Below are 56,291 nucleotides of genomic sequence, written 5' to 3' on the forward strand. Positions count from 1 at the left end.
ATTTCGCCGGTGCGGCGGCTATTCGCTGGGGCGCGGCGCGATGACTGTGCGGCTGGTGGAACCGACGATCCCCTCCCGTCGGTTCCATGCCACGGCGACGCCCACGCTGTTCGACCTCGGTCTCAGCGAGAACCCCTTTCCCCCACTGCCCTCGGTGCTGGCAGCGGTGAATGCCGCGCTCACCCAGGCCAACCGGTATCCGGAGTTCCTGCCGGAGGAACTGCCGCGGGTGATCGCCGACCACCTCGGGGTCTCGCCCGACGATGTGGTGGTCGGCGCGGGGGCCACCGGTGTCGCCATGCAGGTGATGCGGGCGCTCGGCACCGGTGAACTTCTCACCGGCACACCCACTTTCGACGGCTACCCGATCATGGCCGAGATGGCCGGGATGACCCTTGTCCCGATCCCCCTCGACTCCGGCGGCAATCAGGATCTGACCGCCATGCGCCGCTCGGTGAACCGGCGCACCTGCCTGGTCGTGCTGTGCCGCCCGCACAATCCCACCGGCACCGTCCTCGACGCGACGGCGGTGCGCTCCTTCCTCGCCGCGATACCGCACCGCGTACCGGTGCTCCTCGACGAGGCCTACGTCGAATTCCTCGATCCGGCGGACCGTCTCGATATCCACACCCTGCTGCACCGTCACCCGAATCTGTTGATCCTGCGGACCTTCTCGAAGGCGTACGGACTGGCCGGGCTGCGGATCGGCTACTGCGTGGGCCGCGGAAAACTGATCGAACGAATCCGCCACCAGCAGTTGCCCTTCGGCACTCCCACCGCATCCATCGCCGCGGTGCGCGCCGCCTACGCGGCGGGCACGGAACTCCGCGACCGGGTCGACCGCATCAACCGCGAACGCGACAGCCTGCGAATCACTCTGCGCGCCTGCGGAATCGACGTACCGCCCAGTCACGCGAACTTCCTCTACCTACCCGGACCCGGCGTGGCCACCGCCCTGCGCCGCGCCGGTATCAAAGCGAAGGCCTACCCGGACGGCAGCGCTCGCATCACGGTCGGCGATCCTGCCGCCGGGCACGCCGTCCACGCCGCCCTCGTCGACCTGCGGTAACCCTTCGACAACGGAACCCGACCCGGCCACCGGCCGGGTCACCACGACCGGGACCCGGCCCCCTCCACCAGGTCCCGGTCATCCGCGGTTCAGCACCCGCCGCCACCACCGCAGCCGCCCCCGCCGCCGCACCCACTCCCGCCACCACAACTACCCCCGCTGCCACCATCACCGGTCCCGGCGAACCCGGCACCGGCACTCCCCGCGGCAAGCCATCCCGACCTGCGCGCAGCGCCACCGGTGCCCCGCTTCGGCCGCAGCACGATCCGGGTGACGCCCATGACGAAGAACACCAGCGAGCCGAACAGGATCGCCGCCGTGAACATCCATCCGTATGCCGCGGAGATCAGCCCGACAATCAGCAGCACCAGCGCCCCGGCCATGTACTCCCTGCTCCCCCGCAGGTCAGAACGCGTAGCTGCCATCGGAAACCTCCTGCGAATGTCGATCGCGTGGTGCGACCGGGTATGTCTGGACCGACCGTAATCGCGAGTCCTTGCAATTCGCTTTCAGGCAGCCCGACGCGGCAACAGTCCTCAGTCGCCGCCGCCGTAGGTCGCGCTCAGCGAGTCCGCGTCGTCGATCCCTCGTCGACCGGCCTTGCCGCCGGTATCGATCCGCAGACGCTGGTATTTCGACCGCAAGCGGCGCGAATTCCGGAAACTCAGCACACCGCCGATCGTCAGCAGTGTCACCGCGAAGCCCAGCAGGCCGAGGCCGGCCAGCGGCGAATGGCCGGCGGCGATCAGCCCGACCAGAGCTACCAGAATTCCCGCAGCGTAGAGCATGAGGATTGTCCGTTCAGATATCAGCAGCTACTTCCGCCGCCGCAACTACTGCTACTTCCCCCACCGCAGCTACTTCCCCCACCGCAGCTGCTGCTACTGCCGCCGCCGCAACTGCTGCCGCTGCTGGATCCGGAGTCGCTGCTCGCCGACCAGGCGCTGCCGCTGGACCAGCTGCTGTCCGTGGAGCTCCAGCCACTCGAGCCCGAGCGCCGTGTCCGCGAGTGGGTGCGCGCCCGCTGTAGATTCGCGGCCCGCTGCGCGCGCCTGGTCCTGTCGGCCGGGGTATCGGTCGCCCGAATGATCATCCCGATGATCACCACCGGACCTCCGATGACCAGAACGGCAAATACCGCGATTACGACGATCGCGAGCAACGTGGCGATCACATCGATGAAGTTCATGGGGACCCCCTACCTGGATCGGTATGTCGAGGCCGACCGTAACCGCGCGTTCTTGCAATCCCCTTGCGGTCGACCAGCGATGAGAACGCCCGGTCAGCAGCCCCCGCCGCCGCCCCCACCACAACCGCCTCCGCCGCCGCCGCCGCCGCAACTGCTTCCGCTACTACCGCTGTCGCCGGAGCCGTACGTGCCCGCAGCAGCGGCTCCGCCCGCGGCCCAACCCCGATCGCGGCGGCCGCCGGAGTGCGTCTGTCGTTGTCCGGACGCGCGGTTGAGCTGGACACAACCGGTCGCGATGAAGCCCACCGAGACCAAGATGACCAGCACACCGAGCACCGGTTCGAATGCGCCGATGAACAATCCGACGAAGAACAGTGCCAGTCCGAGCCCGAATACCTTCATGATTCCCCCCAGATCAGTTGTTACTACGTTGTACCCGAACGCTTTCCGTGCGAAACGATGTCGCAGCAGCGACCGTCAATCACCACTGGTCGACGAATAGTCACCGCTCGACGAATCACTGCGGCCACCTCCACTCGACCACGCCGACCGTCTCCGGCTCGTCGCACGCCGCACCTGCCCCGACGTCGCACGCCGACGCGCCCGACGAACCGCGGCCGCGTCGCGTTCGGTTCTGGCTTCCGGTGTGGCACCGAGCATGACGAGCCCGAACAGCACCAGCACGATCGTGGTCGCCAGCAGCACTGCTCCGATACCACCGCCGAGCAACAGCCCGACTACAGCGACGATGAACGCCACGACAAAGACCATGGTTCCTCCCCCGAGATGAGCGCCGCCGCAGACCGGCGACACCGAATTACCTAGGCCACGATTCCCACCACGCCGAGCCCTCCGACAAGAGGGCGAGAACAGTGGCGGCGACATTGCTGAGACGCACGAGCCCTACCTTCGGTATGTCGAGGCCGACCGTAACCGCGCGTCCTTGCAATCCCCTTGTGGTTCAACCACTGTCGAGGGTGCGGTCAGCGATCATTCGCCGCCGCCACCCCCACAGCCGCCGCCTCCGCAGCCACCGCTACAACCGCCGCCACCGTGCCCACCGCTGCCGCTGTTTCCCCCACCGCCGCCGTGCGACTGCCCGCCGCCGTCACCGAACCAGCTGACCCCGCCCGCGGTCGACCCCGCGGCCCACCACCGCTTCGACTTCCGAGAACTTCCGGGATCGCGAAAGGCGAGAACGCCACCGACCACCACAGCGACCGCCCCGACGACAATCAGCACGATCCCCGCGGTCGCCGAATAGCCGGTAGTGATCGCCCCGATCAGCGCAAGAACAAGCCCAGCCCCAACAACCTTCACAATTCCCCCCGATCAAGGTCCTGCCTCCTGTTGTACCGGAACGCAGGACCCTGCCGCTAGAGGGTTAGTTGGCGGGGGCGCAGGTGTCGCGGAGTGAGCAGCCGCCGCAGGAGGAGCCGCAGCCGCCGACGGGGGCGGGCGGGAGGAGGGGTTCTACTGTGCGGGCGGCGGCGTTGGCGCCTGCGCCGAGGGTGAAAATGGCGATGACCGCGACGAGTGCGGCTACGCCGACGCTCGCAAGACCACCGGCGACCAGCACGACCAGTCCGCCGGCGAACAGCAGAGCACCCGCGCCGACGGAGGTGGGGGCGGCGATGCGATTGGCGATGCGGAAATTGTCGTCACTGTGCAGCGCGGCTTCGGTGGTGACACCGAGGAAGCGGTTGCGGGGCAGTTTGCCGAGCAGTCCGAGCACGCCGGTCACAATCGCGACCGCGGCCAGCGCGAACAACAGGAGAGCGACGACGACCATTCATGCAGGCTAGCGCACCCGTAAAGGCCCGAAATCAGGGCTCCCCGCCGAGCGTGACCGGCCACACACCGACGGCGCGTGCCGTCGCGGCCGCGCGGCATGTTCTCGGCCCTTGGGAAATCGCCTCGCGTCCACGTTCTACGCTGTTAGACGATGTTTACCGGGGATCGGCGAGAACAAGAAGGCAGGACCGTGCAGGACACTCGTGCAACCGAGACTGACGTACCTCAGCACCGGTACAACGCCGAGCTGGCTGGGCGGATCGAACGCCGCTGGCAGCAGAACTGGACCGAGCGCGGCACCTTCGACGCGCCCAACCCGGTCGGGCCGCTCGCCGGGGAGACGCCGGCCGACAAGCTGTTCATCCAGGACATGTTCCCGTTCCCCTCGGGCGCGGGCCTGCACGTCGGCCACCCGCTGGGCTATATCGCCACCGACGTCTTCGGCCGCTACCACCGCATGCGTGGGCGCAACGTGCTGCACGCGCTCGGCTACGACGCCTTCGGTCTGCCCGCCGAGCAGTACGCGGTACAGACCGGCGCGCACCCGCGGGTGACCACCGAGGCCAACATCGCGACCATGCAGCGTCAGCTGGACCGGCTGGGCCTCGGCCACGACCCGCGGCGTTCGTTCGCCACCACCGACCCCGAGTACTACCGGTGGACGCAGTGGATCTTCCTGCGCATCTACAACGCCTGGTACGACCAGGAAGCCGGTCGGGCCCGGCCGATCGCGGAGCTGGAAGAGCAGTTCGCCACCGGCGCGCGTCCGGTCCCCGAAAGGGACTGGAACACCATGTCGGCGGCTGAGCGAGGCGCGCTGATCGACTCGTACCGCCTGGTGTACCAATCGGATTCGATCGTCAACTGGTGCCCGGGACTCGGCACCGTGCTGTCGAACGAAGAGGTCACCGCCGACGGGCGCAGCGAGCGCGGGAACTTCCCCGTGTTCCGTAAGCGCATGTGGCAGTGGATGATGCGCATCACCGCCTACTCCGACCGCCTGGTCGACGACCTGGACACCCTGGACTGGCCGGACAACGTGAAGTCCATGCAGCGCAACTGGATCGGGCGCTCGCGTGGCGCCCAGGTGCGGTTCGACGCCGACGGCGAGACCATCGAGGTGTTCACCACCCGCCCCGACACCCTGTTCGGCGCGACGTACGTGGTGCTGGCCCCGGAGCACGAGCTGGTCGACAAACTGACCGCCGCCGCCTGGCCCGCCGATACGGATGCCCGCTGGACCAACGACAGCCCCACCCCCGCGGAAGCCGTTGCCGCATACCGCAAGTCGATCGCGGCGAAGTCGGATCTGGAACGTCAGGAGAACAAGGAGAAGACCGGCGTCTTCCTCGGCTCCTACGCCACCAACCCGGCCGACGGCTCGCAGGTGCCGATCTTCATCGCCGACTACGTGCTGAGCGGCTACGGCACCGGCGCCATCATGGCGGTGCCCGGCCACGACAGCCGTGACTGGGATTTCGCGACAGCGCTGAACCTGCCGATCATCGAGGTGATCGACGGTGGGAACGTTGCCGAAGCGGTCCATTCCGGCGAGGGCAAGCTGGTGAATTCCGGCTTCCTGAACGGGCTTTCGGTCGACGAGGCCAAGGCGACGATGATCGGCCACCTCGAAGCCGAGGGTCACGGCACCGGCACCGTCCAGTACAAGCTGCGCGACTGGCTGTTCGCCCGTCAGCGGTACTGGGGCGAGCCGTTCCCGATCGTCTACGACGCCGACGGCGTGGCGCACGCGCTGCCGGAATCCATGCTGCCCGTGGAACTTCCGGAGATGGAAGACTTCGCGCCGGTCACCTTCGACGCCGACGACGCGGACTCCGAGCCGTCCCCGCCGCTGGCCAAGGCCACCGATTGGGTGAACGTGGAGCTGGATCTGGGCGATGGGCCCAAGCAGTACCGCCGCGACACCAATGTGATGCCCAACTGGGCCGGTAGCTCCTGGTACCAGCTGCGCTACGCCGACCCCTCCAACACCGAGACGTTCTGCGCCGAGGAGAACGAGAAGTACTGGCTCGGGCCGCGCACGGCCGAGCACGGCCCGAACGATCCGGGCGGTGTCGACCTGTACATCGGCGGTGTGGAGCACGCGGTGCTGCACCTGCTGTACGCGCGATTCTGGCAGAAAGTGCTCTTCGACCTGGGCGATGTTTCCGGCAGCGAGCCCTACCGCCGCCTGTACAACCAGGGCATGGTGCAGGCGTACGCGTACACGGACTCCCGTGGCGCGTACGTGCCCGCCGCCGAGATCGTCGAACGTGACGCGAAGTTCTTCTGGACCGGGGCCGACGGCGTCGAGATCGAGGTCTCCCAGGAGTACGGCAAGATCGGCAAGTCGCTGAAGAACGCCATCTCGCCCGACGAGATGTGCGACCTCTACGGCGCCGATACCTTCCGCTTCTACGAGATGTCGATGGGTCCGCTCGACACCTCGCGCCCGTGGGCGACCAAGGACGTCGTCGGCGCGCACCGCTTCCTGCAGCGCGTCTGGCGCCTGGTGGTCGACGAGGAAACCGGCACGGTGAAGGCCACCGACGCCGCACCCTCGGATGAAACCCTGCGCCTGGTGCACCGCACCATCGCCGGCGTCGACGAGGACCTGGCCGCGCTGCGCGACAACACCGCGGGCGCCAAGCTGATCGAGCTGACCAACCATCTCACCAAGAACTACCCCACCGGCGCCCCCCGCGCCGCCGTGGAACCCCTGGTGCTGATGCTCGCTCCGCTGGCTCCCCACATCGCCGAGGAACTGTGGGAACGCCTGGGCCACACCACCTCCCTGGCCCACGGCCCCTTCCCCGCCGCCGACCCCGCACTGCTGGTGGCGGACTCGGTGGAATACCCGATCCAGGTGAAGGGCAAGGTCCGCAGCCGAATCCAGGTCCCCGCCGACGCCGACCCCGCGTCGATCGAGGCCGCCGCCCTGGCCGACGAGAAGGTCATCGCCCTGCTCGACGGTCAGGCGCCCCGCAAGATCATCGTGGTGCCGGGGAAGATGGTCAACATCGTGCCGTAGCCGCCTCCCCGGGTCTTTCGGCCAGACCCGGGTACGGGCAGAGTTGGGGACGCGGCAAGCTTTGTGAGGTGGGCGGGTCAGCTCGTGCCCGGTGAGTTACCCATGTTATTGCGAGATCAGCTTCGTACTTCCAGGACGTCGTTCAGCGTGACCAGCGCCAGGTTGCGTGACCTGATGATGTCGACCAGCTGGCCGTAGCAGTGGGTGACCGGTGGGAAGTTGGCGTGGCCGATGACGATCGACTGGGCGGCGAAGTATTTGTGCGCGCACTCGATCAGGTATTCCTCGGTGATGAGACCCGAGTCGGACAGGGAGCCGTACCACATGGCGGGGACGGTGTAGCCGAGGTCGGCGGCCACTTTGTCGACGGTGGCGTTGTGGTATCCGAACGGCGGTCGATAATACGGGGTGCCGTCGACGCCGAAGTTGTTGCGCAGGAACGTTTTCGTGCGACCGAGCTGGTCGGCCACCTCGGTGGTGCTGATCTTGGTCAGGGCGGCGTGGTCCCAGGTGTGGTTGCCGAGCTGGATCTGGCCCGATTCCACCAGCGGGCGCAGCGCGTCGCGGTGGATGGTCCAGGAGTCGTAGTAGCCGGTGACGAAGAAGGTGAAGCGGGCGCCGGTGTCCTTCGCCCATTTCACGTACGCGCCGACGACTTCGGCACTCGCGCCGTCGTCGACCGTCAGTGCCATGGTGAGCCCCTGGCCGGGCAGCGCGGTGATGGGCTTCGGGGGAATGATCGACTTCGGCCCGCCCGGCGGGGGCGGGAGCAGTGGCTGGACGGGGGTCGGGGCGGGCGGCGGCGTGGGGATCTCGCCGCCGGAACCCGCCGCGACGGTCTCGCCCTCGGCGGTCGCGCAGCCGGTCAGCGCCACGGCGGTACCCGCGGCCAACATCGCCAGCATTCGACGTCTATCCACTTACCGAACCCCTACTCGAACCGGGTGCACCTCGCCACGAGCCAGGGCACGATCAAATCAGCGGCACGGTACCCACCGAATCCATCGAGCGCCTGAACCAGCGGATACCTCTGTGCGAATTCCAGCGCCGACCCCCTGGACGCAGCTATCGGCGACCATACCGAATCGCCCCGTCGCGGTCAGCGCGGCCGCAACACGATCTCGGTCGGATGCCCGTCCCGTGGGGTGTCGACGGCCGTTCGCACGGCACCGGCCACCGTTTCGGCGGTGAGGAACTCCTCCGGCCGGTACTCGCGACCCTCGCCGGCGACGATCGCCCGCTGCATATCGGTGTCGATGCGACCGGGGAACAGCGAGGTCACCCGCAGCAAGGGTTCCTCCTGACGCAGCGCGTCGGCGAAGGCGCGCAGCCCGAACTTGCCGGCCGCATAGGAGCCCCAGCCGGGATGCGCGCGCAATCCCGCGCCCGAATTGATGAGCACCACGTGCCCGTTCGCGGCACGCAGTGCGGGCAGCAACACCCTTGTCAGCTCGGCAACCGCGATCAGGTTGACCTCGAGGGTTTCGCGCCACTGCTCGACCGAGGACTCGGCGACCGTTCCGAGGTCGGCGATACCCGCGTTGTGCACGAGGACATCGAGTCGCGAGATCGGCTCGGCGGCCGCGGCGACCGCCGCGTAGTCGGTGAGCGCGACCGGCCAGCCCGTCGCCTCGGGCAGCTCGGTGAGAATCGGCTTCAGCGCGTCGGCGGATCTGGCACCGAGCAGCAGGTCGTGGGTGGGCGCGAGTTCGCGGGCGATCGCGGCACCGAGTCCACGGCTCGCGCCGGTGATGAGAGCGGTCTGGGCGGGAGTACTGGTCACCGTCATACATCCCACGCTAGCGGGCACGGAGATCTCGACACCCTGGCCGTTTCCGCGCGCGGATGACAGCGACGACTAGTACCGTCGGACTATGACCGATCCCCGGTACAACTACGGACCAGCGGACCCGCAGTACCCCCAGCACCAGGGCCAGCCCCAGTACGGCCAGGGCCAGCCGCACTATCCCCAGGGCGAACCGGAGCCCAAGGTCAATGTGGGCAAGCTGTGGGCAGGCGGTATCGGCACGGCCGTCGTGGCCGCGTTGCTGGTGGTCGTCGCGATCATGCTCATCCGCGGGGTGCTCGGAATCGCGATCCTCTCGCCCGAGGGCGCGGGTGCGTACGGCACCGTCTCCACCACCTCCTACGCCATCGCCGCCGCGGGCGCCGCGCTGCTGGCCACGGCACTGTTGATGGTGCTGTTGCTGGCGATGCCGAGCCCGCTCACCTTCTTCACCTGGATCTGCCTGCTCCTGACGGCCGTCGCGGTGATTCTGCCGTTCACGCTGGTCGCCGATCTGGACGCCAAGATCGCGACCGCGGCGATCAACCTGCTGGTCGGGCTGTGCATCACCACCATGCTCAGCTCGGTCGGGTCGGCGGCGCAGAACGGGTCGCGTCAAGCCGGGTACTGATCGTCACAGTGCCGTCGAGATGCCACCGGGCCTGCTCCACCGCAGAATAGATAGATGACCGACCCAGGTTTCACCTCGACGCAGCTCGCGGCCCGCGCCGCCTACCTCCTGCGGGGCAACGACCTGGGCACGATGACCAGCGCCGCGCCCCGCCTCTACCCGCACATGTGGAGCTGGGACGCGGCGTTCGTGGCGGTGGGGCTGGCGCCGTTGAGCGTGGAGCGGGCGGTGGTCGAGCTCGACACGCTGCTGTCGGCGCAGTGGAAGAACGGGATGATCCCGCACATCGTGTTCGCCAACGGTGTCGACGGATACTTTCCCGGGCCCGCGCGGTGGGAATGTCGCAAGCTGGCCAGCAACGCCCCCGACGGCCCCGACACCTCCGGCATCACCCAGCCACCGGTGCACGCCATCGCCGTGCAGCGCATCCTCGATCATTCCCGCAGGCACGGCCGCTCCACCCGCGCGGTCGCCGAGGAATTCCTGAACCGCCGCTGGCCTGATCTGGTGCGCTGGCACCGCTGGCTCGCGCATGCCCGCGACCCGAAGGAAACCGGGCGGATCACGCTGTATCACGGCTGGGAATCCGGCATGGACAACTCGCCGCGCTGGGACCGCGCCTACGCCAATGTTGTTCCGGGGACGGATCTTCCGCCGTACCGGCGCGCGGACACCTCGATCATCTCCGATCCCACCCAGCGGCCGAGCGACCGTGAGTACGACCGCTACCTGTGGCTGGTCGAGCAGATGCGGCGCGCGAACTACGACGATTTCCAGCTCACCTCGGTGATGAGTTTCGCCGTGGAGGACGTGTTCGTGTCGGCGATCTTCGCACTGGCCTGCGAGGTGCTCGCCGATATCGGCGAGGAGTACAAACAACCGCACGCCGACGTCCGCGAACTGCACGGCTGGGCCGACCGTTTCCGCAAGGGCGTGGTCGCCACCACCGACGAACGGACCGGCGCCGCAAAGGACTACGACGTCCGTCTGCAACGCTGGATCAGTACCGAGACCCTCGCCATGTTCGCCCCGCTGATCTCGGGTGGCCTGCCCCGCCACGCCGAGCGCGCCCTCCTCAACACCTTCGAGGGCCCACGCTTCTGCGGCCACCCCGACCTGCGCTACGCCCTGCCACCGTCGACCTCACCGGTCGCCAAGGACTTCCGCTCCCGCGAATACTGGCGCGGCCCCGTCTGGCCGGTGATGAGCTGGCTGTTCTCCTGGGCCTTCGCCCGCCGTGGCTGGGCGGAGCGCTCCTACATGCTCCGCGCCGAAGGCCTGCGCCAGGCCAGTGACGGCAGCTTCGCCGAGTACTACGAGCCGTTCACCGGCGCTCCACTGGGGAGTATGCAGCAATCCTGGACTGCCGCTTCGGTGCTCGATTGGCTCGGCTAGTTCTCCGCGATGTCGGTGTGCCATTCGACGGTGATGCCGAGTTCGCGCGCGAGAGTCGACGCCAGTCCCTGCGGGTCGCCGCCGTTGATGGTGGCGCCGCGCAGGGCGGTGATGCCGTAGATGCCGGTGAGGTCGCAGTCTTCGAAGCGCAGGTTCTGCTGGATGCGGGCGCCGGCGAAACGGGCTCCGACGAGGTTGCAGCGTTCGAAGCGGACGTTGCGGAACTCAGCGCTCTGGAAGTCGGCTTGACGTAGATCGCAGTCCCGGAACACCACTGTGCGCAGGCGGGATTGGGCGAAGGAGGACAGGTCGGCGCGCGTGGAGTCGATCAGGACGTCGCGGAGAACACCTGCGGTCCACGACAATCCGGTGAGACGACCGTGCTCGATCAGGGATTCGATCATCGAGGAGTCATCGGCCTGAACGTTGGCCAGATCGCAGACCCGCAGCGTGGATTCGGCGATGGTGCTGTGGCGCAGGGTGCTCGGAAACCGAACGCTGTCGAACAGGCAGGCCTCGACGCTCACGCCGGAGACGTGACGCTCGGCGAAATCCCCGTCGCGATATTCGACGTCGGTGACGGTCAGTTCGTCGATCGGATCGTCGCCGGGCGAGACCGCGGGTCGCAGCGCCCCCGGCTTCGCCACCGCCGGTTCGAACCGCACCTCACGCTTGCGCGCCATGCCACCACTCCCTGTCAGCCGATGTCCGCACCAAGATACGGGCACGGGCCGACAGGCTTTCGGTAACTTTTCACAGACACACACCAACACCACTGGTCACACAGGCAACAAGTCACTACGGTCGACGGCCATGGACACCAAGCGCTGGAGTTCGACGGTTCGTGGTTGTGTTGCGCTCATCGCCCTGGTCTGCGCATTTCCCGCTACCGCGCAGGCGGAGCCCAGCGGGCCGGATGTGTCGTCCTGGCAGCATGTGGACGGCCGGATGATCGACTGGCACGCGGTGCGCGCGGCCGGACACCAGTTCGCGATGGTGAAGGCCACCGAGGGCCTGCACTACATCAATCCGTTCTTCGTGCAGGACAGCATTCTCATGCGGACCGCCGGGGTGGCGCGCGGGACGTACCACTTCGCGCGACCCGAGCTGCCGCCCGAACCGCAGGCCGCGATGTACGCGGCGACGGTCCTCGGCCAGAACGGGCCCCTCGACCTGCCCCCGGTGCTCGACCTGGAAACCTCGGGCGGTCTGGCTTCCGCCGCGCTCATCGACTGGACCCACCGCTACCTCAACGCGCTGCAAACCCTCACCGGCCGCACGCCCATCATCTATACCTACCCGCACTTCTGGAAGACCGCGATGGCCGACACCAGCGCCTTCACCCGGTACCCGCTCTGGATCGCCGACTACAGCGGCAACGACCAGCCCGAGGTCCCCGGCAACTGGCCCGCCTGGACCTTCTGGCAAACCACCGACCGCGGCACGGTCCCTGGCATCCACGGCGGCACCGACGTCAACATCTACAGCGGCGCGCAAGGCGACCTCGCCCGCTTCGCCAACATGTCGGGAATGTTCGGCAGCAGCTGAGGACAGACATGACAAAACCGCCACTCGCCCAGCCGAGTAGCGGTTTCGTCAGCGGATCGGGAGCCGGCTAGACGCCGATTCGTCCGCCGTTCTTCTTCCAGACGACCGCCACGGCGGGACGCGGCTGGGAGGTGCCGCCGTCGGGCCAGTGGGACTGCGGGTTGTCGGGGGTGGCGTCGTCGGCCTCGCCGGGGTGCTGGACCGACACGATGACGTGGGATTCGGTGACGATCGGACCGCAGGTCTCGGCGCCCTTGGGCACGGTGAGGAACTGCTTGGTCTCACCGCGGTTGGGGCCGTCGAGGATCACCGAGAACAGGCCGTCGTTGGTCTTGAGGGCGTTGCCGTCGGTGGAGATCCACAGGTTGCCGTACGGGTCGAAGGCCAGGTTGTCCGGGCAGGAGATCGGGCTGACCTTGGTCTTGTCGAAGCCGGCGAAGTAGGTGTCGGCGGCGGCGGGGTCACCGCAGACCAGCAGCAGCGACCAGGTGAAGTCGGTGCCGGTGTGGTTGTCGGTGAGCTCGAGGACCTGGCCGTTCTTGTTCAGCTTGCGCGGGTTGGCCTCGTCGACGCGCGGCTTGTCGTCCTTGGCGCGGTTGTCGTTGTTGGTCAGCGCCACGTAGACCTTGCCGGTGAACGGGTTGGCCTCGAAGTCCTCGGGGCGGTCCATCTTGGTGGCGCCGACCTTGTCGGCGGCCAGGCGGGTGAACACCGCCACCTCGGCGGCGGACATGCCGTCGACCAGGGACTTGCCCTTGCCGTCGTCGCCGGTCTCGAGCAGGGGAATCCACTGGCCCTTGCCGGTGAAGCCCTTGTCGGAGGGGACCGCGCCGCTGCCGTCGATCTTGTCGGCGTGGTCGCCGGTGAGCTTGGCGACGTAGAGGGTGCCCGCGTCGAGGATGGTCAGGTTGTGCCGCATCGCGGAAGCGCCGGTGCCGGACTGGATCTTGCGCGAGGACACGAACTTGTACATGTAGTCGAACTTCTCGTCGTCGCCGGTGTAGGAGACGACATCACCGGAGTCGGTGACGTAGATCGACGCGCCCTCGTGCTTGAGGCGACCCATCGCGGAGTGCTTGATCGGCGTGGCGGCGGCGTCCCACGGGTTGACCTCGACGACATAGCCGAAACGGTTGGCCTCGTTGGGTTCCTGGCTCAGGTCGAAGCGCTTGTCGGTGCGCTCCCACTGGTTCGGCGTGCCGCCCTTGGGGAAGCCGTAGCGCTTGACGCGCCCCTGCGGGTCGGAGGCCTTGTCGCCGTTGGCGAAGTAGCCGTTGAAGTTCTCCTCGCCGGAAAGCACTGTGCCCCACGGGGTCACGCCACCGGCGCAGTTGGCGAAGGTGCCGAGGACCTTCTTGCCCGAGGGGTCGGCACCGGTGACGGTGAACGCGCTGCCCGCGGCGGGGCCGGTGAGCAGGAACTCGGTGTCGGCGGTGATGCGGCGGTTGTACTTGCCGAACACCGGGGTGAGCTTGCCCGAGCCCGCCTCACCCTTGACCTCGACCACGGCCATGCCGTGGGCGGCCTTGGTGATCGCGATCTGCTCGTCGGTCGGGGCGTCTTTGTTGTACCCGCGGAACATCATCGGACCGGTGGTGTACTCGTGGTTGACCACGAGCAGGTAGCTGTTGGCCTGGCCCTCGATCGGCATCAGCGCGGCGAAGTCGTTGTTGTAGCCGAACTGCTTCAGCTGCGCCGCGGCGGTCTGCTTGTCGAAGTCGAACGCGGGGGCGTCGGCGAAGAGGGGGTCACCCCAGCGGATGACGACCTGCTGGTCGTAGCCCTCCGGAATGGTCAGCGCGTCTTCCTTGTTCGGCGCCACCGCGGTGAACGCCGTTCCGGTGCCGGGGGTTCCGGCCGGAGTCGGGGCCGGGGTCTTCGCGGCCTCGGAGTCGTCACCACAGGCGGCCAGCGCGCTCGCGGCGCCGACGGCCAGCACCGCGGCCGCGCCGCCCTTGATCAGGCCACGGCGGTTGAGGCCGCTGACGATGTCACCGAAGTAGGCACCCTCGGAGGTGTTCGGGGGCTCGTGAAAGCAGGCGTTGCCGCACTTGTATTCACAGGTCAGGGCGGCGCGTGCCGACTGACCGTCATGCTTGACGAACAGGGCGAGCGGTTTCGGACTCACGGTGACTCCTGAGTAGAACGGACTCCGGGCACCGTAAGCAGCCCAAGCGAGCCATCGGGAACGCGTAGATGAACGGACGACCAAAACTCGGCGCGCGCTGTGACCGATCACGGATGGATCAGCCACGGCGCGCGCCGAGTGCGCGGGAGTTGTCATCAGGCGTTGACCGGAAGGGAGATCACCACTTCCTGCTCGTTGCCCGGAAGATAGTGCACCTGCACGATCCGGCCCACCTGCACGTGCCCGACTGCGGTGGGCGGCAGGTACTTCTCGGCGCGGGTCTCGAAGGTGGTGCCGTCCGGGCGGGTGACCACCAGACCGAGCGCGATCTCGGTGTAGCCACCGCGGATGCGGCCGGGGACGTCCAGGCTGCGGACCACGGCCTGGGCGGCCAGCCCGCGTTCGGCGATGTCGAGCTTGCCGCGGGTGGTGATGCCCTTGCGGATGAGTGATTCGTTCATCGCGCGCTGGGCGGCGCCGTTGTCGCCGGAGCGGTCGACCTCGACCTTGTCGGTGCGACCGGGCAGATACCGGACCGGCAGGACGACGCCCGGCTGCAGCAGGGCCAGTTCGGTGAGCGGCACGATCATCTTGGCGTGCGAGTCGAAGACCTTTCCGTCGGACCCCTCGACCCGGAAAGCGATCTTGACCTGCGGTTGGTCGTTCACCGAGACGCCGGTCTGCCGGAACGAGGTAATGGTGCCGATACCGACCGCGCCGTCGCGGAACTCGCTGCTGTTGCGGCCGGTGAAGGCTTCGAGAATGCCGTCGCCGGTGAAGGCGAAGACGATCGGGACGATAGTGAGCGCGATGATCGGCAGGGCCATCTGGGGACCGACCCAGCCGAGCATCGCGCCGGTGTATTCGTCGGGGGTGTAGGTGAGGCCGTAGAAGAGGTAGTAGCCGATGGCGAGGATTCCGAAGGCGACCGCGGCCGCACGCAGCTTGGATTTCATGATTTCTCCTTGGATGGATGCGACCGGGTCGCGAAGGGTCAGGCGCCGACGATGGTGGAGCAGGCGAAGGTGATGTCGAACTTCGCCGTCGACGGGCCCGCCAGCGGGTTGGTCATGTCGGCGCTGATGCCCTCGCCGGTGACGCGGTAGGTGTTGCCGTCCTTGGCCAGGGTCGCGGAACCGCCGGGCTGGCCGTTGCCGTAGCCGACGGCGTAGGGCAGGCCGTTGGCGCCGCCCTGGCTACCGCCGATGGCGACCGCCTGGACCTTGTCGCCTTCGACCGACGCGCTGACCGAGAGGCTGCCGTAGGTGGCGTTGGCCGTGTCGGTGAGCGCCAGGGCGAGGGTGCCCCCCTGCTTGGCACAGGTGGTGTCGAATTTCGCGGTGAATTCCTTGCCGTCGACAGTGGCGGTGGACTTGCCCGCGGCCGGGGCCGGAGCGGCCGATCCGGCGGTGCTCGGGGAGGCGGTGCCGGCATCGTCGCTGCAACCGGTGACGAACAGCGCGGTGGCGGCGGCGGAAGCGGCGAGGGCGGCGATCAGCTTGGTGTTCATGGTGGTTTCCGTTTCTCTCGGTGTGACCGGGCTGGTAACCCGTTGAGAGAAAGGTAGAAATCTTTCCCCGCCTACCGATCCCAACTTTCGCGCTCGGCAACCGCCGCACCAGCCGCCGAAAATACCTATAACCTGGTCGGATGCGGAGACCGCGCGCCATGGTGCTCGATGAGGTGTGGCGAGGGCTCGACGGAGTCGACGCGCTGAGCGGGGCCGACGGCGGACCGTTGCGGCGGACGGTGAAGTTGATTCTCGATCCGCTGGTGCTGCGGCCGATGCAGCATCCCGGGCTGTCGTCGAGCATGCTCGACGAGGACGGGATCGCGCTGCTCACGGCACTGCTGCACGCGCAGTCCGATGCGCTGCGGGCGTGTGCGGCGTGGTTCGTCGTCCTGAAGCAGGTGCGGCGCAGGCTGCGGATCACCGAGGGCAACGCCCAGGATCTGTACTTCCAGCGCTGCTTCGAGCTGGCGACTGTGGACGGTGCGCCGGGCGACCGCGCGCACGCGAGGGCCGAGGCGACGCTGCGCGAAGTCCACGACAGCACCGGCGGGCGCACCACCGCCGCACTGAAACACCATGTCACCGACCCGGCTCGCGCGGCCGAACTGGCGCAACTGCTGGACATCGCCTGGGCCCGCCGCCCGCTCGCCCCTTACGGCGCAAGGGATCTGGCGGCCGAACTGACCGAGTTGCTCGAAGCCTGCACGCTCGCCCGTTCGGGAGATCCGGCCGATGCGGGGCCGCTGTTCGACGACATCGTCGACAGCGGTGCCGGCACCCGGCGCGGGATCGCCCTGTGGCTCACGCATCCCGACGCGGGCGCCGACGACCTGGGGCTCACCAGCTGTGCCAGCCCACAGCGCCCCGAGCTGGGCGCGTCCGCGTCGACCGCGAGCCTCGGTCTGCCCTTCGACCGGACCGTGTACGAGCGGGTCTTCACGGTGTTGCAGGGCAGCATCGATCGGACCGACCTCCCCGAGATTGCGGAGCTGGTCACGCGGGAGATCTCGCGTAGTTGTTCGCCATGGGGACTGCTCGACGAATCGCTGCGGGTCGCCGCGGCGGCGGGTACCGAACTGGCGCTGGGTCTCTCCCCGTTCGGTGCCCAGGCGGCGGTCGACCCGGCTCCTTCGTCGCGTGCGCACGACGTGGTCAACGGTCGCTGGCGGCGGGAAGGGTATGTGCTGCAGGCGCGTCGGTACGCGGTGCACGCGGTCGACGGGCAGACGGGACCGCTCGCGACGGTGGCCGCCGAGTTGCACGCGCCGTGGCGGCCGTATTCGCGCAGGTTGTGGGTGCGTTTGCACGGTCGGGATGTGCGCGAGCTGCCGGTGTTCGATCCCGGTGAGCTGTGGGATCTGCTCGACGGTGTCGCCCGGTCGGTGATCCTGGACCACCGCACCCGGGTGAAACAGGCGCTGACCGCCGACACCGTGGCCGATGTGGAAGCGAGGGCCAGCTGATGACAGTCGTCCACCTGCGCCGTGCGGAGCCGGGCTTGCTCGTGATCGCTCCGGAGCGGACGCCACTGGTCACCGATGCCGCGCCAGGGCTCGATGTGCTGGTTCTCGAGGTCGTGGGCGGGCATCTGAGCTGGAGCCTGTTCGACGACGAATCGGTGCCCGCCGCGGTACTCGATGACGTCGATGCCGCACAGGATTGGGTGTGGGCGGTGTACGGCGAAGAGGTCGCCTCGGCGCTCGCGGACAACCGGCCCGCAGCGCTGACAGCCGCGCCCGCTCGACGCGCGCCGGCGGCGGCCCTGCGACGACTCGCCTACGCGCACTGGGCGAGCCGGTGGTGGCCCGCGTCGACCATCGACGGCATTCCCGCCCTGGATCCGCGGCTGCTGGTCGAGGAAATCGGGATGCTCACCGCGCAATGCGAGATGGCGGTCGACGGCGATGACGGCGAGCACGGCACGGAGCGCGACGCCGGCTCGGGGAATCGCGGGTCGATGCCGGGCACGCAGGAAGACTTCGGGTTATCCGACTCCACCGACGAGCGAGGGCCGCTGGGCGAGTCGACAGGATCACGGGGCCGCGCGCAGGACTACGCCTTGGCGGCCGGCGGCGCCGACTCGTCCGACGGGCTGATCGTGGCGCGCGGCAGTGGTGGCTGGGACTGGCGACGGTGCCCGCCCGGCATTCTCGACGCGGGCGAGCACGCCGTGTCGTGGCAGGTGTCCCGCGCGGCCGGGGTATCGACGGTGCGGGTCAGCGTGGTCGCCGCGCCGGATTGCCGGCGACTCGTCCCCGAACACCTTCGGCCGCACGCGCGGGTTCGAGTGCGGCTGCCCGCCGACACCGAGCACGACCGGCCGGGACCCGATGTCGAGATGCCCTTGCACCTGCGGGGCGATGCCTGGACCGGCTCGGCGCGAATCCCCGGCACACCGGAAAACTCGCCGGAGATCACCGTTTTCGTGCCCGGTGTCGGTCCTGCCGATCCGCCGCAAGACGAGTCGGCCGCCCGGGAGCGGATCCGCCGATTCGCCCGCGCCCGGCTCACCGAACACACCGGCGACCAGCGCCTGAGCGCCGAAACAGCGGCCGCCGAAACAGACGAGGACTTCTGATGGCGGCCACGGGCAGGACATCCGATCGCGACGACGCCCAGCTCACCGCGGGGTACGCGGCCTATCAGCGTGGCGATGTGGTCGCGGCACTGGAGATCTTCGAGCGGGCGGCCGACGATGCGGCGCCGCGATTGCGCAGTGCCGCGCTGATCAATGCCGCGAGTATGGCCGACGAGCTCGGTGAGCATCGGCGCTCGGTGGTGCTGTTCCGAACGGCATTGGCGGAAATGCCCGACGATGCCGCACATCAGCGACCTGCGGCATTGGTGAATCTGTCGCAGGCCTTCCAGCATCTGGGCGAGTTCGATGCCGCGCAGGATGTGCTCGAGCAGGCGCGTGTGCTGCTCGCCGACAGCATCGATCAGGGGCTGCTGCGGGTGGCGTGCCTGCTGTCGCTGACGGCGGTCGCGCTGCACCGGCAGCAGTGGGCGCGCGCCGGTGAGCTGGCGGTCGAATCTCTCGGTGTGACCGAGCGTTTCGCGCCGGAGCTGGCCGGTCACCCGTTGATGAACCTGGCGGCCTGTTCCTTCGAGACCGGTCGCTGGGAACTGGCTATCGACTTCGCTCGGCAAGGGGTAGCCGCCTTCGCCGCGGCGGGCGAGGCCGCCTCGGTCGCGGAGTCGCAGCAGAATCTGGCCACGATGCTGGTGCGGGCCGGGCATTTCGACGAGGCCGAGGAGCCATTGCTGGCCAGTCAGAAGTTCTTCGAGGCCGGTGAACTGGGCCACTGGTCCGGGATCGGGTCGAAGACGATGGGTTTTCTCGCCGAACGCCGCAATGACTTCGCCACGGCGCGTGCGTATTACGAACGGGCACTGGATCGGTTCGACTCCACCGGCGCGGTGGTGGACGCGGCGGACATGCGGCTGCGCCTGGCCACCGTCGCCTGTGCGGAAGGCGATCTCGCTGCCGCCGAGCAGCTACTGGACACCTCGTTCGCGGCCTACGCCGCCCAGGGCCTCGGGATGCACTGCGCCCAGCTCGACTACTGGCACGCCGAACTCCTCCACACCTCGATCGAGCAAGCGGCACAACCGGATCCGGACCTGGTGGCCCGCGCGGTGTCCCTGGCGGTCCCCGCCGCCCTCGCCATCGACGCCGTCCGCCACACCCTCCCCAACGGCAACCAGCGTGAACACTGGCACCGCACCGTCGCCGAACCCGCCATGCGCGTTGCCTTCCGATGCGCCGCGCTCGCCGGAAACGGTCAACTGGTGAGCGATCTGATCGAGACACAGTGTGCTGGGACGACTCTCGATACCACCGCGTACTCCGACGTCACGGCGCCTGCCCTCGAGTTCCAGCTGTTCGATCCCGAGCCCGCCGAACAGATCACCACACCGGCCCTGCAACTCGGCGCCGCGCTCGCCGATGTCGCCGCCGCCGCGGGCATCCCCGTCGCGCCACCACCCCGGCTGACCGACCACGGCCGCATCGTCCTGGCGGACTTCATCTCCCACGCCGAGCAGCGCTACGGACGCCCCGTCCGCGACAGCCGGGTGATCGCGCTGTGAACGAGCCGGCAACGGGAACGCCTTCGGCTGCCGAACTCAGCAGTGTGCCGACAGCTTTCATCAGGCTGGCCGACGCGGGTGACGTGTACGTGTCGTGGCGATGGGCCGACGACGCGTTGGCGCGCGGCGTAGCGGTACTGCCCCGAGACCACGTGCGCGAGACACTGCGACTGCTCACCGACGCGGTACCCGACCCCGCGCGACCCGACGATCTGCGCCGGGTCATGACCGAGGGCGCACTGGTCGATCCCGAGGCGGAAAGTGCACTGGCGCAGGCTTTGTCACGCACCCTGCTGCCCTATGGGCTCGCCGTGCAGCTGTACGAACTGTCGCAGCGGGGGATTCGGCCACATCTGCGGATCCAGCCTTCACCCAGGCTGGCGCAGGTGCCGTGGGAGATCCTCGCCCCCGATGCGGGAATCCGGCTGCTGGACATCGCCGATATCAGCCTGCTCGCACCGGTCTCGGTGGTGCACGCGCCGGACCGAATCGCGCACCGCTGGAACGACACTCGCGAGCTACCCGTGGTCGCGGTACTCGATCCGCGCGTGCCGGGGTTTCGCGCCGACTCCGAACTCGGCTCGGTACTCGGCAGGCCGTCGGCGGAAACCCTGGTGGCACAACACTTCGGCCGCTACGGAGAGCGCGTGGTTCCCCGTGTCGACGACGCGGTGGAACTGTTCCGTCGCGCCGACACCGACCGCGACTGGTTGTCCGAGGTGCTGCGGGCGGGCGCGAGCCGACTCGTCTACGTCGGCCATGTCACCGCTCCCGCACCGGAATCGGGACGCAGCGAACACGCCGAGCTCCACCTCAGCTGCACCGCCGACACCCGGGGCTTCGCGGCGACGAACCGCACCCATCGCCCGCTCTCGGCGAAAGACCTCCTCCTCGGCACCCATACGCTCGACTCCACCCCCGTCCCCGGACGTGACCGGTGGCCGATGCCGAGCCGCGTCGCCCTCATCGCCTGCGAAAGCGGCGGCGATCTGCGTTTCACCGAGGCCCTCGGCCTCACCACCGCGGCCCTCTCGGCGGGCGCCGAACTCGTCACCGCCACCCGCTGGCCGCTGCCCACCGACCACGCCTTCCACACTCTCACCCCCACCACGGGCCACCCGCTGCAAGCCGCGGTCTGCGCCGTGGACACCGCTCACGATTCCTCCACACCCGTCCCCACCCTGCTGACCTGGCAGCGATCACAGTTGTCCGCATGGCGGGACGCTCCGGCGGCCGAGAACTCGCCCCTGCTCTGGGCCGCCTTCGCCACCGTCACCGACTGACCGGCTATTCGGGCAGTCCCAAACCCGCGGCCAGCACCGGCCACGACCGATAGAAGGCATCACGCCAATAGCCCCAGGAGTGCGTGCCGCTCGCCTGACGGTCGAAGGTGGCGGGAATCCCCAACTCGTCCAGCCGGGACTCGAGGTTGCGGGTGCACCAGTTGACCGCGGCCTCGATGATCCCGCCGACTACGAGCTGGTTGGCCAGGCCGAACGGCGTCGGATTCATCATGTACGGGTCGTCGATGCGGTCGTGCGGGCCCGGCAGGCCGGAGGCATCCGAGACGAACAGCCTGGTGCCGCGCAACTTCTCGGCGTGGACGACCGGATCGTTGGCGACCCAGGCCGGGTCGTCGTCGGCACCGTACATATTGCCGACGTCACCGCCGCCGTAGGTCTCCACGACCAGCTTGGTGAACTGCTTGCCGATCGGGTCCGAGATCTGCGCGCAGCCGCTGTAGCCGGCGACGGACTGGTAGAAACCCGGTTTGGCCTCGGCCAATTGCAGGACGGCCGTCGCGGTCATCGAGTTGGCGGCGATGGCGTTGACGCCGTTGGTGCCCAGTGCCGCGTCGACCAGCGGCGGGAGTTCGTCGAGGAGGAAGGTGCGCCATTTGTTGCGGCCGAGCGCCGGGTCGTCTTGCTGCCAGTCGGTGTAGTACGCCCAGGCGCCGCCGATCGGCATCACCACGTTGACGTCCTTGGTGGCGAGGAAATCGCCGACATCGGTGTTCTGCCACCAGGTCGCGCGGTCCTCGCCGCCCCCGGCGCCGTTGAGGAGGTAGAGCGCCGGGCGCGGCACAGAGGCGTCTTTCGGACGCTGCACCTTCACGGTGATGCCCTTGTTCATCGCGGCGGAGAAGACCAGCATGGTCAGATTTCGATCATCGACCCTGCTCGAGATGATATTCGAGCCGTTCGCGGTGGTCGGCGTCGCGAGGAGCTTCTTGGCTTCGACGATCGGATCGCGCCCGTCGGCCAGGCCGTTGCCCGCGCCGAAGGTGGCCGCGCACGCGGCCAGCACGCTGCCGACGACACCGAAAACCATTGTGCGCCTGATTGTTCTGCCCATCTACCGAGAATCCCCATCCGTGAATCGGCAGGCATGACGCAGGCCGCAGGCACAGACATTATCCGGGGAACCGATCGATCGTCGAGCCAGAGGTAATACGGGCAGCCGACCCCGCCGGGGCGGGGTCGGCCTGGTGGTCAGTGATCGTCGTAATGGTCCGCGTGGGCGGCGTGGCGGTGGCCGTCGTGGATGTAGTCGACGTGGTCGCCGTGCGGGACGGCGACATGACCACAACCGGGGCCGTGCTCGTGGGTGTGGGCGGTGTGCTCGACGTGTGCTGTGGTCTCGCACTCGTCGAAGTGGCCGTCGTGTTCGCGGTGCAGGTGGCCGTCGTGGACGTAGTCGACGTGGTCCTCGTGCGGAACGGCGACGTGGCCGCAAGTGGGGCCGTGGACATGGGTGTGCTGCGGGTGTTCGGCGTGCGTGGTGGTCATCGGCTCTCTCTTTCCGGTTTCCCGGAACGCGGTCCGGTACTGATCGAATGGAGCTCCAAGCACTTCCGACATTAGCAGTTGCGCATGCGTTGCTGCGAGGCCCCTTACCTGGTCAGAGGACCTGATCGAGGAAGCGGCGCAGGCGTGGGGTCTTGGCGTCGTCGAACAGGGCGTCGGGGGTGCCGGTCTCCACGACGACGCCCTGATCCATGAACACGACGCTGTCGGAGACCTCGCGGGCGAACCCCATCTCGTGGGTCACCACGATCATCGACATGCCGCCCGAGGCGAGGTCGGCCATCAGCGCCAGCACGCCCTTCACCAGCTCGGGGTCCAGCGCCGAGGTGGCCTCGTCGAAGAACATCAGCTCCGGTTTCATGGCCAGCGCGCGGGCGATGGCGACGCGCTGCTGCTGGCCGCCCGACAGCGAAGCGGGCCGGGCGTCGGCCTTGTCGGCCAGACCGACGATCTCGAGCTGTTCGATCGCCAGCGCGCGGGCCTCGTCGGCGGACAGGCCGCGCAGTTTGCGGGGGCCGAGCACGATGTTGTCGGCGACGGTCTTGTGGGGGAACAGGTTGAACTGCTGGAAGACCATGCCGATGCGCTGGCGCAGCTTGTCGGGGTTGTCCTTCAGCACCGACTTGCCGTCGAGCAGCACATCGCCGGAATCGGGTTCGTGCAGGCGGTTGAGCACACGCAGCAGCGTCGACTTGCCCGAGCCGGACGGGCCGATGACGGTGGTGGCGTGGCCCGCCTCGACGTGGATGTCGACACCGCGCAGGATGTGGTTGTTGCCGAGCGTCAGATTGAGCCCGGTGCCGGTCAGCGATGCACTCATGCCTCCACCTCGCTGGCGCTCGGTTCCGCCATGACTGCATATGCAGCTGTGCTGGTCTGCCGCTCGCTACGCTCGCTCATGCGCCTCGCCCTTCTGTGATGACTGCCTGCTCGATCGGGTCGGCGGGAGTGGGTCTGCCGGTGCGCATGCGCTGGTCGATGTAGTTGACCAGGTGGGTGAGCGGGATGGTGAGCACCAGATACATCAGGCCCGCCGCGACCAGCGGGGACAGATTGCCGGTCTGGGCGTTGAGGTCGCGGCCGACGGCGAACAGTTCACGCTGCGAGGCGAGCAGGCCGAGGAAATAGATCAGCGACGAGTCCTTGATCAGCGCGATGAACTGGTTCATCAGCGCGGGCAGCACCCGGCGCACACCCTGCGGGATCACCACCAGCGTCATCGACTGGCGGTACCCGAAGCCGATCGCGCGCGCGGCTTCGAGCTGACCGGGCTCCACCGACTGGATACCGGAGCGGAAGATCTCGCCGATATAGGCCGACGAGAGCAGCGCCAGCGCCACCGCGCCGAGCCAGTACGGGTTGCCGCCGGTGATATTGCGGACCACCGGGCCGATGCCGAGACCGATGAGCAGGATGATCACCACGGCGGGCAGGCCACGGAAGATGTCGGTGTAGACGCGGGCGGGCCAGCGCAACCAGCGGGTGCGGGAAATGCCCATCACCGCGAGCAACATGCCGATCGCGGTGCCGAGGACACCCGAGACCAAGGCCAGGATCAGGGTATTCGGCAGACCGGTCTTGATCAGATCGGGAAAAGCCTTGCGGTACAACGACCAGTCGAAGAACGTGTCCTTCAACTGTTGCAGCGTCGACTTCTGCGCGACCTGTTCGGTCTCGCCCGGCTGGTTCTCGGCCGCGAGCGCTTTGAAGTCCGGAAGCTGGGGTGTGGGCGCCGCTTTGGAGCCCGGCTTCCACCCCGGCGGGAGTTCACGGGGCACCCAATCGGCGTACAGACGGGCATAGGTGCCGTCCGCGATCACCGCGTCCAAGCCGGAGTTGAGTGCGTCGATCAGCGGCTGGTTGTTCTTGGCCACCGCGTAGCCGACGAAGTTGTCGAGGCTGAAGGTGTTCTGCGAGACCACGATTCCGTCGCCCGGTTTGATCGCGCCCTCGGCCTGCGCCGACGGTGCGACCCAGGCGTCGACCTGGCCGGACTTCAGATTCGCGTAGGCGGTGTTGTAGTCGGGGAACTTCACCGGATCCAGCTTCAGCTGGTTCACCACGAACTCGTCCTGCACGGTCCCCTGCACCACGGCGATGCGCGAGCTCTGGTTCAGGTCACCGAAGCCTTTCACCGCGCTGCCCTGCGGAACGACCAGGGAGAAGTAGCCGAAGTCGTAGCCGTTGGTGAAGCCGACCAGTTCGCGGCGGGCATCGGTGGTGGTGATGTTGGACGAGCCGACATCGAAACGCTTGCCCGATACCTGGGCGAGCAGGCCCGCGAACTCGGTGCCGGAGAACTCGACGCGCAGACCGAGTTTCGCGCCGATCGCGGTCAGGAGTTCGTTGTCGAAGCCGGTGAAGGCGCCCTCGCTGTTGACACAGATGCTGGGCGGCGCGTCGGACAGGGTGCCGACGCTCAGGGTGCCCGGGTTGAGCAGGCCGAGCTTCGTGGTGTCGATCGAGTCGACCGGCGCCGTTGTCGCGGTGGTGTAGCGATCGGCGCCCGCGGTTTCGCCCGCGGCCAGATTGGTCGGCGCGGCAGCGGCGGCGCTCGGTCCCGGTGGCGAACAGAGGTCGCGCGCGGAGCTGCTCTCGGAGCCGCCGCAACCGGTCGCCGCGACGCCGACGAGGAGCAAGAGGGCAGCGATCCGCGCCCGAGTTCGTACACCTGCCATGCCGATAGACCCTAGCCGCAACCTTGCACGGCGAAGGTTACGCAGCGCTGCGGCTCACGGTGTCGATCCACGGCGACAGCCGGTCGAGGCCCGGAAGCGGGTTCGCCGCAGCGTGATCGAAACTACGCGAGGCCCTCCAGGACGGCCGGGTTCGTCTCGTCACGCCATTCGATGGCGCGCCGGACTTCGGTGAGGTCGTAGCCAGGGCCGGAAACACCCACGGTGAACAGGGTGACGCCCGCATCGTGCAGCGCCTTCGCCTCGTCGCGACCCTGCCACTGCACCGAACGCTCGATCCGCGACTCGTCGGTACCGACGACGGCCGCGTGTTCGGCCAGCACTTTGTTCTTGCGGCCGAGAGTCGCCACGTCGGCGAAGGAGTGCCAGATGTCGGCGTACTCGGCGACCAGGCGCAGCGTCTTGCGCTCACCACCGCCGCCGATCAGGATCGGGATGTCGCGGACCGGCGGCGGGTTCAGCTTCCCGAGCCTGGCGGTGATGCGCGCCATGCTCTCCTTCAACAGGGTCAGCCTGCTGCCCGGCGTACCGAACTCGTAACCGTACTCGTCGTAGTCACGCTCGAACCAGCCCGCGCCGATGCCGAGGATCAGCCTGCCGCCGCTGATGTTGTCCACCGTGCGCGCCATATCCGCGAGCAGGTCGGGATTGCGGTAGCCGCCGCCGGTGACCAGCGCGCCGAGCTCGACCCGCTCGGTCTGCTCCGCCCACGCGCCGAGCATCGTCCAGCATTCGAAATGCGCGCCCGCCGGGTCGCCGGTGAGCGGGAAGAAGTGATCCCAGTTGAAGACAATGTCGACTCCGGCGTCCTCGGCCCGCAACACGGCATCGCGAATGAGCCCGTAATCAGGCGCGTGCTGCGGTTGAAGCTGGACTCCGATACGGACCGGACGACTCATCTCGCTGGCTCCTCGATGGCTCGGGTTGGCACCGCGACCGAGGCTACCCGGCACCGTTGTGGGCCGCTACGATCCCAGCGACCCACTACTCGGATCGTCCGGCACGTTCCTGCCGGGATGGGATGTTGATCTACGCATGGCTACCGTCACTTTCGACCGCGCTACCCGGCTCTACGCCGGTGCCACCAAACCCGCGGTCGACGCACTCGACCTGGAGATCGCCGACGGCGAATTCCTCGTACTCGTCGGACCCTCCGGGTGTGGCAAATCGACTTCGCTGCGCATGCTGGCCGGCCTCGAAGAGGTCAACGCCGGGTGCATCCGGATCGGCGACAAAGACGTGACCAACGCCGAACCCAAGGAACGCGATATCGCGATGGTGTTCCAGAACTACGCGCTCTACCCACACATGTCGGTCGCGGAGAACATGGGCTTCGCGCTGAAGCTGGCCAAGGTGTCCAAGGCCGAGCGCGACGAGCGGGTGCTCGAGGCAGCCAAGCTCCTCGACCTCGAGCAGTACCTCGACCGTAAGCCGAAGGCGCTCTCGGGCGGACAGCGGCAGCGCGTGGCGATGGGGCGCGCGATCGTGCGGCAGCCGCGGGTGTTCCTGATGGACGAGCCGCTGTCGAACCTCGACGCGAAGCTGCGCGTGCAGACCCGGACCCAGATCGCCCAGTTGCAGCGCCGGCTCGGCACCACCACCGTCTACGTCACGCACGACCAGGTCGAGGCGATGACGATGGGCGACCGGGTGGCGGTCCTCAAGGACGGCCTGCTCCAGCAGTGCGCCTCGCCGCGCGACCTCTACCGCGATCCGGCGAACATGTTCGTCGCCGGGTTCATGGGTTCGCCCGCGATGAACCTGTTCACCCTCCCCGTCACCGACGGGGCCGTCACCATCGGTGGCTACCCGGTACGGGTGCCGCGCGCGGTGGCCGACGCGGGAGAGGGCTCCGTGGTCCTCGGCATCCGCCCCGAACATCTCGAGGTCGGCGACGGCGGCCTCGAATTGGAGGTCGACGTCGTGGAGGAGCTGGGCTCCGACGCCTACGTCTACGGTCGCGCCCTCTCGGCGGGCGCCGGCGGGCAGACCGGGGAAACGATTGTGGCGCGCGTGGATTGGCGCAACCCGCCGTCCAAGGGCGATCGCCTCTGCCTGACCACCGACCCCGAACACGTGTACTTCTTCAGCGTGGACGGCAAGCGCCTGCGCTGATTCGGATGCGCGGGCGGCTCGTGGCTCGAGTCGCCCGCGCACGATTGCGCTGTGCGCGTAGACGCTCGGCTCGATTCCGGTGCGGCCCTATGCTGATGCTCGGACCCGGTGATCGCCGGGCGGGTTTGTCGACATGGGGTAGTGACATGCGCATAGCAGTACTCGGCACCGGCCAGGTCGGTCGACGGCTGGCGAGCAAGCTGGTCGAGGTCGGGCACACGGTGACGATGGGGTCGCGGACCGCCGACAATGCCGACGCCACCGCGTGGGCAGCCGAAACCGGCGGGGCGCACGGCACTTTCGCCGAGGCGGCGGCAGCGGCCGAACTGATCGTGAATGCGACATCGGGCACGGTATCGGTAGCGGCGCTCACCGCGGCCGGGTCGGACAATCTCGCGGACAAGATCATCGTCGACGTCTCCAACGCACTCGACTTCTCGCAGGGCTTTCCGCCGAAACTCGTTGTCCCCGAGGCGGGCAGCGTCGCCGAGGAAATCCAGCGGGCCTTTCCGGCCACCCGCGTGGTGAAGACGCTCAACACCACCAACAACCAGGTGATGGTCGACCCGGCCCGAATTCCCGGACAGCACACCATCTTTCTCAGCGGTGACGACGCCGATGCCAAGTCGCAGGTGGCGCGGCTGCTGAACTCCTTCGGCTGGGCTGACGAACAGCTGATCGACCTCGGCGCGCTCAACACGGCCCGCAGCACCGAGCCGGTCGTCCTGCTGTGGGTCAGCCTGTTCCAGGCCCTCGGCACGGAGGACGTGACGATCGGCGTGTTCAGCGCCTAGCTGTCCGGGTTCTTCCTTCGGCGTTCGGCGCGGTCGCGAAGGTAGTCCTCGTTGACTCGGACCGCCAGGCGTTCCAGGGGGATCTCGGTGCCGTCGGAGGTGCGCAGGTCGACGCGGACCGGTTCGCCGGTTTCCGCGTCTACCCGCAGCAGGGGTGGCGGGCCCGGCTGGAGGTAGGCGTCGCCCCATTGCCAGAGGGCCACGACTGCGGGGAGCAGGTCCCGGCCCATCTGGGTGAGGGCGTATTCGTGCCGGGTGCGCTTGCCTTCCTCCTGGTAGGGGCGTTTTTCCAGGAGGCCGGCGGCGGTGAGTTTGCGGAGTTGGGCCGCCGCGGCGGCGTCGGTGATGCCCACTCGGTGGGCGAAGCCGTCGAAGCGGCGGGTGCCGTAGTAGGCCTCGCGCAGGATGAGCATCGCGGAGCGGGTGCCGATGAGGTCCATGGCTCTGGCGATCGAACAGCCCGCCGTTTCCCATTTACTGAGATCGGCCAGGGGTCCTTCCATCACGGCTGCCATGAGAGACATCATAGCCAATCTGACTTGAGTCGATGATAGTTAGGATCTAAGCTGGCTATTGTCAGATAGAGCCAGCGTTGGCGAAAGAGGACTTCCATGCGAGACGCGGTCATCGTCGAAGCGGTACGCACCCCGATCGGGCGGGGCAAGCCGAACGGCGCACTTCACGACGTTCATCCGGTCGATCTGCTGGCCCACAGCCTGCGGGCGGTGGTCGAGCGCAGCGGGATCGATCCGGCGCTCATCGACGATGTGATCGGCGGCATCGTCACCCAGGTCGGGGAGCAGGGATCGAATATGACCCGGCGGGCCGCGCTGGCCGCCGGATATCCGGAATCCGTGCCCGCCACGACAGTGGACCGGCAGTGCGGCAGCAGTCAGCAGGCGATTCACTTTGCCGCACAGGGGGTTATCGCGGGCGCGTACGACATCGTGGTCGCCGCCGGAGTGGAATCGATGGGGCGAGTTCCCATGGGCGCCAACCTGGTCGGCGCCACCGACCTGTCGGGCATCGCCTTCTCGCAGCGTTATCCCGAGGACCTCGTCCCACAGGGAATCAGCGCCGAACTCATCGCCGCGAAATGGGGTCTGACGCGAACCCAGCTCGACGAATTCGCTCTCGGCAGTCATGAAAAGGCCGCTCGGGCAACCAAAGACGGACTCTTCACCGCGGAACTCGCACCGATCAACGGGCTGACCACGGATGAGGGAATCCGGGTCGGCAGCACCATCGACACCCTCGCGAAACTGAAGCCCGCCTACTACGACCCCGCGATGGCGACGCGGTTCCCGCAGATCGGCTGGGAGATCACCGCCGCCTCCGCCAGCCAGGTCAGCGACGGGAGTTCCGCCGTTCTGATCATGTCCGGCGAACGCGCCGAGCAGCTCGGCCTGCGGCCGCTGGCCCGCCTGCACAGCTTCTCGGTCGCGGGCGACGACCCGTTGCTGATGCTCACCGCGGTCATTCCGGCCACCGAGAAGGTGCTGCGCCGGGCTGGTCTGGACATCGGCGACATCGACCTGTTCGAGATCAACGAGGCGTTCTCGCCGGTTGTGCTGGCGTGGGCGAAAGAGACCGGGGTGGACATGAGCCGGGTCAACGTGCACGGTGGGGCGATCGCGCTCGGGCATCCGCTGGGCGCTTCGGGGGCGCGGTTGATGACCACGCTGGTCCACGCGATGCAGCAGCGTGGAGCGCGCTACGGGCTGCAGACCATGTGCGAAGCGGGTGGCCTGGCCAACGCCACCATCATCGAACGCCTGTGACACCGGACGGCGGCGCTCACCGTGAGCGCCGCCGTTCGTCTCGACCCGCGTAGCGAGATCTACGATCGGTCGGGTGAGCACCGAACTGTTTGTTTATGCGATTCCGTTGCGGACACGGTTTCGGGGGATCACTGTGCGCGAGGGGATGTTGATCCGGGGCGAATTGGGGTGGGGCGAGTTCTGCCCGTTTCCCGAATACGACGATCGCGAAGCGGCCGGGTGGTTGGCTACCGCCGTCGAACAGGTGACAGTGGGGTGGCCGGCCCCGGTGCGTGATCGGATTCCGGTGAATTGCACCGTGCCCGCGGTGGATCCCACCCGAGCCCGCCGAATTGTTCGGGAATCCGGTTGCGCGACCGCGAAAGTGAAAGTGGCGGATCACCCCGACTCGCTGAGCGAGGATGTGGCTCGGGTGGCCGCGGTGCGCGAAGCGATCGGGGAATCCGGGGCCGTTCGGATCGACGCGAACGCGGTGTGGGACGTGGAAACCGCCGTCCGCCATATCGGAGAGATCGACAAAGCCGCCGGGGGTTTGGAATACGTAGAACAGCCGTGCCGAACCGTGGCGGAATTGGCCGAGGTGCGTCGGCGGGTTTCGGTGCCGATCGCGGCCGACGAGTCGATTCGCCGGGCCGAGGACCCGATGCGGGTGGCGGTGGCCGGCGCCGCTGACGTGGCGGTACTCAAGTGCACGCCGCTGGGTGGGGTCCGGCGGGCATTGGCGGTCGCCGGGGCGGCCGGGCTGCCGACCGTCGTCTCGTCGGCGCTCGAGACCAGCGTCGGCCTGTCGGCGCAGCTGGCGTTGGCGGGCGCGCTGCCCGAGCTCGAATTCGCCTGTGGATTGGGCACTCTCGCACTGTTCGAAGGTGATCTCGTCACAGCGTCGTTGCTGCCGGTCGACGGATGGTTGCCGGTCCCGGCCTCGCCACCGGAACCCGACCCCACATTGCTGGACAAATACCGACACCCCGATCCAGACCGTGCCGACTGGTGGCTGCGACGCTACGAGCGAGTCAGCGCCTTGCTCGAAGACCGCTGAGCGAGCAAATCCCTAGCCGAACCGAACACCGCATCCGGCGAAAGTGGCCCGGATCAGCAATGCGGCCTCCGGGCCGATCACACCGTTCACCAATTCGATATAGCGGCTACAGAATTCGGGTCCGTGTGGTGCCTGCGCCGAATCGGGCGCCAGGTGGTGGGCGAGTTCATGCAGGACCACCAGTTCGCGAAGCGCCCATGCGGTGGAGCCGGTGTGCAGCGGGACGGCGAGGACGGCGCTCTCCGGCTCGTAGTGAGCGGCCGCGGCACCACCCCGGGCCCGGACCCTGATCGATACCGCGGCTCGCTCCCATTGCGCGCGAACCCAATTCAGTGCCAGCACCTTGTCCGCGTAGCTCTGTACCGACTCCACGGAGGCGAAGCGTCGCTCCACCGGCAACGTCAGTTGCGAGCCGTAGACCTCGACCGTCCGGTGGCCGAACTCGTCGGCACGATCGAATACCCCACGCACCAGCTGCTCACCGTCATAGACCTTGGCACGCTGGCTGTCGCGCTGCGGCCGTGGCGAACTACCCGGCGCCACAGCCCTGCCCGCCGCTCCCCACCGGGAACGCACCGCCGAGCGGGCCGCCGACGGCCCGGCGAAGTGCCGACAGCCCGGTCGATCTCATCGGCCCGACAGCTTTCCGCGTGCGGCAGGCAGTTCCGGTGAGGTGCCGAGGCGGGCGGTACGGCCCGCTCGGTCGCCCGCGCGACGAGCCGCGGCGGAGTGCCCGGTGGAGGTCTGCGGCCCACGCCAGGTTCCGCGCGCCTCGGAGGTGGCCGTGTAGAAGTCTGTGAGGGCTACTTCTTTGTCCCGCAATGCCAGGGCGGTCCCCGTCGATTCGGACACCGATTCCTCGGCGACGACTTCGGCTTTCACCTCGGCCAACCGCGCACCGATGCGGGCGGCGAAGGCCATCTGGAAGTTGAGCCGCGCGGTGACGCCCGCGACCGGCGCCTCCACCTTGCGGCGGACAGAACGGCCGAGACGCTTCTCGGTGACGACCTTGACCACTGTCGCCTCGCGGTAGGCGCCGGATTTGATGTAGTGGTCCGACGCGCGGACCATCTGGATGAGCAGACTCGCGTAGAGCGCTTCGCAGGTGTCGATGTCGGCGGCGAAACCGTAGGCGTAGACCTGGGCGGAAGTACGGGCGACATCGCAGCGAACGTCGTTGGCCGTAGCGATCGCCACGAACAGCTGGACGTAGGTACGCAGACCTTTTCGGCCCGGTTCGCCGATCGGGATGATCCGCTGCACCGGCGCCGACCTGCGCTCGCGCGAGGCCACATGTGAGCGCGCCACCGCGAGATCGATCGAGGATTTCGTCGCCAGTCGCTGGGCCGCGGCGAGGAAGGCCTCGGCCTCGTGCGCGTTGTCGGTGGACTCGGCCTTGCGCAGCAAACCGCCGATGCGGGTGAGCATCCGATCGGGCGTAGCGGCCGGCGAGGGACTTGTCACAAGCAATGACCCTAAGCCACCACACCGACAGAAAAACTGTGCAAGTCTGTGCCCGTTCTCGGCAGCCTCGATCCGGACCGACCGAAGGGTGCGACGACGGAGTGCCCGTAGGAAGGGAAGATCGAGGCCTCCCAGGCCGAGAACACGCGGCGCCCGCGCCGCCGAGAATCCTGTATGTTGCCTGTTGCACCGCACGGTGTGCTGCTGCTCACGTCTTGACCCTGGAGTGTCTGCGATGGCCTTGAAGTTTGTCCCCAGAGCGACGATGGCTGCTGCCTCGATCGCGTTGCTCACCGCGACGTTCGCCAGCGGTTGTTCCAGTGACGACGGGGGCAACGCACTCGACCAGAACCTGACGGGCCGCGGCCCGATCACCTACGTCGAGGGCAAGGACACCACCGAAACCGGTGTGGTCAAGCAGCTCATCGACCGCTGGAACGCCGCGCACCCGAACGAGCAGGTGACGTTCAAGGAGCAGTCGGCCGACGGCACCCAGCAGCACGACGACCTAGCCGAGCACTTCCGCGCCAAGCAGGACGGCTACGACGTGGTCGCCCTCGACGTGCCGAACACCGCCGAATTCGCGGCCAAGGGCTGGATCCAGCCGCTCGAGGACAGCTTCGCGATCGACACCGCGCCGCTGCTCGCGCCGACCGTGGCCAGCGCCACCTACAACGGCAAGCTGTACGCGGCGCCGAAGAACACCAACGGCGGTCTGCTGTACTACCGCAAGGACCTGGTGCCCAACCCGCCCAAGACCTGGACCGAGATGCTCGGCCAGTGCCAGGTGGCCCGCGACAACAACATCGGCTGCTACGCCGGTCAGCTCGCCCCCTACGAGGGCCTGACCGTGAACACCTCCGAGGTCATCAACGCCTTCGGCGGCAGCTTCGTCGGCGCCGACGGCAAAACCCCCACCGTGAACAGCCCGGAGTCGAAGGCGGGCCTGAAGGTCCTCGTCGACGCCTACAAGAACGGTGACATCCCCAAGGAAGCCATCACCTTCAAGGAAGGCGAGAGCGCCAGCGCGTTCGAGTCGGGCAAGCTGCTGTTCCTGCGCAACTGGCCCTACCTCTTCGCCCAGGCCTCCGCCGAGGGCTCCGCGGTGAAGGACAAGTTCGGCGTCGCCCCGCTGCCGGGCAACACCGGCGTCGGCGCCTCCACCCTCGGCGGCTACAACGCCGCGATCAGCGCGTTCTCCAAGAACAAGGCCACCGCCGCCGACTTCGTTCGCTACCTGATCAGCGAAGAGGCGCAGCAGATCATCGCCTCGGGCTCGCTGCCCTCGGTGCGCTCCTCGCTCTACGACGACCCGGCCCTGATCGCGAAGATGCCGTACCTGCCCACGCTGAAGGAATCCATCGCCAGCGCCGTCCCGCGTCCGGTGACCCCGTTCTATCCCGCGGTGTCGAAGGCCATCCAGGACAACGCCTATGCTGCCCTCAACGGCACGAAGTCCGTCGACGACGCGGTCGCCGGCATGCAAAAGGGCATCGAGACCGCCGGTTCGTAGCGGTACGCGCAGCGGACCCGACCAGACCGTAGGAGAGTAGTAACGGTGTCGGATCCTTCGGGAGCCAAGCAGCGCGGGCTAGCGCTGCAACTGCGACAATCCGGCAAGGCGTGGCTGTTCGTCGCGCCCGTGCTTGTCGCGCTGGCCGTGGTCATCGGATATCCGGTGGTCGAGGCGATCTGGATGTCCTTCTCGAAGGACTCCGGCATCGACCCGGCCACCGGGATGTTCGTCGAGGGCGGCAGCGCCGGATTCAGCAACTACACCCACTGGCTGCTGCAGCAGTGTGGGTCGCTGAACGGCACGGTGTCGTGCCCCACCGGCACGCTCGGCTCGCAGTTCTGGTCGGCGGTCGGGATCACCCTGTTCTTCACCGTGGTGATGGTGTCGATCGAGGCCCTGCTCGGGCTCGGCATGGCCATGGTGATGGGCAAGACCTTCCGCGGCCGGGCGCTGTTGCGCGCCGCCGTGCTGATCCCGTGGGCGATTCCCACCGCGGTCACAGCGCGACTGTGGGAGTTCATGTTCCAGTACGACGGCGTGGTGAACCGGGTGCTCGGCACGCACATCCTGTGGACCTCGGACATGTGGGCGTCGCGGTTCGCGGTGATCGCGGCCGATGTGTGGAAGACGACGCCGTTCATGGCCCTGCTGATTCTGGCTGGGCTGCAAGTGATTCCGGCCGACGTGTACGAGGCGGCCAAAGTCGACGGCGCGACTGCCTGGCAGCGGTTCGTCCACATCACGCTGCCGTTGCTCAAGCCCGCGCTGCTGGTCGCGGTCCTGTTCCGCACCATGGACACGCTGCGCATCTACGACCTGCCCGCGATCATGACGCTGGGCAACCCGGCGACGAACACGCTGTCGATCCTGGTGGTCGAGCAGGTGCGCCAAGGGCCCAACAGCGCCGCGGCACTGTCGGTGATCACCTTCCTGCTCGTCTTCGCGATCGCGTTCATCCTGGTGAAGGTGCTGGGCGCCAACGCTGTTCGCACGCAAGAAGACCAGCGGAAGGCGAACTGATGAGCATGTCGATGACGAAAGAACCTGTCGCGGAATCGAAGACGCTGCCGGTGCAGCCGGTGTCGTGGCGCAAGCGGATCGGCACGGTGCGGCTCTATCTCGGTGTCGCCATCGTGCTGGTGTGGGGCCTCGGCCCGTTCTACTGGATGGCCGTGGTGGCGTTCCGCGACCCGGCCCACACCTTCGACAGCACCCCGTGGCCCACCCACGTGACGCTGGAGAACTTCCGCAACGCCTTCGACACCAGCCGCGGCAACAACTTCGGCAAGGCACTGCTCAACAGTGTGATCATCGGATCGGCGACCACCGCCGTGGCGCTGATCCTCGGTGTGCTCGCGGCCTACGCGCTGGCCCGGATGGCCTTCGCGGGCAAGTACCTGGTCTCGGGACTGATCCTGTCGGCGTCGATGTTCCCGGCCGTCGTGCTGGTGACGCCGCTGTTCCAGCTGTTCACCGATATCGGCTGGATCGGCCAGTACCAGGCGATGATCATCCCGAACATTTCCTTCGTACTGCCGATGACGGTCTACATCCTGGCCTCGTTCTTCGCCGAACTGCCGTGGGAGCTCGAAGAGGCCGCGCGCATCGACGGCGCGAGCAAGTTCCAGGCCTTCCGGTTGATCATGCTGCCGCTGGCCGCGCCCGCGGTGTTCACCACCGCGATCCTGGCGTTCATCGCCTCGATCAACGAGTACCTGCTGGCCCGGTTGCTCTCGGGCGACGACACCAAGCCGGTGACGGTCGCCATCGCGAGCTTCTCGGGCAACGACCCGCTGGTGCAGCCGTATGCGGCCATCATGGCGGCGGGCGTGATCGTCACCGTGCCGCTGGTGATCATGGTGCTGATTTTCCAGCGTCGCATCATCTCCGGTCTCACCGCGGGCGGCGTCAAGAGCTGACCTGCCGGGTTCTGCCGCCCACGCCGGGTAGAGTCGCCTGCACCGATATCGACGTCGGTGCAGGTGAGTTCTTCTGCTCGCTCCGAAAGGAGATGGTGTGGCCTCCCAGCGCGGGCGCGGGCGTTCCGATGGGGACGTTCCGTATACCTCGATTGCCGGGTTCCGCGATCCGCTGGCGAAAGAGCAGAAGCCGGCCAAGGGCGCGGCGCGACGGGCACAGGCCGCCCGACTGGCCGCCACCGACGGGTCCGGCGACCCGCCCCCGGAACGCAAGCCACGCACCAGGGGTCAGCGCATCCGGCGGTTGCTGCTCGCGCTCTTCGTGATCTTCGTGTGTGTGCCCGCGCTGCTGTTCGTCGCGGTGTACTGGAGTTCGGAGATCCCCGAACCGGCGGAGGTCGCGGTCGAACAGCCCGCGACCGTCCTCGCCGCCGACGGCACCACCGTGCTGACCAAATTCATTCCGCCACAGGGCAATCGGATTCCCATCCCGCTCACCGATGTGCCGTTCCCGGTGCGGGACGCCGTGCTGGCGGCCGAAGACCGCACCTTCTATACGAACGCCGGTTACTCGACGAGCGGCTTCCTGCGCGCCGCTCGCGACAATGTGACGGGTCAGGACAACGCGGGCGGCGGCTCGACGATCACCCAGCAGTACGTGAAGAACGCCTTCCTGAGCTCCGAGCGCACCGTCACCCGCAAGATGCGGGAGTTGATCATCGCGGCCAAGATGGCGCGGCAGTGGAGCAAGGACGAGATCCTGTCCGCCTACCTCAACACCATCTACTTCGGGCGCGGGGCGTACGGGATCGCGTCCGCGGCGAAGGCCTATTTCGACAAGCCGGTGCCGGACCTGACGCTCGCGGAGGGGGCCGTCTTGGCGGCGGTGATCCGCTCGCCCTCGGTGCTGGACCCGGAGAACCATCTCGATCAGCTGCGGGCACGCTGGCAGTACGTGCTCGACGGGATGGTCGAGATGAAAGCGCTCGCGCCCGGCGACCGGGACGCGACGGTGTTCCCGCCGATCATCCCGCTCGACGACGTGCCCGCGGAGTCGGCCGCGCTCGGACCGGAAGGCCATATCCGCACCCAGGTGCTGCGCGAACTGCGGGCCGCGGGCCTCGACGACGCCGACATCAATACGGGCGCACTGCAGATCACCACCACCATCGACGCCGCGGCCCAGGCTGGCGCGGTCGATTCGGTGCGTGAGCGGCTGTCGTGGCAACCACCGGAGCTGCGCTCGGCCGTGGTGTCGATCGATCCGCGCAGCGGGGCCGTGCGGGCCTACTACGGCGGCGAGGACGGGACCGGGTTCGATTTCGCGCAGGCGCCGCTCCAAACCGGTTCCGCGTTCAAGGTTTTCGCGCTCGTCGCCGCCCAGCGGCAAGGCATCCCGGTGACGCGGGCGATGGACAGCTCGCCCATCACCGACCGCGGTACCGAGATCACCAACGTCGAGGGTGATTCGTGCGGACGCTGCTCGCTCGCCGAGGCGCTCAAACGCTCGCTGAACACCAGCTTCTACCGGCTCACCATGACGATGGCCGACGGCCCGCGCTCGATCGCCGAGGCCGCGCACCTGGCCGGCATCCCCGAGTACATTCCCGGCGTCGAGGGCATGAGCCTGTCGGAGCCGGACGGTTACCCGCTCAACGGGATCGTGCTCGGCCAGTACCTGGTGCGACCCATCGACATGGCGTCGGCGTACGCGACGCTGGCTGCCTCGGGGGTCTATCACCAGCCGTACTTCGTGCAGAAGGTGAGCACCGGGGACGGGCGGGTGCTGCTCGACCGCAGCTGGGAAACCGCGACAGGCAAGCGACATTCGGAGCCCGAACAGCGGATCACCCCGGCGATCGCAGATGCCACCACCGCCGCGATGCTGCCGATCGCCAACTACTCCAACGGCCACGGCCTCGCCGACGGCAGGCAGTCGGCGAGCAAGACCGGAACCACCCAGCTCGGCGAGACCAAGGACAACAAGGACGCGTGGATGGTGGGGTACACGCCCTCACTGTCCACCGCGGTGTGGGTGGGCACCGAGCACCCCCAGCCGCTGCGCACCGGTCGCGGTGGGGCTGTCTGGGGTTCAGGGCTGCCCGCCGACATCTGGAAGCAGTCGATGGACGCCGCGCTGGCCGGAACGCCGGTCGAACAGTTCGAAGTGCAGCCGGTGCCGAGCCCGCCGCTGGTGCCATCGCCGGGCACCGGACCGGCGCCGACACCGGGCGGCGGCTTCGACATCTTCGGTCCGCCGACGAACTCACCGCGCCCCGCGCCGCCGCCGCTGATCATCATCCCGCCCGCACCGACGCCCGTCGTCCCCGGTGAGCTGTTCCCCGGACTCGGCGGCGAAGGGCCGCGATAGATCACGAGTTGGCGCAGCCGGACCCGACTACCCTGAGGACATGGCAACATCGTTGCCCAGAGCGCGAACCGCCCGACCAGGGGTCGAATGATCCCGGCGCGGAACCTGTCGGACCGATACGGGAGGATGTGCGGTCGGTACCGACATGCGACGACACTAGACATAGGGGCTACGCAGGTGGATTTCAATGTCGTTGACCGTCCCGAGACGCTGATCGCGGGCACGGTGCTTCGCAGTCCGGCGCTCGCCGTCGAGGGGCCGCGCCGCGCCAAAGTGGTCGAGGCGTGGGCGAACCTGCGGGCGAGAACGTTACCGGGGCCGGTCGCGACGGGGTATGTCGATTTCGCGCCGGAGATCAATTCCTACCTCACCCACATCGTCGGCTACGAGTGCAAGACTCTCGCCGACCTGGAGGTAGGCGACGTGCTCGGCCGGATTCCGGCCGGCCGCTACGCGCGATTCGTGGCCAGCGGCGACAACCTCGGCGACACCATCGTCGGGCTCTGGCGCCAGGTGTGGGACGCGGAGGCCGCAGGTGAATTCGTGCGTGCCTATACCGGCGATTGCGAGCAGTATCCCGACGAACGCACGGTCGAGATCTTCGTGTCGCTGACCGAGGAGAAGGACAGCTGATGGCCGTGGATTTCGAAATCGTCACCCTCGCCGACGGTTTGATCGCGGGTCTCACCGTGCCGTTGGCCGGGCGTGAAGTGACCGCGCGCGATCTCGACCTGGTGAACTTCACCTGGGATCGGTACCTGTCGCGGGAGAAGACGGTGCCTCGCGCGGCCGCCTATATCGGTCAGAACGATCATGCGGTGGCCGTGCTCGGCTACGAGGTCGGCGGCTTGGACGACATCGACGAAGGCGACGTGCTCACCCGCATTCCCGCGGGTCGCTACGCCAAGTTCGTGGTCGCGGACAAGCCCTACGATCTGCTGCGCACCGCGTGGGCGCAGGTGATCAAGGCCGAGAACGCCGGCACCATCACCCGCTCGCACACGGCCGAGCTGGAGCGCTACACCGGTCCGACCTCGGTCGAGGTGTACGTCTCCCTGGACTGAAGACGACAAGAGCCGGTGTGCACGAGAGTTCGTGCGCACCGGCTCTTTTCGTTCAGTGACTAATCGGCACCGATGATGAACGCCTCGAGCTGAGTGCGCGCCACATCGTCGGCGATCTGCACCGGCGGGGACTTCATCAGGTAGGCCGAGGCCGGGATGACGGGTCCGCCGATGCCGCGGTCCTTGGCGATCTTCGCCGCGCGGACAGCGTCGATGATGATGCCCGCCGAGTTCGGCGAGTCCCACACCTCGAGCTTGTACTCCAGGTTCAGCGGAGCATCGCCGAACGCACGACCCTCGAGGCGCACGTAGGCCCACTTGCGGTCGTCGAGCCACTCCACGTAGTCCGAGGGACCGATGTGGACGTTGCGGTCGTGGACCTTGCCCGCGAGCGCCCCGGTGAGGTTCGAGGTGACGGCCTGGGTCTTGGAGACCTTCTTCGACTCCAGACGCTCACGCTCGAGCATGTTCTTGAAGTCCATGTTGCCGCCGACATTGAGCTGGTAGGTGCGATCGAGCACCACGCCGCGGTCTTCGAACAGCTTGGCCATCACGCGGTGGGTGATGGTCGCGCCGACCTGCGACTTGATGTCGTCACCGACGATCGGGACACCGGCGTCGACGAACTTCTGCGCCCAGACCGGGTCGGAGGCGATGAAGACCGGCAGCGCGTTGACGAAGGCGACGTTCGCGTCGATCGCGCACTGCGCGTAGAACTTGTCGGCCTCTTCGGAACCGACGGGCAGGTACGAGACCAGCACGTCGACCTCAGCGTCTTTGAGCGCCTTGACCACGTCGACCGCGGGCGCCTCGGACTGCTCGATGGTCTGCGCGTAGTACTTGCCGATGCCGTCGAGGGTCGGGCCACGCAGGACCGTCACGTCGGTCGGCGGCACGTCGGAGATCTTGATGGTGTTGTTCTCGCTGGCGAAGATGGCCTCGGCCAGGTCGAAGCCGACCTTCTTGGCGTCGACATCGAACGCGGCCACGAACTTCACGTCACGGACGTGGTAGCTACCGAACTTGACGTGCATGAGGCCGGGAACGACCTGGTTCTCGTCGGCATCCTTGTAGTACTGCACGCCCTGCACCAGCGACGATGCGCAGTTGCCCACACCGACGATCGCGACGCGAACTTCGCCGGATCCAACCTTGTTGACATCACTCATGGCCGCTCTTTCCCTCTTTCTGTGGTGCCGCCTTCGTCGATTGCTCCGCCGCAATCAACTCGTTGAGCCAGCGCACTTCGCGCTCGCTTGATTCCAATCCGAGCTGGTGGAGCTGCTTGGTGTAGCGATCCAGTGACCCGCTGGCCTTCTTGATCGCTTCCCGCAGACCCTCTCGGCGCTCCTCGACCTGACGACGTCTGCCCTCCAGAATCCGCATTCTCGCCTCGGCGGGAGTGCGGCTGAAGAAGGCAAGGTGAACGCCGAAGCCGTCATCGGTGTAGTTCTGCGGACCGGTGTCGGCAAGGAGTTCGGAGAACCGTTCCCGGCCGACCGGCGTGAGCCGGTAGACGCGGCGCGCACGGCGCGCGAGCGCGCCGTCCGGAAGCTCCTCGGCGATCAACCCGTCGGCCTGCATTCTGCGCAGCGTCGGGTAGAGCGAACCGTAGGAGAAGGCCCGGAACGCTCCGAGCAGGCCCGTCAACCGCTTGCGCAGCTCGTAACCGTGCATGGGCGCGTCGAGGAGCAGGCCGAGAATCGCCAATTCGAGCACTGCCGACCTCACTCCCTGACTATGTCGACCTGAAAGGCCGAACAGACCTAACCGTGGATGCGACTTACAACTATATCGGAGCGATACATCTACGCACAGTCGAATGTGACGCATGCGTCATCGACGCAGGTCAGCGCGGAGACAGGAATCAGGGGGTCAGCGGGCGGATCGCGCGCGGATCGCCATCGAAGGCGAGTTCGAGACGGCGCCGAGTGGCCCCTCGGCGTAGGCCGCGTCAAGCACGGTCGACGCCTGTGCGCGATTGATGTCACGTGCGCGCAGCACCGAATCGACGGCTGCCCGTCGCCGCCCGGATTCAGCCATGGCCGTGGGTCACCTCACCTGCGAAGACACCCGGATGAACCCCGGTATCGGGAGTTCAGTCCGGGAGATCGGATCAAACGATGCCGTGGGCACGCGTATCCGAACCCCGCTACTCTGGTGATCGTGCGAATTCAGCGGCAGGTGGTGGACTATGCGCTCCGGCGCCGGTCGCTGCTGGCCGATGTCTACGCGGGGCGGGTCGGCGTCGCCGAGGTGTGCGACGCGAACCCGTATCTGCTCCGGGCCGCGAAGTTTCACGGCCGGGGTAGTGAGGCGACCTGCCCGATCTGCCGGAAAGAGCAGCTGACGTTGGTTTCGTGGGTGTTCGGCGATGGGCTCGGCCAAGCGGCCGGGTCGGCGCGGACGCCCGAGGAACTGATTCGGATGGCCGAGTCGAACGAAGAATTCTCGGTGCATGTCGTCGAGGTCTGTCGCTCGTGCAGCTGGAATCACCTGGTGCAGTCGTACGTGCTCGGCACGGCGCCCGCCCCCGCCCGGCGACGGACGAGTTCGCGAGCCCGGCGCTCTGCTGCCGAATGATGGCGTGTGGAGCGACGCGGCTGCGCAGTGACGGGCGGCCCAAACAAGTGATGGTGGCCACCGCGTGATGCGCCACTGTTCGGGGTGCACCCTCTCCGCGCCGGTACTCCGGCGCGGATGTCGTGTGCCCGAACCTTACAAGTTATGGAGATCTGGTCAGTGAGTTCGCCCTACGAGTCCTCCCCCCACGGCGATGATCCGCGCGGCGGCCGTCCGGCTCGGGGTGCGCAATCAGGTCTCCCCCCGCAGTCGGGTGATCGGCCCGGTGGTCCCCCGCCGCGTCGGCCGATGCCGCCCACCGGTCCGCGCCCGCAGGGTGCGCCCGGCGCTCCCGCGCAGGGCGGGCGCCCGCAGGGTGGCGGCCCGGTGCCTGGTGGACGCGGTCCGCAGGGACCGCCGCCGAACCGTCAGCAGGGGCCGCCGCCCGGTGGGATGCCGCCGCGTCGGCCGGGTCAGCCGCCCCAGCGTCCCGGTGGTCCGCAGGGCGGACCGCCTCCGCAGGGTGTGCCCGGTCAGGGCAGGCCGCCGCAGGGTAGGCCCCCGCAGCCGGGCCGCGCCGCGCCGCCCGCGGCAGGCGCCACACAGAAGTTGCCGCGTCCCGGCAGCCCCGACGAGTCGACCGTGCGGGCGAATCAGCCGGGGCGGACCGTGCGCGGCGCGAACGACGACGTAGCCAGGACGGCTCGCGCGGGCGGTGCCGCCGCGGCCACCCGGGCCGGCGCTGGCCGGCGCCCCGGTGGGCCCACCACCGGTGAACGTCGCGCCACCACGCCGGGTGGTCCCACCACCGGTGAACGTCGCGCCGCCGGCGTGGGCGGCACCCCGCCGCCGACCGGTCCGCGCAACCGCCGCGACGGGGGCGGGGGCGACGACGGCTCCGGTAGTGATGGTGCGGTGAAGAAATCGCCGTGGCGGATCGTGCGCCGGACACTCTATGTCCTGATGGCCCTGGCCATCGTCGTGCCGAGCGCGGTGTTCCTGGTCGCCTACACGGCGGTGTCGGTGCCCAAGCCGGGCGATCTCGAGACCAACCAGGTGGCGACGATCTTCGCCAGCGACGGCTCCACCGAGATCAGCAAGGTGGTCCCGCCGCAGGGCAACCGCACCGAGGTCTCGATCGATCAGATCCCGCCGCACGTGCGCAATGCCGTGATCGCCGCCGAGGACCGCGACTTCTACACCAACCCCGGCTTCTCGGTCTCGGGCTTCGCCCGCGCCGCCCGCGACAACGTCCTCGGCAAGGAAAGCGCCGGTGGTGGTTCCACGATCACCCAGCAGTACGTGAAGAACGCGCTGGTCGGTGACGAGCGGTCGATGACGCGCAAGATGCACGAGCTGGTGATCTCGGCCAAGATGGCGCGGCAGTGGAGCAAGGAAGACATCCTCGCCGCCTACCTGAACACCATCTACTTCGGTCGTGGCGCGTACGGCATCGACGCCGCGTCCAAGGCCTACTTCGGCAAGCCGGTGCAGGAGCTGACTGTGGCCGAGGGCGCTGTCCTGGCCGCGACCATCCAGCTGCCCTCGATGCTGGATCCGGAGAAGAACCCCGAGGGCGCCAAGACCCGCTGGAGTTACGTGCTCGACGGCATGGTCGCGGAGAACAACCTGCCCGCGACGGAACGTCAGGGGATGCAATACCCACAGGTGGTGTCGCTGGCTTCGCTCGGCGACAAGAACAACGACGAGGGCCCGAACGGTCTGGTGAAGAATCAGGTGCTCCAGGAGCTCTCGACCGCGGGCATCAGCGAGCAGCAGCTGAACACCGAGGGCTTGCAGATCACCACCACGATCGATCAGAAGGCGCAGGACGCCGCGATCAAGGCCGCACAGGGCAAGCTCGACGGTGAGCCGGAGAACCTGCGCACCGCGGTGGTCTCCGTCGACCCGCGCACCGGTGCGGTGCGCGCCTACTACGGCGGCAGCGACGGGCAGGGCTACGACTTCGCCAATGCCGGTCTGCCGACGGGCTCCTCGTTCAAGGCGATCGGTCTGGCCGCGAATCTCGAACAGGGCGTCCCGCTTTCGCAGCTCTACGACAGCTCGCCGATCACCGTCAACGGCATCAAGATCGGCAACGTCGAGGGTGAGGGCTGTGGCATGTGCACCATCGCCGAGGCGCTCAAGCGTTCGCTGAACACCAGCTTCTACCGCATGCAGCTGGACATGCAGAACGGTCCGCAGAAGATCGCCGATATGGGCCACAAGCTCGGTATCGCGACGGAGCTGCCCGGCGTCGGCGCCACGCTGACCGAGCCCGGCGGCGTCGGCCCCAACAACGGCATCGTGCTCGGCCAGTACCAGTCGCGCCCGCTCGACATGGCCTCGGCGTACGCCACCTTCGCGGCCTCGGGCGTCTACCACGCACCGCATTTCGTGCAGAAGGTCGTCACCGCCAAGGGTGAGGTGCTGCTCGATCGTGGCGAGCCCGCCGGTGAGCAGCGGATCAGCGCGGCCGTGGCCGACAACGTCACCGCGGCGATGAAGCCGATCGCGGCCTACTCGCGCAACCACAACCTGGCCGGCGGCCGCGAATCCGCCGCCAAGACCGGTACCCACCAGCTCGGCGACACCGGCAACAACCGGGACGCCTGGATGGTCGGCTACACCCCGTCGCTGTCGACCGCGGTGTGGGTCGGTACCGAGCAGGGCGACGCGCTCAAGAACTACGGCGGCGGCAGCATCTACGGTTCCGGTCTGCCTTCCGACATCTGGAAGGCGACGATGGACGGCGCGCTGTCGGGCACGTCGAACGAGTCGTTCCCCAAGCCCGCCCCGATCAAGGGCCAGGCCGGTGTGCCGGAATGGTCGGCGCCCTACACCGCGCCGTCGACCACCGCGCCCGCGATCGTGCCGCCGGTGATCGTGCCCTCGCAGGTCGAGATCCTGCCCGGCATCCGGATTCCGGTGCCCGGGGTGCAGCAGCAGCCCGCGGTGCCGCAGTCGCAGTCCACGCCCGAGACCGGTGCGGGCCCGCTGCCCGGCCAGCCGACGGCGGGGCCGGACGGCGCGCCCGCGACCCCCGGAAACGGCAACGGCGGGTCGAACAGACCGGGTAATGGCGCCAACGGCAACGACAACGAGAGCAGCGGCGCGGGAACCACGCCGACCCGATCCCGGTAACCACCGGTAGCCTCGGATGTCGTGACCGATCAGCAACTCGCGGACCAGCCGGCATCGAGTGGTACCCGGCCGGGCCGCGAGGCGGGGTACGTGGCGCCCGCCCGGCTGGCGCCCGACCTCCGCTCGATCGATGCCCGCGACCGGCCGAGCCGCAACGACTCGCTGACCGCACAGCTGTCCACCGTGGTCGGCGGCCCGGTCGGCGATCACGCGCTGATCGGGCGGGTGCGGTTCTGGACGCCGCTGCGGGTGATGTTCGCCTTCACGGTGATCTTCCTGGCGCTGGGCTGGTCGGCGAAGGCCGGCTGCATCCAGCAGACCAGCGATGGCGATGGCGGTCTGATGCTGGACTGGAACAACGGCCGCCAGTACGTGGCCATGTGCTACTCCGACACCGTTCCGCTCTACGGTGCCGAACGGCTCAACGAGGGCGCGTTCCCGTACAAGAAGTCCTGGACCGAATCGACGCCCGACGGCGGCACCGAGACCAGATACATGGAGTATCCGGTGCTGTCGGGCCTGTACCAGTACGCGGCGATGCAGATCGGCAACGTCTGGGATCACCTGCCGTTGCCCGGCGCGATGTCGGTGGTGGTGTATTTCAACGTGGTCGCACTCGGCCTTTCGGTCGGCTGGCTGATCACGGTCTGGGCGTCGTCGCGATTAGCCGGGCGACGGGTGTGGGATGCCGCGCTGATCGCGGTGTCGCCGTTGGTGATCGTGCACATGTTCACGAATTTCGATGCGCTGGCAACGGCTTTCGCGGCTACCGGGCTGTTGGCGTGGGCGCGGCGTAAGCCGGTGCTCGCGGGCATCCTGCTCGGACTGGGCGGGGCGGCGAAGTTGTATCCGCTGCTGCTACTCGGGCCGATCGTGGTGCTGTGTCTGCGAGTGGATCCGATGCAGCGTCAGCCCGCCGCGCGGGCCGGGCTGCGGTTGCGCGATGTCGACAGTCTCGATTCCGCCCGCACCTGGCTGCGTGAAACGCCCGCGCGGACACATCTTTTCGCATTGCGGCCACTGGGCACGGCAACCCTCACGGTCATCGCCGCGGTGGGCACCTGGGCGGCCGTGAATCTGCCGATCGCGGCGCTGTACCCGCAGGGTTGGCGAGAGTTCTTCCGGCTCAACACCACTCGCCACGCCGACCCCGATTCGATCTACAACGTGATCACCTCGTTCACCGGCTGGACCGGCTTCGACGGGCCGATCGGACACGGTGTACCCCCGACCGTCCTGAACACGGTCTCGCTGCTGGCCTTCGTCGCCGCCTGCGCGGGCATCGCCTACCTGGCGCTCACCGCGCCACGACGGCCGCGCCTGACCCAGCTGTGCTTCCTCGTGGTCGCGGCGTTCCTGCTGACGAACAAGGTGTGGAGCCCGCAGTACTCGCTCTGGCTGGTGCCGCTGGCCGTACTGGCGCTGCCACACCGCCGAATCCTGCTGGCCTGGATGACGATCGACGCACTGGTCTGGGTGCCGCGCATGTACTACTACCTCGGCGAGGACAACAAGGGCCTGCCCGAACAGTGGTTCACCGGCACCGTCGTCCTGCGCGACCTGGCAGTCCTCGGCCTGTGCGCGCTGATCGTCTACGAGATCCTGCGCCCCCAGAACGACGTGGTCCGCCGCGACTTCGTCGACGACCCGGCGGGCGGGGTCCTCGACCGAGCCCTCGACCCGCTACTCCCCTGGCTCCCGGAATTCCTGCGCCCGAAACAGGCCACGATCAGCGCCCGACCGATATCGGTGCTGAACTGATCCGAGCGGGCGGAGGTGCGGGTCTACATCCGCAGGTAGCGGGCCTGGAGTTCGGGTTCGGCGGGGAGCATGTCGAGGTCTAGCTCCCAGGCGTTGCCGGTCCAGGGGTCGAACAGGGGGGTGCCGGGCATCGTGGGGAGGTGCCTGCACGACTGGGCGAGGAGATCTACCGGGCCGTCGCCGAATTCGCCGCCGCCGCTGCCGACGATGACCAGGGACAAGCCGATCAGGTCGCCGCGGACCATCAGTTGGCCCAGGCGCACCACGTCGCTGCCCTGGTAGCCGTGGGGGAAGTCGGCGGCGACGAGGATGCGGTGTTCGGTGGGGGGTACGGCTTGTCCGCTGTTGTAGGCGATGTCGGCGAGCTCGGCCGCGTGGGCGAGCTCGGCGAGGCGGGCGGAGATGTCGCCGTGATCGGCGATCACCGGGCCCGCCAACAGCGGGGCGAGCGGGGCGGCCAAGGTGCGCAGGCCGCCGGTGAGGTCGATCAGGTCGACCTTGGTCGGCTTGTCGGGGATCGCGGCGACGAGCCGGGCCACCAGGGCGCCGATCACGCGCGCGGCCGCGGCGGTGGATTCCGTGTCGACCCACAGCGGCCGGTTCAGCGGCACCGGAACGCAATACGGCACCCGCAGGCCACCGCGGTCGAGCGCGTACAGCTCGCCGAGCCGGATGCCGTCGCTGCGGGCGGCGCGGGTGGTCCACGCGGGCGCGAGCCAGGAGGCCAGCGCGGCGGGCATGGCGGCGTCGGCTTCGGCGATCTCGAGGCCGAGTTGGTCACTGTCGCGGCGATGGTCGGCGTCGGCGAGGGCAACCAGGTCGTCGTGGCGACGTTGCGCTTGCGCGCGGGCCGCGTCGGCGGCGGGGGTGTTGCGGGTCGCCGGATTCGACACCGCTTCGGAGAGTTCCTGATCCAGGCGTTTGGTCGCGTAGTCGCGAGCCGAGACCAGGGCGGCGGCCGAGCGAGCGGCGTCTTCGAAGATCATCCACATGCGTTGCAGACCGTGCTCGACTTCGAGCGGAATGCCCGATGCGGGAACAGGTCTCGCGACCGTCTCCGTGGGAGCGCTCGGCGGTGCGAGCGGCGCCGCCTGCCAGGCCTGCGCGGGGGCGGGCTCGGGAGGGGTTACGCCGTGCGCGGTGAGCAGCTGAGCCGAGCCGCCGGCGTACCCCTGACCGAGCGCCCGCAACTTCCAGCCACCACCGCGCCGATACACCTCGAGGCAGATCAGCGCACTCTCACCGGCGGTCGGCGAGATGACGAATTCCGCGGCGGGACTACCGTTTTCGTACAGCGACGCCGTCACCGTACCGAGCGCGTGCCCGCCCGTGACGAACAGCAGCACAGCATGCGCGTCGGACCTGATCTGCGACAGCGTCAGCTCCACCGCCGCCCCCGCGAAGCTCACGCCGGAGGCCGAGGGCCGCGACGAGCACACGTGATCGTGCACGTCGCGAACCCGCAGATCCTCGCCGACCACCAGCGCCCCGAGTTCGACGGCGCCGGTGGTCTGCGCGGTGAAGCGCACGGAATCAGCGGTCAGCGCAGTGTTCTGCCCTGCCTTCAGGTGAATCACGGTGTCTGCCTGTCTTGGTTCAATTACCGCCGAGGAATCGGCCCAGCTGCGGCACCGCTTCACCGGGGTGCTTGGCATTGAAGCCCTCGCCGAGCGCCTGCATCTTCCAGTCGCCGCCGACGCGGTACACCTTCGCCATCGCCATCGCGGTGAACGGCATTCCGCCCGCGAGGGTGTAGCGGGCCAGCTCGCCGTTGGTGGCGCCGTCGATCAGGCGGCTGAAGGCGTTCTGCACCTGTTCGAAGGAGTGACCCTTGTACGAGGTGACGATGAACAGCAGCGTGGTGATGTGCGCCGGGATCCGGGTGAGGTCGACGAGGATCATCTCGTCGTCGCCGTCGCCCTCACCGGTGAGGTTGTCACCCTGGTGGCGCACCGACCCGTCCTTCGACGACAGCTGGCCGTAGTAGGCCACGTCGACGAGGTTCTGGTCGGCGAACAGGCAGACCGAGGCGTCGAGGTCGATGTCGACGGTGCGGTTGCCGAACATCCCGCGCGTGCGCACCGGGTCCCAGCCGAGGCCCATCTTCACGAAGGTCAGCGCGGCGCCGCCCTCCTTGCGCAGCGTGACCCGCTGCCCCTTCTGCAAGCTGACCGGGCGATCCTTGCTCAAACTGATCTCGCCTGCGGGCTGCTGCGGCGCACCCTGCGCGGGCGGCGGGTAACCCTGTCCGGGCGGCGGCGGGTAGCCGCCACCGGGCGGCTGCTGGGCCGGGCCGGGAGGCGGCGGGTAGCCACCGCCGGGCGGCGCGTAGGCGGGCGCGGCCTGCTGCGGGTAGCTGGGCGCGGACTGCGGCGGGTAGGCGGGCGGGGCCTGCTGCGGCGGAGGCGGCGGGGGCGCGGCCTGCTGCGGGGCGGCCTGGGCGGGTGAATCATCCACCTGCACACCGTGATCGGTGACCAGCGCGGCGAAACCACCGGCGTAACCTTGGCCGACCGCGCGCACCTTCCAGCTGCCCTGTCGGCGGTACAGCTCGAGCGCGATCACGATCGACTCGGCGTTCAGGCCGTCGATCTGGTAGCTGAACAGCTGGTTTCCCGAAGCATCGGAGACCAGCGCGGTGGGCGGCGCGAAGCGGCCGAAATTGCTGGTCGCGTCGTCGAGGGTGATCACCGCGCGGATCTGATCGATGTCGGCGGGCACCGCGGACAGCGAAACAGCAAGTGAGGCAGGCTGACCCGTCGGCCCGGGCCGCAGATCGACACCCGGCCCACTCGGCTGGTTGTAGAAGACGAAATCAGCGTCGGTGCGGACCTTGCCCTGCTCGGTCACGAGCAGCGCGGACAGGTCGGCCGGTGCGGTGACCTGGAGCGAGATCACCACGTCACTGACGGCCAACGGGCCGTTCTGGCCCTTGGCGAGTGTTGCAGACAAGTTAGACCCTTCGCTTGTCGTTTGGTGGGTGTTCCACGGCAGTGCTTGCCACTCTACGAGAAACCGGCCGCACGCGTCCGTGCTCTGTGGCCCGGGCGTACTTTCCCCTGATCGGTTAGGGTGACGTCGCAGTCGGAACGGGCGGTAGAACCGCCTTCGCAGAGGGGACGGGCACACACCTGTCATGGCGCAATTGTTCGAACAGTCGAAGAAGGTGATCGAGGCGCAGCTCGCGGGGACGAGTATCCGCGCGATCTCCGGCTCGATGGTGGCCTACGAAGGCAATGTCCAGTTCAAATCGGCCGGGTTCGGCGGCGGCGAGGGCGTGCTCAACGGCCTCAAGCGCCGCGCCACCGGCGAGAAACTGTCACTGATGGAGTGCACCGGCAACGGGCGCGTGTTCCTGGCGGTGAACGGCCAGAACGTCACCGTGGTGAACCTGAACAACGAGACGCTCCAGGTCGAGTCGCAGCAACTGCTGGCCTTCGCGGGCAATCTGCGTACCGATGTGCGGTTCGCCGGGGTCGGCGGGATGTCGGCGGGCAGCGGGCTGTTCACCACCACGGTCAGCGGGCAGGGCCAGGTGGCGCTGCTGTCGGCCGGTGGGCCGCTGATCCACCTCGAAGTGTCGCCGCAGTTTCCGCTGATCGTGGATCCCGACGCGTTCGTCGCCTCGCGCGGCAATCTCAACCAGTCGTTCATCACCGACGTTTCCTGGCGGTCGATGGTCGGACAGGATGCGGGCGAGGCGTTCTCGCTGCGGTTCGACGGCCAGGGTGTCGTGCTGATCCAGCCGGCGGAACGGTAGGGACAGGCGATGTTCGAGAAGGTCAACGGCAAGGTAGTCAAAGTCAACGTCGGTCAGGCGGGTGGCGTCGTCGCCCGTTCCGGCGCGATGCTGTTCTACACGGGTCAGGTCGCGTTCGCACCGCACCAGATTCCCGGCGCCGGTCAGGGCATGGGCGGCGGCGGTCTGATGCGGATGGCCGGGCAGATGATGGCCGGTGAGCACGAGCGGACCATGCTGGCGCAGGGCAACGGTGAGGTCCATTACGGATTCGCCGGGCTCGAGGTGCACGTGGTGCAGATGCAACCGGGCGCGGTGTTGCGGGCCGAGGCTTCACGCCTGCTCGCGCAGTCGGCCGGTTTGCAGGCTTCGGTGGTGTCGGTCGCCAGTTCGGGCGGTAGCGGTGGTGGCGGCGGCGGTCTGATGGGCGCGCTGCGCGGCGCCGCGGCGGGCGTCGCGACCGGGCAGGGCATGTTCACCACCCAGCTCAGCGGACAGGGTTCGGCGGTGCTGCTCGCGCACGGCGGCTTCCTGGAACTGCAAGTGGGCGGACCGAATCCGATCGTTGTCGACCCGCAGGCGTTCGTCGCCGCGTACGGCAACGTGCAGACCGAGCTGAAGTCCGCGATGAGCTGGCGCGACGCGGTGGGTCGCGGCGCGGGCGAGGCGATGCAATTGCATTGCCACGGACAGGGTGTGGTGTACGTGCAGGCCTCCGAAGAGAAGTTGTGAACCGATGAGCGAAATCCTCTCGCCGATGAATCTCGGTGCCAGCGACAACATTCCGGGCAACAGCTACGCCTACTGCATCGATCTGACCGGTCCCTGGTTCATGCGCAAGGGCGCGATGATCGCCTACTACGGGCAGATCGAGTTCCAGATGCTCACGCACGGGCTGCAGGGCGGCCTGATGCACATGGTGAGCAGCCAGTTCTCCGCGCCGCTGTTCGCGGGCGACTACGTGGTGGCGCAGGGGCACGGCAAGCTGATCATCGGCGACCGCGGTTACGACATCAATTCCTATGACCTCGAAGAAGGCAACCTCACCATCCGCGGCGCGAACCTGCTGGCCTTCGAGCCCGGACTGGCGCTCAAGCAGTCGATCGTGCCCGGATTCCTCACGCTGATCGGCACCGGCAAGTTCCTCGCGTCGTCGAACGGGCCGGTGATGTTCGCCGAACCGCCCCTGCGCGTCGACCCCGAATCCCTGGTGGGCTGGGCCGATTGCCCGTCGCCCAGTCACCACTACGACCAGGGCTGGATCGGCAGTTTCCTCGCGGCGGGTGCGGCCAGGATGGGCGCCAACTCCGGGGAGGAACGGCAGTTCGACTTCACCGGAGCGGGCACGGTGCTGATCCAGTCGACCGAGAAGATCATGAGCGACAACGCCCTGGTGCGCACCATCGAGGGGCAGCTCCAGAGCGGCGTCACGGTGGGCGGTCTCCAGCGTATTCAGGGCGTGATCGCCCAGCAGCTGGCCGGTCAGCAGCAGCACTACTGAGCACGTCGAACCCGGGTGCCGTTGCGGCGCCCGGGTTTTCGGTTGCCTACGCGGGGACCGTGGCGCGCTCAGCCGCCGCGTGGAACCACCCGAGGATCTCCTCGCCTGCCAGGATTCCCGAGGACGTGGTGATCGTGAGGTTGGGGGCGGTGAAGTTCAGTTCTTCCAGCTCGCCGTGGCGGGGGCGGATCGCGGCATCGGCCGCCTTCAGCATCTCGGCGTCCAGTGCGCCGTCGCCCGCGGTGAACAGCGTTGCCCCGTCGGATAATTCGCCGGATCCGGTCAGCCTGCGACGGACTTCGGCGACAGCGAGACTCTTGCAGACGGCGTCGGGCATCGTGTAGATCTTGCGACCCTGCTGGGACGCCGACCAGCCGTTGGCGCGGCACCAGGTGTCCCATTCGGCGAGGAAACCCGCGGGGACCAGGTCGGGGCGGACCACCAGGTAGCAGAACAGCTCGTCGGCCTCGCGGTACTTGGTGACCCAGGAATCGTCGATGCGGGAGCGTAATTCGGCGCCCACGTCGGCGAGGATAGCGCCCGACGCGTTGACCTGGTCGTCGATGGCCACGCGCCACGCGGGGTCGGGGATGCCGTCGACCAGGATGTTGCCGCCGTTGCTGGTGATGGCGTACCGCCACGGAGCACCGGGGAGGGCGATGCGCTGGAACTGTTCGATGGTGCGGGTGGTCGTCGGAATCACCGGAGCGCCTGCCGCGAGCTCGCGCAGGGCCGCGATGGCGCTGATGGTCATGTAGGAGAGCGGTTCACCCTCGTAGTACTCGACGCACTCCTTCGCGACGGCCTCGGCACCACCGAAGCCGTTGCGGGAGAAGATCATCGTGCGATCCAGATCGGTCGCGAAGAGGGACTCGGCGGTCACCGGGGTAGCTCCTTGATCAGGCCCATGCAGGAGTAGGCCAGGTCGGGGACCACTTCCACCGGGACATTGCGCGCCGCGGCGAGCAGGCGGATGTGGGCGTGCTCCGGTGCGTCTGCCTCACGGACCAGCACTCGCCACGGTACCCGGCGCAACAGCACCCGGGTGGTCTCGCCGACGCCGGGCTTCACGTAATTGACTGTGCTGATGCCGTATTCGGCGCGGACCTTCTCCACCGACGCCCACCCGGACCAGTCCGGCGTGCGGTCGGAATCGCGGATGGCGGCGACGGCGGCGGGCACCTGCTCGCTGATCGTGCCGAAAGCCGCTGTGACGGTGTCGATCAGCTGGTTCGAGACATCGGCGCCGATCAGGTCGCGGTAGAACTTGGCGCCGTGGAACTCGCCGGGGCCGATCAGGGTGCCGTTCAAGACGGTGCGTGAAACCAGGCCGGACACCGTCGAATTGAGGCAGGCCGAGGCGATGAGGAAGTCGTCACGGGTGCCGTAGGTGCGTACACAGTTGGCGGGGTCGGCCAGAACCACGAGCTCGTCGTTGAATCTGGCGCCGCCGGCGGCGTGATAGGCGTCGAGGGCGGCGGTGAGTTCGTGGGTGATCGCACCCTTGCCGGTCCAGCCGTCGACGAAGACGATCGAGGACGGATCATGATGGCGGGCGAGGTAGTCCAGTGCCACCGCGTCGATACCGCGATCACGAACGATCGAGACCGCGTAATGCGGCACGGTCAGGGGCTCGCGGCCGATCCCGCTGACGAGCCAACGCCGCATGAGCACGCCGACGGGCGTGCCCGCCCTGGCCAGCGACACCAGGACCACGTTCGCACCACGTTCGGCGACAACGAGTTCGGCCACGGTCGCGACGGCCAGCGCCAGTCGCTCCGCGCTGTCGGCCAGCACGCGATCGAAGAGCTCGCGATATTCGGCGTCGGGCTGGAACTCCACGGGCAACGACTCGGCGTAATGGGCCACACCGGCTTGGATGCGCCGTTCGCGTTCCGTCACATCGGCTTCCAGATCGGCGTCCGAGAGATCTTTCAGCAGCCACGAAACATCCTCGGGCGCATACGAACCGAACGCGGGGCCGTGCAGGGCTTCGGGGAACGGCCCCGCACCCGGCTGCTTCGGGGCCGCGGCAGAGCTCGAGCCGCCACCGTGTTCCGCGCGGCCCGCACGGTCCGCAGAATCGGTCGCCACGGTCGATTCCTTGCGACTCGGCGCGTTCGCGCTGGTGGCGGAATCGTTGTACGACACCGACAGTGACGCAGTCCCAGCCACTCGCTCAGCGGTCCGGCCCGCGTGCAGCGCACGAGGATCCGCACCTGGCACGACTGCGATCAGGATATCGGCGCCCGACGCGGTGAGGACGTCGACCAGGCCGCCAGGGGCGACGAGTTCCGGCGTATCGGCGGGCGGATCGATGACGACCAGCAGGACCGGGTCCGCGTCGGGCCACTGGGCGTTGTAGAGGTAGCGCTGGGCGGTGGGGTCGGGTTCCGGGGCGGTGAACCGGAAGCCGCGGCGTAGGGGGTAGCCGGGTTCGTCGAGGACGTATGCCGGTGAACGGGTGGTGGTTTGGAAGCGGGCGGGGATGCCTGCGTCGGCCAGGTCGGCGGCCAGGCGCAAGGGGAGGTACATGAGTTCTTCGTGGCCGATGACGATGACCGGACGGCCGGCGAACTCGGCGTCGAGGCGGGAGTTCACCTCGTCGGCGATGGATTTCACCGCGACGTCGAAGGCGGCGTTGTCCGAGCGAAGGGTGCCGTGCCGACCGCCCTCGGGAACGTCGGCGGGCCAGGTCAATTCGATGCGTCCGTACGAACCCCGCTCGGTGGCGATCGGATTCAGCCGCGGTTCGGGCAGTGCGGTCACCGTGTCTATCAGCCCGGCCGGTAGCTCGGTGCGACCGGATGCCAGGCAGACCGTGTCGATGCGCGCACCGAGTTCGGCTGCGGCGGCTTCGAATTTGATCCGATCGGCAGGTGTGCGCATGTCGACCAGTGAGGCGAGGACGTAATGCGAGCGGGGAGCGAACGCGTGCAGTGCGCGGACCGCGTCGATGGCGGTGTCGCCGGTGGAGATCTCGTCGTCGACGAGCACCAGCGGCAGATCGTTGGCGAAGATCGCTGCGGGGGCGGGCTGGAGCAGGTGCGAGGTGGCGTGCGAATGACCCTCTTCGAAGCCGGTCAGTGTGGTGGCCCGTGACTCGTGCCTGCGGGTGGAGTGCAGGTAGCAGCCCGCGTCGATCCGCGCGGCCACGCAGTGACCGAGACCGGTAGCGGTCTCGGCGAATCCGAGCACCACGGCTTCACGATCACCCAGCACCTCGCGCACCAGATCGGCCAAGCGGTTACCCGCACCGATCACGATGCGCGGATCGGTCGGCAGGTGCTTGCCCAGCACCGTGGAAACCAGCAGATGGGCCCGCCGCGGATTGCGGCGCAGACCCGGCTGCACCAGCGCACCGATCGCGAACTCGCCCGTCAGCACGCTCTCGGCGGACAACGCCACGAACCTCTCGGCCGAGGTCGCGGCGACATCGACGCTCTCACCGGTCACGCCATCGGCCGACCTCGCCGCGAGCACCTCACCCGGCACGTCGTCCTCGGCCGAGCGCGCGGCGAAGGACTCGCCGTGGTGCAGCTCGATGCCGAGATTCACTGTCGCCCACGGTGTTTCGAACGCACTCATTCGGCGATCATCGCTGTCAGCAAGTCCACGAAAGACACTCCCTTGTTCGCGACCCCGAACGCACGGGCCCGAACCAGCGTCTGGCGGGCCCAACTGCGGTGCGGGCGCATCTCGTTCATCTTGTTGCGGTATTCCGAGGCCGCGACGCCACCGACATCGGCCGCCATGATGTCGAGCGCGTCGGCGTACTCCTCGTGGGTCACCACCGACAGCGCGTGCACCACGGCCACGTGCGAGGGGTGGATCACCGTTTT

General features: G+C 68.1%; 53 protein-coding genes (2 of these 53 cut by a window edge). 26 read left to right on the forward strand and 27 right to left on the reverse strand.

Going from position 1 to position 56,291, the window contains the following annotated elements; translation table 11 throughout:
* Nucleotides 1-44, forward strand: the final stretch of a protein-coding gene (locus ACFQ9R_RS06035; protein ID WP_378989534.1) for a 3-oxoacyl-ACP synthase III family protein. It extends 970 nt beyond the left edge of the window; the window shows 44 of its 1,014 coding nt (coding positions 971-1,014); its start codon lies off the left edge, out of view; its stop codon occupies nucleotides 42-44.
* A gap of 11 nt (nucleotides 45-55) precedes the next feature.
* Nucleotides 56-1,069, forward strand: coding sequence for an aminotransferase class I/II-fold pyridoxal phosphate-dependent enzyme (locus ACFQ9R_RS06040; protein ID WP_378989228.1), 1,014 nt, complete (start codon nucleotides 56-58; stop codon nucleotides 1,067-1,069).
* An 89-nt stretch (nucleotides 1,070-1,158) separates the two neighbouring features.
* On the opposite strand, the gene ACFQ9R_RS06045 is transcribed toward ACFQ9R_RS06040, so the two are convergent.
* The 5 genes from ACFQ9R_RS06045 to ACFQ9R_RS06065 all read right to left on the reverse strand — a co-directional run bounded on the left by ACFQ9R_RS06045 (nucleotide 1,159) and on the right by ACFQ9R_RS06065 (nucleotide 4,050).
* On the reverse strand, nucleotides 1,159-1,494 hold the full coding sequence (locus ACFQ9R_RS06045) for a hypothetical protein (RefSeq protein ID WP_378989229.1): 336 nt from the start codon (nucleotides 1,492-1,494) through the stop codon (nucleotides 1,159-1,161).
* A 111-nt stretch (nucleotides 1,495-1,605) separates the two neighbouring features.
* A complete protein-coding gene (locus ACFQ9R_RS06050; RefSeq protein WP_378989230.1) occupies nucleotides 1,606-1,857 on the reverse strand; it encodes a hypothetical protein in 252 nt (83 codons plus the stop codon).
* 494 nt (nucleotides 1,858-2,351) lie between these two features.
* Entirely contained in the window at nucleotides 2,352-2,660 is a 309-nt protein-coding gene (locus ACFQ9R_RS06055) for a hypothetical protein (protein ID WP_378989231.1), read from the reverse strand.
* Nucleotides 2,661-2,735: 75 nt separating this feature from the next.
* Nucleotides 2,736-3,029 (reverse strand): hypothetical protein, encoded by a 294-nt coding sequence (locus ACFQ9R_RS06060; protein ID WP_378989232.1) that lies wholly within the window; start codon nucleotides 3,027-3,029, stop codon nucleotides 2,736-2,738.
* 613 nt (nucleotides 3,030-3,642) lie between these two features.
* The gene (locus ACFQ9R_RS06065; protein ID WP_378989233.1) at nucleotides 3,643-4,050 is read right to left on the reverse strand and encodes an SdpI family protein; all 408 of its coding nucleotides are present in this window, start codon (nucleotides 4,048-4,050) and stop codon (nucleotides 3,643-3,645) included.
* 192 nt (nucleotides 4,051-4,242) lie between these two features.
* Here ACFQ9R_RS06065 and leuS point away from each other — a divergent pair, with 192 nt between their 5' ends.
* The gene (gene leuS / locus ACFQ9R_RS06070; RefSeq protein ID WP_378989234.1) at nucleotides 4,243-7,083 is read left to right on the forward strand and encodes a leucine--tRNA ligase; all 2,841 of its coding nucleotides are present in this window, start codon (nucleotides 4,243-4,245) and stop codon (nucleotides 7,081-7,083) included.
* Between the two features lie 116 nt (nucleotides 7,084-7,199).
* Here leuS and ACFQ9R_RS06075 read toward each other — a convergent pair whose 3' ends face one another.
* Both ACFQ9R_RS06075 and ACFQ9R_RS06080 read right to left on the reverse strand, forming a co-directional pair.
* Nucleotides 7,200-7,988: a polysaccharide deacetylase family protein gene (locus ACFQ9R_RS06075; protein ID WP_378989536.1), complete on the reverse strand. Its 789-nt coding sequence runs from the start codon at nucleotides 7,986-7,988 to the stop codon at nucleotides 7,200-7,202.
* A gap of 194 nt (nucleotides 7,989-8,182) precedes the next feature.
* Complete coding sequence (locus ACFQ9R_RS06080; protein WP_378989235.1) at nucleotides 8,183-8,872, reverse strand: SDR family oxidoreductase; 690 nt, start codon at nucleotides 8,870-8,872, stop codon at nucleotides 8,183-8,185.
* 85 nt (nucleotides 8,873-8,957) lie between these two features.
* Here ACFQ9R_RS06080 and ACFQ9R_RS06085 point away from each other — a divergent pair, with 85 nt between their 5' ends.
* On the forward strand, nucleotides 8,958-9,500 hold the full coding sequence (locus tag ACFQ9R_RS06085) for a DUF6069 family protein (protein WP_378989236.1): 543 nt from the start codon (nucleotides 8,958-8,960) through the stop codon (nucleotides 9,498-9,500).
* A 54-nt stretch (nucleotides 9,501-9,554) separates the two neighbouring features.
* Entirely contained in the window at nucleotides 9,555-10,895 is a 1,341-nt protein-coding gene (locus ACFQ9R_RS06090) for a glycogen debranching protein (RefSeq protein WP_378989237.1), read from the forward strand.
* Here ACFQ9R_RS06090 and ACFQ9R_RS06095 read toward each other — a convergent pair.
* On the reverse strand, nucleotides 10,892-11,578 hold the full coding sequence (locus ACFQ9R_RS06095; RefSeq protein ID WP_378989238.1) for a pentapeptide repeat-containing protein: 687 nt from the start codon (nucleotides 11,576-11,578) through the stop codon (nucleotides 10,892-10,894). The genes ACFQ9R_RS06090 and ACFQ9R_RS06095 overlap by 4 nt on opposite strands.
* A 130-nt stretch (nucleotides 11,579-11,708) precedes the next feature.
* Between ACFQ9R_RS06095 and ACFQ9R_RS06100 the strand changes: the two genes are divergently transcribed.
* Nucleotides 11,709-12,443 (forward strand): glycoside hydrolase family 25 protein, encoded by a 735-nt coding sequence (locus ACFQ9R_RS06100; protein ID WP_378989239.1) that lies wholly within the window; start codon nucleotides 11,709-11,711, stop codon nucleotides 12,441-12,443.
* Between the two features lie 67 nt (nucleotides 12,444-12,510).
* Here the strand turns inward: ACFQ9R_RS06100 and ACFQ9R_RS06105 are convergent, their stop codons facing one another.
* The 3 genes from ACFQ9R_RS06105 to ACFQ9R_RS06115 all read right to left on the reverse strand — a co-directional run bounded on the left by ACFQ9R_RS06105 (nucleotide 12,511) and on the right by ACFQ9R_RS06115 (nucleotide 16,081).
* A complete protein-coding gene (locus tag ACFQ9R_RS06105) occupies nucleotides 12,511-14,571 on the reverse strand; it encodes a PhoX family protein (RefSeq protein ID WP_378989240.1) in 2,061 nt (686 codons plus the stop codon).
* 155 nt (nucleotides 14,572-14,726) lie between these two features.
* Entirely contained in the window at nucleotides 14,727-15,527 is an 801-nt protein-coding gene (locus tag ACFQ9R_RS06110; RefSeq protein ID WP_378989241.1) for a hypothetical protein, read from the reverse strand.
* 38 nt (nucleotides 15,528-15,565) lie between these two features.
* Entirely contained in the window at nucleotides 15,566-16,081 is a 516-nt protein-coding gene (locus ACFQ9R_RS06115; RefSeq protein ID WP_378989242.1) for a lipoprotein LpqH, read from the reverse strand.
* A gap of 158 nt (nucleotides 16,082-16,239) precedes the next feature.
* On the opposite strand from ACFQ9R_RS06115, the gene ACFQ9R_RS06120 reads away from it, so the two are divergent.
* From ACFQ9R_RS06120 to ACFQ9R_RS06135, 4 genes are read left to right on the forward strand one after another with little or no spacing between them, the layout of a single operon-like run.
* Nucleotides 16,240-17,547: a hypothetical protein gene (locus ACFQ9R_RS06120; protein ID WP_378989537.1), complete on the forward strand. Its 1,308-nt coding sequence runs from the start codon at nucleotides 16,240-16,242 to the stop codon at nucleotides 17,545-17,547.
* Nucleotides 17,547-18,662, forward strand: a complete 1,116-nt coding sequence (locus ACFQ9R_RS06125) for a hypothetical protein (RefSeq protein WP_378989243.1) — start codon at nucleotides 17,547-17,549, stop codon at nucleotides 18,660-18,662. The genes ACFQ9R_RS06120 and ACFQ9R_RS06125 overlap by 1 nt, the downstream gene beginning before the upstream one ends.
* Entirely contained in the window at nucleotides 18,662-20,176 is a 1,515-nt protein-coding gene (locus ACFQ9R_RS06130; RefSeq protein WP_378989244.1) for a tetratricopeptide repeat protein, read from the forward strand. The genes ACFQ9R_RS06125 and ACFQ9R_RS06130 overlap by 1 nt, the downstream gene beginning before the upstream one ends.
* A gap of 44 nt (nucleotides 20,177-20,220) precedes the next feature.
* The gene (locus ACFQ9R_RS06135) at nucleotides 20,221-21,459 is read left to right on the forward strand and encodes a CHAT domain-containing protein (RefSeq protein ID WP_378989245.1); all 1,239 of its coding nucleotides are present in this window, start codon (nucleotides 20,221-20,223) and stop codon (nucleotides 21,457-21,459) included.
* A 4-nt stretch (nucleotides 21,460-21,463) separates the two neighbouring features.
* On the opposite strand, the gene ACFQ9R_RS06140 is transcribed toward ACFQ9R_RS06135, so the two are convergent.
* From ACFQ9R_RS06140 to ACFQ9R_RS06160, 5 genes are all read right to left on the reverse strand, one after another.
* A complete protein-coding gene (locus tag ACFQ9R_RS06140) occupies nucleotides 21,464-22,531 on the reverse strand; it encodes an alpha/beta hydrolase (RefSeq protein WP_378989246.1) in 1,068 nt (355 codons plus the stop codon).
* 137 nt (nucleotides 22,532-22,668) lie between these two features.
* On the reverse strand, nucleotides 22,669-22,965 hold the full coding sequence (locus tag ACFQ9R_RS06145; protein ID WP_378989247.1) for a hypothetical protein: 297 nt from the start codon (nucleotides 22,963-22,965) through the stop codon (nucleotides 22,669-22,671).
* Between the two features lie 112 nt (nucleotides 22,966-23,077).
* The gene (locus ACFQ9R_RS06150) at nucleotides 23,078-23,803 is read right to left on the reverse strand and encodes an amino acid ABC transporter ATP-binding protein (protein ID WP_301904090.1); all 726 of its coding nucleotides are present in this window, start codon (nucleotides 23,801-23,803) and stop codon (nucleotides 23,078-23,080) included.
* 76 nt (nucleotides 23,804-23,879) lie between these two features.
* On the reverse strand, nucleotides 23,880-25,661 hold the full coding sequence (locus ACFQ9R_RS06155) for an ABC transporter substrate-binding protein/permease (protein ID WP_378989248.1): 1,782 nt from the start codon (nucleotides 25,659-25,661) through the stop codon (nucleotides 23,880-23,882).
* Between the two features lie 122 nt (nucleotides 25,662-25,783).
* Nucleotides 25,784-26,578, reverse strand: a complete 795-nt coding sequence (locus ACFQ9R_RS06160; RefSeq protein ID WP_378989249.1) for an LLM class F420-dependent oxidoreductase — start codon at nucleotides 26,576-26,578, stop codon at nucleotides 25,784-25,786.
* Between the two features lie 136 nt (nucleotides 26,579-26,714).
* Here ACFQ9R_RS06160 and ACFQ9R_RS06165 point away from each other — a divergent pair, with 136 nt between their 5' ends.
* Together ACFQ9R_RS06165 and ACFQ9R_RS06170 are read left to right on the forward strand one after the other, a co-directional pair.
* Nucleotides 26,715-27,794, forward strand: coding sequence for an ABC transporter ATP-binding protein (locus tag ACFQ9R_RS06165; protein WP_378989250.1), 1,080 nt, complete (start codon nucleotides 26,715-26,717; stop codon nucleotides 27,792-27,794).
* Nucleotides 27,795-27,940: 146 nt separating this feature from the next.
* Complete coding sequence (locus tag ACFQ9R_RS06170; RefSeq protein WP_378989251.1) at nucleotides 27,941-28,588, forward strand: NADPH-dependent F420 reductase; 648 nt, start codon at nucleotides 27,941-27,943, stop codon at nucleotides 28,586-28,588.
* Here ACFQ9R_RS06170 and ACFQ9R_RS06175 read toward each other — a convergent pair.
* Nucleotides 28,585-29,115 (reverse strand): winged helix-turn-helix transcriptional regulator, encoded by a 531-nt coding sequence (locus ACFQ9R_RS06175; protein ID WP_378989252.1) that lies wholly within the window; start codon nucleotides 29,113-29,115, stop codon nucleotides 28,585-28,587. The two genes, ACFQ9R_RS06170 and ACFQ9R_RS06175, sit on opposite strands and share 4 nt — an antisense overlap.
* 84 nt (nucleotides 29,116-29,199) lie before the next feature.
* On the opposite strand from ACFQ9R_RS06175, the gene ACFQ9R_RS06180 reads away from it, so the two are divergent.
* Entirely contained in the window at nucleotides 29,200-30,369 is a 1,170-nt protein-coding gene (locus ACFQ9R_RS06180; RefSeq protein WP_378989253.1) for a thiolase family protein, read from the forward strand.
* 73 nt (nucleotides 30,370-30,442) lie between these two features.
* Complete coding sequence (locus ACFQ9R_RS06185; protein WP_378989254.1) at nucleotides 30,443-31,408, forward strand: o-succinylbenzoate synthase; 966 nt, start codon at nucleotides 30,443-30,445, stop codon at nucleotides 31,406-31,408.
* Between the two features lie 12 nt (nucleotides 31,409-31,420).
* On the opposite strand, the gene ACFQ9R_RS06190 is transcribed toward ACFQ9R_RS06185, so the two are convergent.
* A complete protein-coding gene (locus ACFQ9R_RS06190) occupies nucleotides 31,421-31,951 on the reverse strand; it encodes a TIGR04338 family metallohydrolase (RefSeq protein WP_378989255.1) in 531 nt (176 codons plus the stop codon).
* 84 nt (nucleotides 31,952-32,035) lie between these two features.
* The gene (locus ACFQ9R_RS06195; protein WP_378989538.1) at nucleotides 32,036-32,836 is read right to left on the reverse strand and encodes a DUF2786 domain-containing protein; all 801 of its coding nucleotides are present in this window, start codon (nucleotides 32,834-32,836) and stop codon (nucleotides 32,036-32,038) included.
* Between the two features lie 271 nt (nucleotides 32,837-33,107).
* On the opposite strand from ACFQ9R_RS06195, the gene ACFQ9R_RS06200 reads away from it, so the two are divergent.
* The 6 genes from ACFQ9R_RS06200 to ACFQ9R_RS06225 all read left to right on the forward strand — a co-directional run bounded on the left by ACFQ9R_RS06200 (nucleotide 33,108) and on the right by ACFQ9R_RS06225 (nucleotide 39,742).
* Nucleotides 33,108-34,385, forward strand: a complete 1,278-nt coding sequence (locus ACFQ9R_RS06200) for an ABC transporter substrate-binding protein (RefSeq protein WP_056823877.1) — start codon at nucleotides 33,108-33,110, stop codon at nucleotides 34,383-34,385.
* 45 nt (nucleotides 34,386-34,430) lie between these two features.
* Nucleotides 34,431-35,408 carry a carbohydrate ABC transporter permease gene (locus ACFQ9R_RS06205; RefSeq protein ID WP_378989256.1) on the forward strand — a complete coding sequence of 326 codons (978 nt, stop codon included), beginning with the start codon at nucleotides 34,431-34,433 and terminating at the stop codon, nucleotides 35,406-35,408.
* An 11-nt stretch (nucleotides 35,409-35,419) separates the two neighbouring features.
* A complete protein-coding gene (locus tag ACFQ9R_RS06210) occupies nucleotides 35,420-36,307 on the forward strand; it encodes a carbohydrate ABC transporter permease (protein WP_378989257.1) in 888 nt (295 codons plus the stop codon).
* Between the two features lie 97 nt (nucleotides 36,308-36,404).
* Nucleotides 36,405-38,678: a transglycosylase domain-containing protein gene (locus ACFQ9R_RS06215; protein WP_378989258.1), complete on the forward strand. Its 2,274-nt coding sequence runs from the start codon at nucleotides 36,405-36,407 to the stop codon at nucleotides 38,676-38,678.
* Nucleotides 38,679-38,855: 177 nt separating this feature from the next.
* A complete protein-coding gene (locus ACFQ9R_RS06220) occupies nucleotides 38,856-39,311 on the forward strand; it encodes a GyrI-like domain-containing protein (protein ID WP_358066940.1) in 456 nt (151 codons plus the stop codon).
* Nucleotides 39,311-39,742 (forward strand): GyrI-like domain-containing protein, encoded by a 432-nt coding sequence (locus ACFQ9R_RS06225; protein WP_378989259.1) that lies wholly within the window; start codon nucleotides 39,311-39,313, stop codon nucleotides 39,740-39,742. Before ACFQ9R_RS06220 ends, ACFQ9R_RS06225 begins: the two co-directional genes overlap by 1 nt.
* A 59-nt stretch (nucleotides 39,743-39,801) precedes the next feature.
* Here ACFQ9R_RS06225 and ACFQ9R_RS06230 read toward each other — a convergent pair whose 3' ends face one another.
* The 3 genes from ACFQ9R_RS06230 to ACFQ9R_RS06240 form a co-directional block, all read right to left on the reverse strand.
* Nucleotides 39,802-40,911: an inositol-3-phosphate synthase gene (locus tag ACFQ9R_RS06230; protein ID WP_378989260.1), complete on the reverse strand. Its 1,110-nt coding sequence runs from the start codon at nucleotides 40,909-40,911 to the stop codon at nucleotides 39,802-39,804.
* Complete coding sequence (locus tag ACFQ9R_RS06235; protein ID WP_056823890.1) at nucleotides 40,904-41,461, reverse strand: PadR family transcriptional regulator; 558 nt, start codon at nucleotides 41,459-41,461, stop codon at nucleotides 40,904-40,906. The genes ACFQ9R_RS06230 and ACFQ9R_RS06235 overlap by 8 nt, the downstream gene beginning before the upstream one ends.
* A 156-nt stretch (nucleotides 41,462-41,617) precedes the next feature.
* On the reverse strand, nucleotides 41,618-41,785 hold the full coding sequence (locus ACFQ9R_RS06240) for a hypothetical protein (protein ID WP_378989261.1): 168 nt from the start codon (nucleotides 41,783-41,785) through the stop codon (nucleotides 41,618-41,620).
* Between the two features lie 123 nt (nucleotides 41,786-41,908).
* On the opposite strand from ACFQ9R_RS06240, the gene ACFQ9R_RS06245 reads away from it, so the two are divergent.
* The 3 genes from ACFQ9R_RS06245 (at nucleotide 41,909) to ACFQ9R_RS06255 (ending at nucleotide 47,209) form a co-directional block, all read left to right on the forward strand.
* Nucleotides 41,909-42,325 (forward strand): DUF5318 domain-containing protein, encoded by a 417-nt coding sequence (locus ACFQ9R_RS06245; protein ID WP_170112103.1) that lies wholly within the window; start codon nucleotides 41,909-41,911, stop codon nucleotides 42,323-42,325.
* 942 nt (nucleotides 42,326-43,267) lie between these two features.
* Nucleotides 43,268-45,448, forward strand: a complete 2,181-nt coding sequence (locus ACFQ9R_RS06250) for a transglycosylase domain-containing protein (RefSeq protein WP_378989539.1) — start codon at nucleotides 43,268-43,270, stop codon at nucleotides 45,446-45,448.
* A gap of 21 nt (nucleotides 45,449-45,469) precedes the next feature.
* On the forward strand, nucleotides 45,470-47,209 hold the full coding sequence (locus ACFQ9R_RS06255) for a glycosyltransferase family 87 protein (RefSeq protein WP_378989262.1): 1,740 nt from the start codon (nucleotides 45,470-45,472) through the stop codon (nucleotides 47,207-47,209).
* Nucleotides 47,210-47,232: 23 nt separating this feature from the next.
* Here the strand turns inward: ACFQ9R_RS06255 and ACFQ9R_RS06260 are convergent, their stop codons facing one another.
* Nucleotides 47,233-48,786: a TerD family protein gene (locus ACFQ9R_RS06260; RefSeq protein ID WP_378989263.1), complete on the reverse strand. Its 1,554-nt coding sequence runs from the start codon at nucleotides 48,784-48,786 to the stop codon at nucleotides 47,233-47,235.
* A 19-nt stretch (nucleotides 48,787-48,805) separates the two neighbouring features.
* Nucleotides 48,806-50,161, reverse strand: coding sequence for a TerD family protein (locus tag ACFQ9R_RS06265; RefSeq protein WP_378989264.1), 1,356 nt, complete (start codon nucleotides 50,159-50,161; stop codon nucleotides 48,806-48,808).
* A 184-nt stretch (nucleotides 50,162-50,345) separates the two neighbouring features.
* Between ACFQ9R_RS06265 and ACFQ9R_RS06270 the strand changes: the two genes are divergently transcribed.
* The 3 genes from ACFQ9R_RS06270 to ACFQ9R_RS06280 are packed head-to-tail and all read left to right on the forward strand — an operon-like array spanning nucleotide 50,346 to nucleotide 52,449.
* Entirely contained in the window at nucleotides 50,346-50,969 is a 624-nt protein-coding gene (locus tag ACFQ9R_RS06270; protein ID WP_378989265.1) for an AIM24 family protein, read from the forward strand.
* Nucleotides 50,970-50,978: 9 nt separating this feature from the next.
* The gene (locus tag ACFQ9R_RS06275; RefSeq protein WP_378989266.1) at nucleotides 50,979-51,680 is read left to right on the forward strand and encodes an AIM24 family protein; all 702 of its coding nucleotides are present in this window, start codon (nucleotides 50,979-50,981) and stop codon (nucleotides 51,678-51,680) included.
* Nucleotides 51,681-51,684: 4 nt separating this feature from the next.
* Nucleotides 51,685-52,449: an AIM24 family protein gene (locus ACFQ9R_RS06280; protein ID WP_062990545.1), complete on the forward strand. Its 765-nt coding sequence runs from the start codon at nucleotides 51,685-51,687 to the stop codon at nucleotides 52,447-52,449.
* A 46-nt stretch (nucleotides 52,450-52,495) separates the two neighbouring features.
* On the opposite strand, the gene ACFQ9R_RS06285 is transcribed toward ACFQ9R_RS06280, so the two are convergent.
* The 3 genes in view from ACFQ9R_RS06285 to ACFQ9R_RS06295 are tightly spaced (at most 38 nt apart) and all read right to left on the reverse strand, a layout consistent with a single transcriptional unit that may run on beyond the window.
* Nucleotides 52,496-53,290, reverse strand: coding sequence for an HAD family hydrolase (locus ACFQ9R_RS06285; protein WP_378989540.1), 795 nt, complete (start codon nucleotides 53,288-53,290; stop codon nucleotides 52,496-52,498).
* A gap of 38 nt (nucleotides 53,291-53,328) precedes the next feature.
* Complete coding sequence (locus tag ACFQ9R_RS06290) at nucleotides 53,329-56,037, reverse strand: phosphoribosyltransferase (protein ID WP_378989267.1); 2,709 nt, start codon at nucleotides 56,035-56,037, stop codon at nucleotides 53,329-53,331.
* Nucleotides 56,034-56,291: the final stretch of an HpcH/HpaI aldolase/citrate lyase family protein gene (locus ACFQ9R_RS06295; RefSeq protein ID WP_378989268.1), read on the reverse strand. Its footprint extends 954 nt past the window's final position; the window shows 258 of its 1,212 coding nt (coding positions 955-1,212); the start codon falls outside the window, past its right edge — the gene reads right to left on this strand; it ends in the stop codon at nucleotides 56,034-56,036. The genes ACFQ9R_RS06290 and ACFQ9R_RS06295 overlap by 4 nt, the downstream gene beginning before the upstream one ends.

Source organism: Nocardia sp. NPDC056541 (genome assembly GCF_042794235.1).
Lineage (GTDB): Bacteria > Actinomycetota > Actinomycetes > Mycobacteriales > Mycobacteriaceae > Nocardia.

Bases quoted from the DNA above. Each gene is read 5' to 3' on its own strand.
- ACFQ9R_RS06110 (WP_378989241.1), bottom strand. From the start codon at position 15,527: ATGAAATCCAAGCTGCGTGCGGCCGCGGTCGCCTTCGGAATCCTCGCC.
- ACFQ9R_RS06045 (WP_378989229.1), bottom strand. From the start codon at position 1,494: ATGGCAGCTACGCGTTCTGACCTGCGGGGGAGCAGGGAGTACATGGCC.
- ACFQ9R_RS06095 (WP_378989238.1), bottom strand. From the start codon at position 11,578: ATGGCGCGCAAGCGTGAGGTGCGGTTCGAACCGGCGGTGGCGAAGCCG.
- ACFQ9R_RS06250 (WP_378989539.1), top strand. From the start codon at position 43,268: ATGGCCCTGGCCATCGTCGTGCCGAGCGCGGTGTTCCTGGTCGCCTAC.
- ACFQ9R_RS06150 (WP_301904090.1), bottom strand. From the start codon at position 23,803: ATGAGTGCATCGCTGACCGGCACCGGGCTCAATCTGACGCTCGGCAAC.
- ACFQ9R_RS06230 (WP_378989260.1), bottom strand. From the start codon at position 40,911: ATGAGTGATGTCAACAAGGTTGGATCCGGCGAAGTTCGCGTCGCGATC.
- ACFQ9R_RS06280 (WP_062990545.1), top strand. From the start codon at position 51,685: ATGAGCGAAATCCTCTCGCCGATGAATCTCGGTGCCAGCGACAACATT.
- ACFQ9R_RS06175 (WP_378989252.1), bottom strand. From the start codon at position 29,115: ATGATGTCTCTCATGGCAGCCGTGATGGAAGGACCCCTGGCCGATCTC.
- ACFQ9R_RS06145 (WP_378989247.1), bottom strand. From the start codon at position 22,965: ATGACCACCACGCACGCCGAACACCCGCAGCACACCCATGTCCACGGC.
- ACFQ9R_RS06180 (WP_378989253.1), top strand. From the start codon at position 29,200: ATGCGAGACGCGGTCATCGTCGAAGCGGTACGCACCCCGATCGGGCGG.
- ACFQ9R_RS06275 (WP_378989266.1), top strand. From the start codon at position 50,979: ATGTTCGAGAAGGTCAACGGCAAGGTAGTCAAAGTCAACGTCGGTCAG.
- ACFQ9R_RS06065 (WP_378989233.1), bottom strand. From the start codon at position 4,050: ATGGTCGTCGTCGCTCTCCTGTTGTTCGCGCTGGCCGCGGTCGCGATT.
- ACFQ9R_RS06165 (WP_378989250.1), top strand. From the start codon at position 26,715: ATGGCTACCGTCACTTTCGACCGCGCTACCCGGCTCTACGCCGGTGCC.
- ACFQ9R_RS06075 (WP_378989536.1), bottom strand. From the start codon at position 7,988: ATGCTGGCGATGTTGGCCGCGGGTACCGCCGTGGCGCTGACCGGCTGC.
- ACFQ9R_RS06225 (WP_378989259.1), top strand. From the start codon at position 39,311: ATGGCCGTGGATTTCGAAATCGTCACCCTCGCCGACGGTTTGATCGCG.
- ACFQ9R_RS06130 (WP_378989244.1), top strand. From the start codon at position 18,662: ATGGCGGCCACGGGCAGGACATCCGATCGCGACGACGCCCAGCTCACC.
- ACFQ9R_RS06285 (WP_378989540.1), bottom strand. From the start codon at position 53,290: ATGATCTTCTCCCGCAACGGCTTCGGTGGTGCCGAGGCCGTCGCGAAG.
- ACFQ9R_RS06155 (WP_378989248.1), bottom strand. From the start codon at position 25,661: ATGGCAGGTGTACGAACTCGGGCGCGGATCGCTGCCCTCTTGCTCCTC.
- ACFQ9R_RS06140 (WP_378989246.1), bottom strand. From the start codon at position 22,531: ATGGGCAGAACAATCAGGCGCACAATGGTTTTCGGTGTCGTCGGCAGC.
- ACFQ9R_RS06100 (WP_378989239.1), top strand. From the start codon at position 11,709: ATGGACACCAAGCGCTGGAGTTCGACGGTTCGTGGTTGTGTTGCGCTC.
- ACFQ9R_RS06290 (WP_378989267.1), bottom strand. From the start codon at position 56,037: ATGAGTGCGTTCGAAACACCGTGGGCGACAGTGAATCTCGGCATCGAG.
- ACFQ9R_RS06120 (WP_378989537.1), top strand. From the start codon at position 16,240: ATGGTGCTCGATGAGGTGTGGCGAGGGCTCGACGGAGTCGACGCGCTG.
- ACFQ9R_RS06125 (WP_378989243.1), top strand. From the start codon at position 17,547: ATGACAGTCGTCCACCTGCGCCGTGCGGAGCCGGGCTTGCTCGTGATC.
- ACFQ9R_RS06160 (WP_378989249.1), bottom strand. From the start codon at position 26,578: ATGAGTCGTCCGGTCCGTATCGGAGTCCAGCTTCAACCGCAGCACGCG.
- ACFQ9R_RS06060 (WP_378989232.1), bottom strand. From the start codon at position 3,029: ATGGTCTTTGTCGTGGCGTTCATCGTCGCTGTAGTCGGGCTGTTGCTC.
- ACFQ9R_RS06240 (WP_378989261.1), bottom strand. From the start codon at position 41,785: ATGGCTGAATCCGGGCGGCGACGGGCAGCCGTCGATTCGGTGCTGCGC.
- ACFQ9R_RS06115 (WP_378989242.1), bottom strand. From the start codon at position 16,081: ATGAACACCAAGCTGATCGCCGCCCTCGCCGCTTCCGCCGCCGCCACC.
- ACFQ9R_RS06090 (WP_378989237.1), top strand. From the start codon at position 9,555: ATGACCGACCCAGGTTTCACCTCGACGCAGCTCGCGGCCCGCGCCGCC.
- ACFQ9R_RS06170 (WP_378989251.1), top strand. From the start codon at position 27,941: ATGCGCATAGCAGTACTCGGCACCGGCCAGGTCGGTCGACGGCTGGCG.
- ACFQ9R_RS06050 (WP_378989230.1), bottom strand. From the start codon at position 1,857: ATGCTCTACGCTGCGGGAATTCTGGTAGCTCTGGTCGGGCTGATCGCC.
- ACFQ9R_RS06055 (WP_378989231.1), bottom strand. From the start codon at position 2,660: ATGAAGGTATTCGGGCTCGGACTGGCACTGTTCTTCGTCGGATTGTTC.
- ACFQ9R_RS06270 (WP_378989265.1), top strand. From the start codon at position 50,346: ATGGCGCAATTGTTCGAACAGTCGAAGAAGGTGATCGAGGCGCAGCTC.
- ACFQ9R_RS06210 (WP_378989257.1), top strand. From the start codon at position 35,420: ATGACGAAAGAACCTGTCGCGGAATCGAAGACGCTGCCGGTGCAGCCG.
- ACFQ9R_RS06080 (WP_378989235.1), bottom strand. From the start codon at position 8,872: ATGACGGTGACCAGTACTCCCGCCCAGACCGCTCTCATCACCGGCGCG.
- ACFQ9R_RS06200 (WP_056823877.1), top strand. From the start codon at position 33,108: ATGGCCTTGAAGTTTGTCCCCAGAGCGACGATGGCTGCTGCCTCGATC.
- ACFQ9R_RS06195 (WP_378989538.1), bottom strand. From the start codon at position 32,836: ATGCTCACCCGCATCGGCGGTTTGCTGCGCAAGGCCGAGTCCACCGAC.
- ACFQ9R_RS06085 (WP_378989236.1), top strand. From the start codon at position 8,958: ATGACCGATCCCCGGTACAACTACGGACCAGCGGACCCGCAGTACCCC.